The 57,497-nt window shown below is 59.9% G+C and carries 51 protein-coding genes and 2 pseudogenes (2 of these 53 running past the window's edge); 33 read left to right on the top strand and 20 right to left on the bottom strand.

The features are described 5' to 3' along the window. The 6 genes and pseudogenes from rsxB to EQV97_RS18405 all read left to right on the top strand — a co-directional run. Positions 1-453, top strand: a pseudogene (gene rsxB / locus EQV97_RS18380) (electron transport complex subunit RsxB); its annotated part reaches 357 nt to the left of the window's first position; the annotation flags it as partial. Positions 454-463: 10 nt separating this feature from the next. Beyond that, positions 464-1,456: an RnfABCDGE type electron transport complex subunit D gene (locus EQV97_RS18385; protein WP_122840075.1), complete on the top strand. Its 993-nt coding sequence runs from the start codon at positions 464-466 to the stop codon at positions 1,454-1,456. Next, a complete protein-coding gene (locus EQV97_RS18390) occupies positions 1,453-2,061 on the top strand; it encodes an RnfABCDGE type electron transport complex subunit G (protein WP_240889434.1) in 609 nt (202 codons plus the stop codon). The genes EQV97_RS18385 and EQV97_RS18390 overlap by 4 nt, the downstream gene beginning before the upstream one ends. Further along, on the top strand, positions 2,058-2,564 hold the full coding sequence (locus EQV97_RS18395) for an Rnf-Nqr domain containing protein (RefSeq protein ID WP_240889436.1): 507 nt from the start codon (positions 2,058-2,060) through the stop codon (positions 2,562-2,564). Before EQV97_RS18390 ends, EQV97_RS18395 begins: the two co-directional genes overlap by 4 nt. Positions 2,565-2,588: 24 nt before the next feature. Beyond that, positions 2,589-3,227, top strand: coding sequence for an endonuclease III (gene nth / locus EQV97_RS18400; RefSeq protein WP_045057998.1), 639 nt, complete (start codon positions 2,589-2,591; stop codon positions 3,225-3,227). A gap of 106 nt (positions 3,228-3,333) precedes the next feature. Beyond that, complete coding sequence (locus EQV97_RS18405; RefSeq protein ID WP_030128194.1) at positions 3,334-3,513, top strand: hypothetical protein; 180 nt, start codon at positions 3,334-3,336, stop codon at positions 3,511-3,513. 65 nt (positions 3,514-3,578) lie between these two features. On the opposite strand, the gene EQV97_RS18410 is transcribed toward EQV97_RS18405, so the two are convergent. The 3 genes from EQV97_RS18410 to EQV97_RS18420 form a co-directional block, all read right to left on the bottom strand. Further along, positions 3,579-4,205, bottom strand: a complete 627-nt coding sequence (locus EQV97_RS18410) for a response regulator transcription factor (RefSeq protein WP_240889438.1) — start codon at positions 4,203-4,205, stop codon at positions 3,579-3,581. Between the two features lie 665 nt (positions 4,206-4,870). Beyond that, a complete protein-coding gene (locus tag EQV97_RS18415; RefSeq protein ID WP_008032151.1) occupies positions 4,871-6,088 on the bottom strand; it encodes an argininosuccinate synthase in 1,218 nt (405 codons plus the stop codon). Between the two features lie 129 nt (positions 6,089-6,217). Next, the gene (locus EQV97_RS18420) at positions 6,218-7,135 is read right to left on the bottom strand and encodes an OmpA family protein (RefSeq protein WP_122840071.1); all 918 of its coding nucleotides are present in this window, start codon (positions 7,133-7,135) and stop codon (positions 6,218-6,220) included. 159 nt (positions 7,136-7,294) lie between these two features. Here EQV97_RS18420 and pyrC point away from each other — a divergent pair, with 159 nt between their 5' ends. Next, positions 7,295-8,341 carry a dihydroorotase gene (gene pyrC, locus EQV97_RS18425; RefSeq protein WP_045058001.1) on the top strand — a complete coding sequence of 349 codons (1,047 nt, stop codon included), beginning with the start codon at positions 7,295-7,297 and terminating at the stop codon, positions 8,339-8,341. Further along, on the top strand, positions 8,338-9,012 hold the full coding sequence (gene rnt, locus EQV97_RS18430; protein ID WP_045058002.1) for a ribonuclease T: 675 nt from the start codon (positions 8,338-8,340) through the stop codon (positions 9,010-9,012). Before pyrC ends, rnt begins: the two co-directional genes overlap by 4 nt. 69 nt (positions 9,013-9,081) lie before the next feature. On the opposite strand, the gene EQV97_RS18435 is transcribed toward rnt, so the two are convergent. Then, on the bottom strand, positions 9,082-9,684 hold the full coding sequence (locus EQV97_RS18435) for a peroxiredoxin (protein WP_017340570.1): 603 nt from the start codon (positions 9,682-9,684) through the stop codon (positions 9,082-9,084). A gap of 302 nt (positions 9,685-9,986) precedes the next feature. On the opposite strand from EQV97_RS18435, the gene EQV97_RS18440 reads away from it, so the two are divergent. Next, positions 9,987-10,205, top strand: a complete 219-nt coding sequence (locus tag EQV97_RS18440; protein WP_008057530.1) for a bacterioferritin-associated ferredoxin — start codon at positions 9,987-9,989, stop codon at positions 10,203-10,205. A gap of 199 nt (positions 10,206-10,404) precedes the next feature. After that, positions 10,405-10,878, top strand: coding sequence for a bacterioferritin (gene bfr, locus EQV97_RS18445; RefSeq protein ID WP_045058003.1), 474 nt, complete (start codon positions 10,405-10,407; stop codon positions 10,876-10,878). A 207-nt stretch (positions 10,879-11,085) separates the two neighbouring features. Here bfr and grxD read toward each other — a convergent pair whose 3' ends face one another. From grxD to EQV97_RS18460, 3 genes are all read right to left on the bottom strand, one after another. Beyond that, a complete protein-coding gene (gene grxD / locus EQV97_RS18450) occupies positions 11,086-11,427 on the bottom strand; it encodes a Grx4 family monothiol glutaredoxin (RefSeq protein WP_122840070.1) in 342 nt (113 codons plus the stop codon). A gap of 97 nt (positions 11,428-11,524) precedes the next feature. After that, positions 11,525-13,633 (bottom strand): molybdopterin oxidoreductase family protein, encoded by a 2,109-nt coding sequence (locus tag EQV97_RS18455; protein ID WP_240889440.1) that lies wholly within the window; start codon positions 13,631-13,633, stop codon positions 11,525-11,527. 134 nt (positions 13,634-13,767) lie between these two features. Further along, positions 13,768-14,058, bottom strand: a complete 291-nt coding sequence (locus EQV97_RS18460; protein ID WP_122840068.1) for a hypothetical protein — start codon at positions 14,056-14,058, stop codon at positions 13,768-13,770. Positions 14,059-14,454: 396 nt separating this feature from the next. On the opposite strand from EQV97_RS18460, the gene argF reads away from it, so the two are divergent. From argF to EQV97_RS18475, 3 genes and pseudogenes are all read left to right on the top strand, one after another. Then, complete coding sequence (gene argF / locus EQV97_RS18465; protein WP_122840067.1) at positions 14,455-15,375, top strand: ornithine carbamoyltransferase; 921 nt, start codon at positions 14,455-14,457, stop codon at positions 15,373-15,375. Continuing rightward, on the top strand, positions 15,372-16,481 hold the full coding sequence (locus EQV97_RS18470) for an ABC transporter ATP-binding protein (protein ID WP_122840066.1): 1,110 nt from the start codon (positions 15,372-15,374) through the stop codon (positions 16,479-16,481). Before argF ends, EQV97_RS18470 begins: the two co-directional genes overlap by 4 nt. Positions 16,482-16,533: 52 nt before the next feature. Next, positions 16,534-16,611 (top strand): annotated as a pseudogene (locus EQV97_RS18475) (outer membrane lipoprotein carrier protein LolA); the annotation flags it as partial. A gap of 17 nt (positions 16,612-16,628) precedes the next feature. Here the strand turns inward: EQV97_RS18475 and ybaK are convergent. Beyond that, on the bottom strand, positions 16,629-17,099 hold the full coding sequence (gene ybaK / locus EQV97_RS18480) for a Cys-tRNA(Pro) deacylase (protein WP_122840065.1): 471 nt from the start codon (positions 17,097-17,099) through the stop codon (positions 16,629-16,631). Positions 17,100-17,395: 296 nt separating this feature from the next. Between ybaK and EQV97_RS18485 the strand changes: the two genes are divergently transcribed. The 11 genes from EQV97_RS18485 to EQV97_RS18535 all read left to right on the top strand — a co-directional run bounded on the left by EQV97_RS18485 (position 17,396) and on the right by EQV97_RS18535 (position 29,871). Then, positions 17,396-18,247: an MIP/aquaporin family protein gene (locus EQV97_RS18485; RefSeq protein WP_122840064.1), complete on the top strand. Its 852-nt coding sequence runs from the start codon at positions 17,396-17,398 to the stop codon at positions 18,245-18,247. A 77-nt stretch (positions 18,248-18,324) separates the two neighbouring features. Continuing rightward, positions 18,325-19,830 (top strand): glycerol kinase GlpK, encoded by a 1,506-nt coding sequence (glpK, locus tag EQV97_RS18490; RefSeq protein ID WP_045058011.1) that lies wholly within the window; start codon positions 18,325-18,327, stop codon positions 19,828-19,830. A gap of 96 nt (positions 19,831-19,926) precedes the next feature. Further along, a complete protein-coding gene (locus EQV97_RS18495) occupies positions 19,927-20,682 on the top strand; it encodes a DeoR/GlpR family transcriptional regulator (protein ID WP_045058012.1) in 756 nt (251 codons plus the stop codon). Positions 20,683-20,974: 292 nt separating this feature from the next. Continuing rightward, positions 20,975-22,513 (top strand): glycerol-3-phosphate dehydrogenase, encoded by a 1,539-nt coding sequence (glpD, locus tag EQV97_RS18500; RefSeq protein WP_240889442.1) that lies wholly within the window; start codon positions 20,975-20,977, stop codon positions 22,511-22,513. 368 nt (positions 22,514-22,881) lie between these two features. Then, on the top strand, positions 22,882-23,796 hold the full coding sequence (locus EQV97_RS18505) for a glutamate/aspartate ABC transporter substrate-binding protein (RefSeq protein ID WP_045058062.1): 915 nt from the start codon (positions 22,882-22,884) through the stop codon (positions 23,794-23,796). A gap of 190 nt (positions 23,797-23,986) precedes the next feature. Next, positions 23,987-24,733 (top strand): amino acid ABC transporter permease, encoded by a 747-nt coding sequence (locus EQV97_RS18510; protein WP_122840063.1) that lies wholly within the window; start codon positions 23,987-23,989, stop codon positions 24,731-24,733. Then, positions 24,733-25,404 carry an ABC transporter permease subunit gene (locus EQV97_RS18515; RefSeq protein ID WP_045058015.1) on the top strand — a complete coding sequence of 224 codons (672 nt, stop codon included), beginning with the start codon at positions 24,733-24,735 and terminating at the stop codon, positions 25,402-25,404. The genes EQV97_RS18510 and EQV97_RS18515 overlap by 1 nt, the downstream gene beginning before the upstream one ends. Then, on the top strand, positions 25,401-26,135 hold the full coding sequence (locus tag EQV97_RS18520; RefSeq protein ID WP_122840062.1) for an amino acid ABC transporter ATP-binding protein: 735 nt from the start codon (positions 25,401-25,403) through the stop codon (positions 26,133-26,135). Before EQV97_RS18515 ends, EQV97_RS18520 begins: the two co-directional genes overlap by 4 nt. 171 nt (positions 26,136-26,306) lie before the next feature. Next, on the top strand, positions 26,307-28,208 hold the full coding sequence (locus EQV97_RS18525) for a sensor histidine kinase (RefSeq protein WP_122840061.1): 1,902 nt from the start codon (positions 26,307-26,309) through the stop codon (positions 28,206-28,208). Then, positions 28,205-29,533 carry a sigma-54 dependent transcriptional regulator gene (locus EQV97_RS18530; protein ID WP_122840060.1) on the top strand — a complete coding sequence of 443 codons (1,329 nt, stop codon included), beginning with the start codon at positions 28,205-28,207 and terminating at the stop codon, positions 29,531-29,533. Before EQV97_RS18525 ends, EQV97_RS18530 begins: the two co-directional genes overlap by 4 nt. Positions 29,534-29,541: 8 nt before the next feature. After that, complete coding sequence (locus EQV97_RS18535; RefSeq protein WP_163019478.1) at positions 29,542-29,871, top strand: GlpM family protein; 330 nt, start codon at positions 29,542-29,544, stop codon at positions 29,869-29,871. A gap of 1 nt (position 29,872) precedes the next feature. Here the strand turns inward: EQV97_RS18535 and EQV97_RS18540 are convergent, their stop codons facing one another. The 3 genes from EQV97_RS18540 to metE form a co-directional block, all read right to left on the bottom strand. Beyond that, the gene (locus tag EQV97_RS18540) at positions 29,873-30,541 is read right to left on the bottom strand and encodes a DsbA family oxidoreductase (RefSeq protein WP_122840059.1); all 669 of its coding nucleotides are present in this window, start codon (positions 30,539-30,541) and stop codon (positions 29,873-29,875) included. A gap of 63 nt (positions 30,542-30,604) precedes the next feature. Then, the gene (locus EQV97_RS18545; protein WP_225569493.1) at positions 30,605-31,624 is read right to left on the bottom strand and encodes an alpha/beta hydrolase; all 1,020 of its coding nucleotides are present in this window, start codon (positions 31,622-31,624) and stop codon (positions 30,605-30,607) included. A 167-nt stretch (positions 31,625-31,791) separates the two neighbouring features. Beyond that, positions 31,792-34,104 carry a 5-methyltetrahydropteroyltriglutamate--homocysteine S-methyltransferase gene (metE, locus tag EQV97_RS18550; RefSeq protein WP_240889444.1) on the bottom strand — a complete coding sequence of 771 codons (2,313 nt, stop codon included), beginning with the start codon at positions 34,102-34,104 and terminating at the stop codon, positions 31,792-31,794. Positions 34,105-34,226: 122 nt separating this feature from the next. Between metE and metR the strand changes: the two genes are divergently transcribed. Further along, positions 34,227-35,144, top strand: coding sequence for a transcriptional regulator MetR (gene metR / locus EQV97_RS18555; protein ID WP_240889570.1), 918 nt, complete (start codon positions 34,227-34,229; stop codon positions 35,142-35,144). A gap of 152 nt (positions 35,145-35,296) precedes the next feature. On the opposite strand, the gene EQV97_RS18560 is transcribed toward metR, so the two are convergent. The 3 genes from EQV97_RS18560 to EQV97_RS18570 form a co-directional block, all read right to left on the bottom strand. Then, entirely contained in the window at positions 35,297-35,935 is a 639-nt protein-coding gene (locus EQV97_RS18560) for a LysE family translocator (RefSeq protein ID WP_122840056.1), read from the bottom strand. A gap of 24 nt (positions 35,936-35,959) precedes the next feature. After that, entirely contained in the window at positions 35,960-36,388 is a 429-nt protein-coding gene (locus EQV97_RS18565) for an NUDIX domain-containing protein (protein ID WP_240889446.1), read from the bottom strand. A gap of 76 nt (positions 36,389-36,464) precedes the next feature. Then, the gene (locus tag EQV97_RS18570; RefSeq protein ID WP_240889448.1) at positions 36,465-37,832 is read right to left on the bottom strand and encodes an HD domain-containing phosphohydrolase; all 1,368 of its coding nucleotides are present in this window, start codon (positions 37,830-37,832) and stop codon (positions 36,465-36,467) included. A 262-nt stretch (positions 37,833-38,094) separates the two neighbouring features. On the opposite strand from EQV97_RS18570, the gene EQV97_RS18575 reads away from it, so the two are divergent. From EQV97_RS18575 to EQV97_RS18590, 4 genes are read left to right on the top strand one after another with little or no spacing between them, the layout of a single operon-like run. Beyond that, positions 38,095-39,969 carry an EAL domain-containing protein gene (locus EQV97_RS18575; protein WP_240889450.1) on the top strand — a complete coding sequence of 625 codons (1,875 nt, stop codon included), beginning with the start codon at positions 38,095-38,097 and terminating at the stop codon, positions 39,967-39,969. A 44-nt stretch (positions 39,970-40,013) separates the two neighbouring features. Next, positions 40,014-40,973, top strand: a complete 960-nt coding sequence (locus EQV97_RS18580; protein WP_240889452.1) for a cytochrome c peroxidase — start codon at positions 40,014-40,016, stop codon at positions 40,971-40,973. Continuing rightward, entirely contained in the window at positions 40,970-42,781 is a 1,812-nt protein-coding gene (locus EQV97_RS18585; protein WP_122840051.1) for a DAHL domain-containing protein, read from the top strand. Before EQV97_RS18580 ends, EQV97_RS18585 begins: the two co-directional genes overlap by 4 nt. Then, a complete protein-coding gene (locus EQV97_RS18590) occupies positions 42,778-44,142 on the top strand; it encodes an ATP-binding protein (protein ID WP_240889454.1) in 1,365 nt (454 codons plus the stop codon). Before EQV97_RS18585 ends, EQV97_RS18590 begins: the two co-directional genes overlap by 4 nt. A 27-nt stretch (positions 44,143-44,169) precedes the next feature. Here the strand turns inward: EQV97_RS18590 and EQV97_RS18595 are convergent, their stop codons facing one another. The 4 genes from EQV97_RS18595 to EQV97_RS18610 form a co-directional block, all read right to left on the bottom strand. Beyond that, on the bottom strand, positions 44,170-45,678 hold the full coding sequence (locus EQV97_RS18595; RefSeq protein ID WP_240889456.1) for a glucosyltransferase domain-containing protein: 1,509 nt from the start codon (positions 45,676-45,678) through the stop codon (positions 44,170-44,172). A 1-nt stretch (position 45,679) separates the two neighbouring features. Continuing rightward, a complete protein-coding gene (locus tag EQV97_RS18600) occupies positions 45,680-46,621 on the bottom strand; it encodes a glycosyltransferase family 2 protein (protein ID WP_122840048.1) in 942 nt (313 codons plus the stop codon). Then, the gene (locus EQV97_RS18605; RefSeq protein WP_122840047.1) at positions 46,618-46,992 is read right to left on the bottom strand and encodes a GtrA family protein; all 375 of its coding nucleotides are present in this window, start codon (positions 46,990-46,992) and stop codon (positions 46,618-46,620) included. Before EQV97_RS18605 ends, EQV97_RS18600 begins: the two co-directional genes overlap by 4 nt. A gap of 166 nt (positions 46,993-47,158) precedes the next feature. Next, the gene (locus EQV97_RS18610; RefSeq protein WP_122840046.1) at positions 47,159-48,580 is read right to left on the bottom strand and encodes an amino acid permease; all 1,422 of its coding nucleotides are present in this window, start codon (positions 48,578-48,580) and stop codon (positions 47,159-47,161) included. 619 nt (positions 48,581-49,199) lie between these two features. Here EQV97_RS18610 and EQV97_RS18615 point away from each other — a divergent pair. Continuing rightward, complete coding sequence (locus EQV97_RS18615) at positions 49,200-52,319, top strand: transglycosylase domain-containing protein (RefSeq protein ID WP_240889458.1); 3,120 nt, start codon at positions 49,200-49,202, stop codon at positions 52,317-52,319. Here EQV97_RS18615 and EQV97_RS18620 read toward each other — a convergent pair. After that, positions 52,316-53,044 carry a hypothetical protein gene (locus tag EQV97_RS18620; protein ID WP_240889460.1) on the bottom strand — a complete coding sequence of 243 codons (729 nt, stop codon included), beginning with the start codon at positions 53,042-53,044 and terminating at the stop codon, positions 52,316-52,318. The genes EQV97_RS18615 and EQV97_RS18620 overlap by 4 nt on opposite strands. Positions 53,045-53,061: 17 nt before the next feature. Further along, positions 53,062-53,310 (bottom strand): hypothetical protein, encoded by a 249-nt coding sequence (locus tag EQV97_RS18625; RefSeq protein WP_240889462.1) that lies wholly within the window; start codon positions 53,308-53,310, stop codon positions 53,062-53,064. Between the two features lie 179 nt (positions 53,311-53,489). On the opposite strand from EQV97_RS18625, the gene EQV97_RS18630 reads away from it, so the two are divergent. The 3 genes from EQV97_RS18630 to EQV97_RS18640 form a co-directional block, all read left to right on the top strand. Then, complete coding sequence (locus EQV97_RS18630) at positions 53,490-54,065, top strand: PadR family transcriptional regulator (protein WP_240889464.1); 576 nt, start codon at positions 53,490-53,492, stop codon at positions 54,063-54,065. Next, complete coding sequence (locus EQV97_RS18635) at positions 54,062-54,847, top strand: siderophore-interacting protein (RefSeq protein WP_240889466.1); 786 nt, start codon at positions 54,062-54,064, stop codon at positions 54,845-54,847. Before EQV97_RS18630 ends, EQV97_RS18635 begins: the two co-directional genes overlap by 4 nt. A 358-nt stretch (positions 54,848-55,205) precedes the next feature. After that, positions 55,206-57,497, top strand: partial view of an NEL-type E3 ubiquitin ligase domain-containing protein gene (locus tag EQV97_RS18640; protein WP_240889467.1) — the 5' portion only. It continues 5,016 nt past the right edge of the window; the window shows 2,292 of its 7,308 coding nt (coding positions 1-2,292); the start codon lies at positions 55,206-55,208; its stop codon lies off the right edge, out of view.

Raw genomic sequence — 57,497 nt, forward strand, 5'->3', positions numbered from 1 at the left:
CCCTGCCCGGTGGATTGCATCGAGATGCGGCCGCTGCCACTGAAAACGGTGGTGCCGGTCGTCGGTGGGCTGGCCGTAAGCCTTGAGGAACACCGCGCACGAGCCGTCAAACGCAACCACGCCCGCGGCCGCTTCGAACAGCGCAATGCGCGTTTGCAGCGCGAAGAACAACAGAGAGTCGCCGAGCGCCTGGCCCGGGCGCAGCAGGCCGTACCCAAGGCTGAGGAGATTGCGCAGGATCCAGTCCGGGCCGCCCTCGAACGGGTTCGCGCGCAGAAGGCCGCAGGCGCTGACGCGGCGTTGAAAAAGGCCAAGATTGAAGTGGCCATGAGCCGCGCCCAACTGAACAAATCACTTAAGGCGTTCGGGCATCCCCCAACCTTCGACCAGCAATCGCAGTTGATCGTACTGCAACAGCAATTCGAAGCCGCCGAGCAGGCCTTGGCGAAACTGGTGCACGCCCATGCCTCCCCTTGAGCCGGTCGATGAGCGCTTGCAGCAGGCGATGAAGCTGGTGCTGTTGGCGCTGCTGCCCGGTATGGCAGTGATGTTCTGGCTGAACGGCTGGGGCATGCTGATCAATCTGCTTCTGGCGGGTATTACCGCCCTGGCCACCGAAGCGCTGGTGCTGCAATTGCGCAAGCGCCCGTTGTGGCCAACCTTGCAAGACGGCAGCGCGCTCGTCACGGCGACACTCCTCGCGCTGGCCCTGCCTGCGTATTGCCCTTGGTGGGTGACTGTCAGCGCCGCCCTCTGCGCGATGGCATTCGGCAAGCACCTGTACGGCGGCGTCGGCAGTAATCCCTTCAACCCGGCGATGCTCGGTTTCGCCTTGGTGATGGTGAGTTTCCCGCAACAGTTGACGCATTGGCCGGTGTCCCATGGCATGGACCTGTTGAAGGGCCTGCAGCACGTCTTCGGTTTTGGCGTGGATCAGGCGCCGGACGCCTGGGCCCAAGCCACTGCGCTGGACAGCCTGCGCATCAATAAAAGCCTGACCATGGACGAGCTGTTCACGGCCAATCCGGCGTTCGGCCGCTATGGTGGCCACGGCGTGGAATGGGTCAACCTGGCGTTTCTCGCCGGGGGCGTTTTTTTGCTGCAGCGCCGGGTGTTCACCTGGCATGCGCCGGCCGGGATGCTGTCCAGCCTGTTCGTCATCAGCCTGCTGTGCTGGAACGGCTCGGGCTCCGATTCCAATGGCTCGCCGCTGTTTCACCTGTTGACCGGCGCGAGCATGCTGGGCGCGTTTTTCATCGCCACCGAACCGGTGTCCGGGCCCAGGACCCCGGGTGCGCGCCTGCTGTTCGGCGCGGGCGTGGGGCTGCTGACCTACGTGATTCGCACCTGGGGTGGCTATCCTGATGGGGTGGCGTTTGCCGTGCTGCTGATGAATCTGGGCGTACCCGCGCTGGACCGACTGGTGGCGTCGCGGCAGGAAAGGCTTGCGCCATGAATCGAACCACGAGCATTGCGACCCTGGCGTTACTGGCGGTGCTGGGCACCGGCGTGACCTGGTTCGTCCAGCATACGGCCGCACCGCGTATTGCCGAGCAACAACGCCTGCTCGACAGTCGTCACTTGCTCGACATGCTCGCGCCTGACAGCTATGACAATCAGCCACTGGAGCAACCGCTTAGCCTCGCCGACGTCAAGCTGGCCCATAGCACCCTGCTCGGCGGCTACCGCGCGACGCGATCCGGAAAGGTCATTGCCTTGTTACTGCGCAGCCAGACCCTGGGTTATGCGGGCAGCATTGACTTGATGATCGCCATCGGTCCCGACGGCAGGCTGCTGGCAGTCAAGACCCTCAAGCACTCGGAAACTCAGGGGCTCGGCGCTCATATCGCCGACTCGCCGCAGGGCTGGCTCCAGGTGTTTGCCGGCCGGTCACGCGCCGATCCGGTCGACGCGGGATGGGCGCTGAAAAAGGATCAGGGGCAGTTCGACCAGATTGCCGGCGCAACCATCACCTCACGGGCGGCGATCAATGCCATCCATGACGCGTTACGCTATTTCGACGAACATCGGCAGGCCTTGATTGGAGGTAGTGACAAATGACCAGGTCATCCTTGCCAGGCGCTCTGGTGCTGACACCGTTGATCGGTGCCACGTATTCGTGGATGCCCGCGCTTGGCGTATGGCTGATGTTCGTTGTCGTCATCAGCGCGTTCGGCTTGGCCATGGCGGGGCTGCGCCTGCGGCTGACGCCCGCAAGCCGCCTGGTTGCCGCAGTGATCCTCGCGGCAACGTTCACCAGTTGCCTGCAACTGGCCCTGCAAGCTATGGCCTTGCAGTGGCACCAGCAACTGGGACTTTACTCAGGACTGATTGCCTTGCAATGCGTGGTGCTCGAATACAGTGGATTTCATCAGCGCCCAGTGATTGATCGCCTGCGCCTGGCCGCAATATTTGGCGTACTGATGGTAGGCCTGGGCCTGTTGCGCCAGCTGCTTGGCGACAGCGGGCTGCGCCTGGCCACGCTGGCCCCGGGAGGGTTCATTGTGCTCGGACTGCTGATCGCTGCACGGCAAGCCTGGGCGCGCCCCATCTCATCGAATTGACTCCTGCGAGGAAACGCACTTCACATGAATGCCGCAAAACGTCTGGAAATTTTCCGCAGGCTGCATGAAGACAACCCGGAACCGAAAACCGAGCTTGCCTACTCTTCTGCGTTCGAACTGCTGATCGCGGTAATCCTCTCGGCGCAGTCAACCGACGTAGGCGTCAACAAAGCCACGGCCAGGCTTTACCCGGTCGCCAATACGCCGGCAGCTATTCATGCGCTGGGGATCGAGGGTCTGTCGGAGTACATCAAGACCATCGGCCTGTTCAACAGCAAGGCGAAGAATGTCATCGAGACCTGTCGCCTGTTGGTGGAACGCCACGGCGGTGAAGTGCCGCAAACCCGCGAAGAACTGGAAGCGCTGCCGGGCGTGGGTCGCAAAACAGCCAATGTGGTCCTCAACACCGCATTTCGGCAATTGACCATGGCCGTGGACACTCACATTTTCCGGGTGAGCAACCGAACGGGTATTGCGCCAGGCAAGAACGTGGTGGAGGTCGAGACCAAGTTGATGAAGTTTGTGCCCAAGCAATTCTTGCTAGATTCCCACCACTGGCTGATCCTCCACGGGCGCTATGTGTGCCTGGCCCGCAAGCCGCGGTGTGGCAGTTGCCGCATCGAAGACCTGTGCGAATACAAGCACAAGACTTCGGACGATTGAGTGACTATTAGGTTTCTTTATCAACCGATTGAAAAAATCTTTTTTACCCGCTGGGAGATTATCGATATAAGAGGCGCCAAAGGCATCTTTAGCCTGGAGTTAACCTATGAGCACTGGCAAAGAGCAATTGGACGTCGAAGACGATTTTACTCCCGTGGAGGCTGATGACGCCGAACCGGTGGTGGAAGTGGCAAAGACCAACCTGAGCAAGCGCCGCACCATCGATAATATGTTGGAGGAGCGCCGACTGCAAAAGCAGTTGGCCGATTACGATTTTGACTTGTGAAACCTGAAAGCCTCCCGAAACGGAGGCTTTTTACTGTGTATGAAGCATGATCAGCGCCTGCGCCTTCACACCAGGCCATTGCGTTGAGCCAACTCGATCAGGTCGACGAGGGAGCGTGCATTGAGTTTAAGCAGCAAGCGGGTTTTGTAAGTGCTGACGGTCTTGTTGCTAAGGAACATGCCGTCGGCAATTTCCTTGTTGGTTTTTCCTCTTGCCAATTGTTGCAAGACCATCATCTCGCGCCCCGACAGCCGATCCACCATATCGGCTTCACTGGCATTGCCCAGACTGGAGCGTACTGTATGCAGCGCCTGATTGGGAAAGTAACTGTAGCCCGACAGCACCGCTTTGATCGCACTTAACAACTCTGTGAGATCCTGTTGTTTGCAGACATACCCGGCAGCGCCCAACTGCATGCAACGCATGGAAAAACGCCCCGGTGCCTGTGATGTCAATATCAGTACTTTCATCGGCATCGCAGAAGATACCAGACGCGCAATGACTTCCAACCCGTCCAACTTCGGTATCCCAATATCCAGAATGACAATGTCCGGCGTATAGACGCGGGCATGTTGCAATGCGTCTACACCATTATCGGTCTCTGCAACGACTTCGTAGCCATGACGTTCCATCAGCAAACGCACCGCAAGACGAATGACGGGGTGATCATCCACGATCAGCACTTTATTCATGGGCAAGTCCAATTTCGCTGTTCGAATTTTTAGAACCAGCACAATAGCCTAGTCGTTTCACCCTTGGCACGGTGCGTCCCCCGCGCGCCGTCACCAAGAGACATACCCTACAAAACATAAGGAAAATTCCTACAAAAATCCTTGAACTGAGCGAACCGGAGTGAGGGTACTGACCGCCAAAATCCGTTTGCCCGGGTTTTTTTGTATCGGAATGCGAGATCGGGGATTTATTACAATTCCAGATATTTATGTATTCGGCACGACCTATCAGATCAGCACCCACCATAAAACAAATGAAGTAACCACGATAGAGGCGCAACAGTGAGCAATAATTACCAAACAAAGCCTTAATCGATCATGGTGAAAAGCAGGCACATTAAACCAACAACTTTGGACGCATATCATGGACCGTCCAACCCTCACAATTTTCAAACCATCTGCTAAGTAAACATACAATCAAACAAGTAAGAACCATGGGCAGAATCAAGCAAAAACCAACCAGCTCCATGTCAATAATTGCGATATTCGCAACCTTATCTGAAGCCTGCCAAGGCGGGACGCCAGTGAACACACGCAAACTAACGCGCACCGCCGATGGCAGGCACGAATCACAAAAAAAAAGGCCTTGTCGATGACAAGGCCTTTCATTCATTGGCTCACAGGGCTCAGAACAGCTTGCGGCCCTTGTTCGCGGCAATGCGCATGCGCAACGCGTTGAGCTTGATAAAGCCCGCTGCGTCCGCCTGGTTGTAGGCTCCGCCGTCTTCTTCGAACGTTGCGATATTGGCATCGAACAAGGATTCGTCAGACTTGCGACCGGTGACGATCACGTTGCCCTTGTACAGCTTCAGGCGCACAACACCATTCACGTGGGCCTGGGATGCGTCGATCATCTGTTGCAGCATCAGACGCTCAGGGCTCCACCAATAACCGGTGTAGATCAGGCTGGCGTATTTAGGCATCAGCTCGTCTTTGAGGTGAGCCACTTCACGGTCCAGGGTGATCGATTCGATCGCCCGGTGGGCGCGCAGCATGATAGTGCCGCCTGGGGTCTCGTAACAGCCACGGGACTTCATGCCCACGTAGCGGTTCTCGACGATGTCCAGACGACCGATGCCGTGTTCGCCACCGATGCGGTTGAGGGTCGCCAGCACGGTGGCCGGGGTCATCTCGACGCCGTCCAGCGCGACGATGTCGCCGTTGCGGTAGGTCAGTTCCAGGTATTGCGCCTTGTCTGGAGCCTTCTCCGGGGAGACGGTCCATTTCCACATGTCTTCTTCGTGCTCGGTCCAGGTGTCTTCCAGCACGCCGCCTTCATAGGAGATGTGCAGCAGGTTGGCATCCATCGAGTACGGGGACTTCTTCTTGCCGTGACGCTCGATCGGAATCGCGTGCTTCTCGGCGTAATCCATCAGTTTTTCACGGGACAGCAGGTCCCACTCGCGCCACGGAGCGATCACTTTCACACCAGGCTTCAAGGCATACGCGCCCAGTTCGAAACGAACCTGGTCGTTACCTTTACCGGTGGCACCGTGGGAAATGGCGTCAGCGCCGGTTTCGTTGGCGATTTCGATCAGGCGCTTGGCGATCAACGGACGAGCGATGGAAGTACCCAGCAGGTACTCGCCTTCGTAAACGGTGTTGGCGCGGAACATCGGGAAAACGAAATCGCGCACGAACTCTTCGCGCAAGTCGTCGATGTAGATCTCTTTGACGCCCATGGCCTGAGCCTTGGCGCGTGCAGGTTCGACCTCTTCGCCCTGACCCAGGTCAGCGGTGAAAGTCACCACTTCACAGTTATAAGTATCCTGCAGCCACTTGAGGATCACCGAAGTGTCCAGGCCGCCGGAATACGCCAGAACGACCTTGTTTACGTCCGCCATGCCATCACTCCACGGGGTTCTACGGAAAGCCGTCGAGTCTACCGGTCATGCGCGTTAATTTACAGAGGCGCGACAGCTTATGACGACGAAGCGACAGATTCTGTCGAGAGCGCGACGATGACCCGCCGGTCAGGAAGTTGCAGGCGCGGCACCGGGGCCGTTGGTCTGCGGGGCGACCTGAGGGGTGGCCTTGTCTGCAGCCACGCGCTCCAGACGCACGGCCACCCGCCGGTTCTTCGCCCGGTTGGCGGCGCTGGTATTGGGTGCCAGCGGATACCGCTCGCCGTGGAAACGCAGGGTTACCTGCGATTCCAGGATGCCATTGGCCTTGAAGAATTCCATCACCGCCAGCGCTCGACGACGAGACAGGTCACGGTTGGTCAGGCGGTTGCCGCTGTTGTCGGAGTGCCCATCGAGTTCGATGTGATTGACCGTTGCATCGGCCTTCATGTACTCAAGCATCACTTGTAACTGAGCCTTGGCGCGGGCGTCGAGGTCCAGGCTTTCACCGGGAAATCCGATCTGTGACTGCCTCACCTGCTCAAAATTCTTCGGCAACAGCTTCGCTACGCAGCCTTGGTACTCATTGAACGCCTGACTGAACCTGACAGGTAACAGGCGCACTTCCGACACTCGCCCATCGCCTGACGAATGCCGGATCACCGGGCTGCGGCCGTCGAGCAAGCCGCTGATCAAGCGGCCGGCCTGGACCTGGGAAGTATTAAAAAGCACGTTGCCACTGCCGATATGCACCGAGCCCAGGTTGATGTCGCCACGTCCCGGCTGCCAGGGAGCCGCAGCGGCCAGCAGCGTCGCCGACCCGCCGCCGATCATCGCGTTGTAGGCCGTCAGGCGGAACACCGCCTGCTCGCCCGCGCGGCGGACGAACTCGCCCGCACCGAAGTCAGTGATGGGCTGGGCCAGACGGCATTCGAACTTGTCGCCGGCGACCGTCCACTCGGTGTTCTCCAGGCGGGTCTGGAAAGTCAACGCCATCGCGGGGACGCTGGTAAACACACTGAGCAAGGCTAAATAACGCTGGCGCACGGGAGGCTCCACTGGCTTCGACAACTGGAAGACGGACGCCGACTTGTTTACGGCGTACCTGTTGGATATCGGAAGGTTGTCGCAAAACTTGATAGCGAGTGCCTGGAAGAGTCTTTTCCGGTAGCATTCCCCTCAGTTTGACCCGCCTGGAATCCCCTCATGTCCGACCGCCTGACCCTGCTGCGTCCCGACGACTGGCACATTCATCTTCGCGATGGTGCCGTGTTGACCAATACCGTCGCGGATGTCGCGCGCACCTTTGGCCGCGCCATCATCATGCCCAACCTGGTACCTCCGGTGCGCAATGCGGCTGAAGCCGATGGCTATCGCCAGCGGATCCTCGCCGCGCGCCCATCCGGCAGCCAGTTCGAACCGCTGATGGTGCTGTACCTGACCGACCGCACCCAGCCTGAAGAAATTCGCGAGGCCAAGGCCAGTGGATTCGTGCACGCCGCCAAGCTGTATCCGGCCGGTGCCACCACCAACTCGGACTCTGGCGTCACCAGCATCGACAAGATCTTCCCGGCAATCGAGGCCATGGCCGAAGTCGGTATGCCCTTGCTGATCCATGGTGAAGTCACCCGTGGCGATGTCGACGTTTTCGATCGGGAGAAAATCTTCATCGACGAGCACATGCGTCGAGTGGTCGAGCGTTTCCCGACCCTCAAGGTGGTGTTCGAACACATCACCACCAAAGACGCCGTGCAGTTCGTCAACGAGGCCTCCGCCAACGTCGGCGCAACCATCACCGCGCATCACTTGCTGTACAACCGCAATCACATGCTGGTGGGCGGGATTCGGCCGCACTTCTACTGCCTGCCGATCCTCAAGCGCAATACCCACCAGGAAGCCCTGCTCGACGCCGCCACCAGCGGCAGTGCCAAGTTCTTCCTGGGTACCGATTCGGCGCCGCACGCCCAGCACGCTAAAGAAGCCGCCTGCGGTTGTGCCGGTTGCTACACCGCTTACGCGGCAATCGAGATGTACGCCGAGGCATTTGAACAACGCAACGCGCTGGACAAGCTCGAAGCTTTCGCCAGCCTCAACGGCCCGCGCTTTTACGGCCTGCCGGCGAACACCGATCGCATCACCCTGGTCCGCGAGGAGTGGACCGCCCCTACCAGCCTGCCATTTGGCGAGCTGACCGTTATCCCGCTGCGCGCCGGTGAAAAACTGCGCTGGCGCCTGCTGGAGGAACACGCGTGAGTGAAGACCATTACGACGACGAACAGGAAGGTCAAGGCGGCGGTGGTTCACGCCACCCGATGGCTGCCCGCTTCCGTGGGTACCTGCCAGTCGTTGTCGACGTTGAAACCGGTGGTTTCAACTCTGCCACTGACGCCCTGCTGGAAATCGCCGCCACCACGATTGCCATGGATGAAAAAGGCTTCGTGTATCCGGACCATACCTACTTCTTCCGTGTAGAGCCTTTTGAAGGGGCGAACATTGAAGCGGCGGCACTGGAGTTCACCGGTATCAAGCTCGATCACCCGCTGCGCATGGCGGTGAGCGAAGAAGCTGCACTGACTGATATTTTCCGCGGCATCCGCAAGGCACTCAAAGCCAACGGTTGCAAGCGCGCGATCCTGGTCGGCCACAACAGCAGCTTCGACCTGGGCTTCCTCAACGCAGCCGTTGCGCGCCTGGACATGAAACGTAACCCGTTTCATCCGTTCTCCAGCTTCGATACCGCAACCCTCGCCGGTCTCGCCTACGGTCAGACCGTACTGGCCAAGGCTTGCCAGGCCGCCGACATCGATTTTGACGGTCGTGAGGCGCACTCGGCTCGCTACGACACCGAGAAAACCGCTGAGCTGTTCTGCGGCATCGTCAATCGCTGGAAGCAGATGGGCGGCTGGGAAGATTTCAACGACTGACGCAGTCGGTTTATCCCACCCATAAAAAAACCGGCCGCAATGGCCGGTTTTTTTTGCCTCGAATGCGCCTTACAGGGCAGCAGCATTCTCGGTCAGGTAAGCAGCAACGCCTTCAGTCGAAGCCGTCATGCCCTTGTCGCCTTTCTTCCAGTTGGCAGGGCAGACTTCGCCGTGCTCTTCGTGGAATTGCAGAGCGTCGACCAGACGGATCAGCTCTTCCATGTTACGGCCCAGCGGCAGGTCATTGATGATCTGCGAACGGACAACGCCTTTGTCGTCGATCAGGAACGCGCCACGGAAAGCCACGCCGCCTTCGGACTCAACGTCGTAGGCCTTGGCGATTTCGTGCTTCATGTCGGCAGCCATGGTGTAGCGAACCTGGCCGATACCGCCATTGTTCACCGGGGTGTTGCGCCATGCGTTGTGAGTGAAGTGCGAGTCGATCGACACTGCGATCACTTCGACGTTGCGTGCCTTGAAGTCAGACATGCGGTTGTCCAGAGCGATCAGTTCGGACGGGCAAACGAAAGTGAAGTCCAGCGGGTAGAAGAACACCAGGCCGTATTTGCCTTTGATGGCCGAGGACAGGGTGAAGCTGTCTACGATTTCGCCATTGCCGAGTACGGCCGGTACGGTGAAGTCAGGGGCTTGCTTGCCTACGAGTACGCTCATTGATATCTCCTGGTGTAGAAACGTGAAGTTCCGGGTCGGTGCCAGCCTGCCACCTTCAGGCGACAGCCCTGTGACACGAACCCGCTTCATAAGGACCGGCCATCATACACTGGGTTTTTAACCTGTCCCCAACGGATTTCCCGAGCGCCACAAAATATCGTGGCCGATGATTTCGTTAGTCTGAACCGTTCGTCAGAGACAAGCCCTTATAACGAGATGCTTCCATAAACCACTTTGACAATCATTCTCGTTAACATTAAGATCCACCGCAATTGAGTCACAACCAGCGACGGTTCTCACTTATGTATGTCTGCCTCTGCACTGGCGTCACCGACGGTCAAATCCGCGATGCAATCTATGAAGGTTGCTGCAGCTACAAGGAAGTCCGTCAGGCTACCGGCGTAGCCAGCCAATGCGGTAAATGCGCCTGCCTTGCCAAGGAAGTGGTGCGTGAAACCCTGACCAAGCTGCAAACCGCCCAGGCGGCGATCCCCTTCCCGGTAGAATTTACTGCCGCTTAAATACCCTATTTCAAACAACCGGACTTCATGTCCGGTTTTTTTATGCCTTTAAATCAATTGCTTAGACGCTAGACGCGGAACACAAACATTCTTATTCCGATTAATTTTCACTTAACTTTCAATAACTTAGGTTTGACACTCTTAGTTGAGCGGCTCAAACTCTGCCTTATAGACAGTTAATACAGGGCAGGACCCCATCATGAAAGGCGACATCACAGTCATCCAGCATCTCAACAAGATCCTTGCCAATGAGCTGGTCGCGATCAATCAATATTTTCTGCATGCGCGCATGTACGAAGATTGGGGCCTGAACAAGCTCGGCAAGCATGAGTACAAAGAATCCATCGATGAGATGAAGCACGCCGACAAGCTCATCAAGCGTATTCTGTTCCTGGAAGGCCTGCCGAACGTCCAGGACCTGGGCAAGCTGCAGATCGGCGAACACACCCGGGAAATGCTCGAGTGTGACCTGCGCATCGAACGCACCGGGCATGCCGACCTCAAGGTGGCCATCGCGCATTGCGAAACCGTTGCCGACTTCGGTAGCCGCGAACTGCTTGAAGACATTCTTGAATCCGAAGAAGAACATATCGACTGGCTGGAAACGCAGTTGGGCCTGATCGACAAGATTGGTCTTGAGAACTACCTGCAGTCGCAGATGGGCGAAGAGTAATAGCACTGTAGGAGCTGTCGAGTGCAACGAGGCTACGATCTTGCCGATGGCAACCTCAAACTCGACCTCGACACAGCTTATCAACCGCAATAAAAAGCCCCGCTCCTCTTCCGAGGGCGGGGCTTTTTAGTTGCCGGAAATCACGAGATCGCAGCCTCGTTACACCCGACAGCTCCTACACAGCTCCTACAGCGGAGCCAATCGTTTTCAGGCTTCGGTCTTGGTCGCAGCAGCCGCTTCGACAGCAGCCTTGATCGTGGTCTGCAACGAACCGTCAGCAGCCATCTCGGTCATGATGTCGCTACCGCCGACCAGCTCACCACCGACCCACAGTTGCGGGAAAGTTGGCCAGTTGGCGTATTTTGGCAGGTTGGCGCGAATTTCCGGGTTCTGCAGGATGTCCACGTAAGCGAACTTTTCACCGCACGCCATCACGGCCTGCGCAGCTTTTGCGGAGAAGCCGCACTGCGGGGCATTCGGCGAACCTTTCATGTAAAGCAGAATGGTGTTGTTAGCAATCTGCTCTTTAATCGTTTCGATGATATCCATGGAGCACCTCGGCTGAACTTTCCGACTCAAGGGTCGGCACGGTGGCGCATTGTAACGGAAACCTGAGCGCCATGCTCGGTCTCCCCGACAGACACGATCACGCCGCCGCCACCGTCACTGGCACGCCGTTCAACGCCGCGTTACCTGAAAGTTCGTCGAGCTGGCATTCATCAGTCAGGTCATTGGCGCTCGAGCCAGGCTGGCCACTGGCGATGGTCATCTGCACGCCGGGGCGGGCATGGCCCCAACCGTGAGGCAAGCTGACCACACCTTGCATCATGTCCAGGCTCGCCACCACCTCGACTTCAATCACCCCTACCCGCGAACTCACCCGCACCCGCTGCCCATCGACCAGCCCGCGCTTGCTCAGGTCTTCAGGGTGCATCAGCAACTGATGGCGCGGTTTGCCTTTCACCAGCCGGTGATAGTTATGCATCCAGGAGTTGTTGCTGCGCACATGACGGCGGCCAATCATCAACAGCTCATCGGCAGCCGGCGCCTGCAGGGCAGCGAAACGTGTCAGGTCAGCGAGGATCACCGGCGGCGCCGCCTGAAGTCGCTGGTTGGCGGTTTTCAGGCGCTGCGCCAGATTGGGTTTCAAAGCGCCCAGGTCGACGCCATGGGGGTGATCGAACAAGGTCGCCAATGACAACTTGTACTCGGAAGCGTCGCCATAGGCGCCCATGCGCAGGCCAAGGTCGATCATCTGCGCGGGCGCAATCGTCGGTTTGAGCGCCTTGCCGGTCCTGGCGGCAAAGGCCTGGGCCAGCCCCACGAAAATCTCCCAGTCGTGCAGCGCGCCTTCAGGCTTGGCGAGGATCGCCCGGTTGAAGCGGCTGACGTTACGCACCGCGAACAGGTTGAACGTGGTGTCGTAGTGATCGTTCTCCAGCGCCGAGGTCGACGGCAGAATCAGGTCGGCGTAACGCGTGGTCTCATTGATGTACAGGTCGATACTGACCATGAACTCCAGGCCATCCAGCGCCTGCTCCAGCTGGCGACCGTTGGGCGTAGACAATACCGGGTTGCCGGCCACGGTAATCAGCGCCCGCACCTGCCCTTCGCCCTCGGTGAGCATTTCCTCGGCCAGCGCCGAGACTGGCAGCTCGCCAGCATATTCCGGCCGCCCGGATACGCGGCTCTGCCACAAATTGAAATGCCCGCCGGAAGTCGACGCCACCAGGTCCACTGCGGGCTCGGTGCACAGCGCCCCACCCACCCGATCAAGGTTGCCGGTGACCAGGTTGATCAATTGCACCAGCCAATGGCACAGCGTGCCGAAGGCCTGGGTCGACACCCCCATGCGTCCGTAGCACACCGCCGTAGGCGCGCGGGCGAAATCACGGGCCAGCTGGCGGATGGACTCGGCCGGCACCGCGCACAGCGGGCTCATGGTCTCGGCCGTGAAAGGCGCAACGGCCGCACGCACTTCGTCCAGGCCATCCACCGGCAGGTGACTGCCCTTGGCCAGGCCCTCAGCGAACAAGGTGTTGAGCAGACCAAACAGTAGCGCGGCATCGCCGCCGGGACGCACGAACAGATGCTGGTCGGCGATCGCCGCCGTTTCACTGCGCCGCGGATCGACCACCACCACTTTACCGCCCCGGGCCTGAATGGCCTTCAAGCGTTTTTCCACGTCCGGCACGGTCATGATGCTGCCGTTGGAGGCCAGGGGATTACCGCCCAGGATCAGCATGAAGTCGGTGTGATCGATATCCGGGATCGGCAGCAGCAAACCGTGGCCGTACATCAGGTGACTGGTCAGGTGATGGGGTAACTGGTCGACCGAGGTCGCGGAAAAGCGGTTACGGGTTTTCAGCAGACCGAGGAAGTAATTGCTGTGGGTCATCAGCCCGTAGTTATGCACGCTGGGGTTACCCTGGTAGACCGCCACCGAATTCTGTCCGTGACGCTCCTGAATCTGCGCCAGGCGCTCGGCCACCAGGCTGAACGCCGCCTCCCACTCGATCGGCTGCCATTCACTGCCCACTCGAAGCATCGGCCAATGCAGGCGATCCGGATCATTCTGGATATCCTGCAGGGCCACCGCCTTGGGGCAGATGTGACCGCGACTGAACGTATCCTGGGCATCACCCTTGATCGAAGTGATTTGCACGCCCGCGCCTTCAACTTCAGTGGTTTCGATGGTCAGGCCGCAGATGGCCTCGCACAGGTGGCACGCACGGTGGTGGAGAGTCTTGGTCATGGCCAGTCTCTGTCTTGTTCTGGGCGGGCAATAGCGACCGCGGGAACAAAACTATGGCGCCTGCCCTGCCTCTTCGCCAGCGACGTTCGTCTTGTGAATCGGCCGCCATCAGGCCAGCCGATGCACACCGGGAATCAGTTCGGCGGTAGCCTGGGGGGGAGTTGCTGCTGGATTTCCTGGACGGTCTCGATCTGCTCATGGGCGACATGCACGCCGGTGAGCTCACCAATCAGGCGCCAGTGTTCGTCCAGGCCGCTGCTGATGGTGGCCATGCGGTCGATCATGCGGCGGCCGGCAGCCTTGGTGACTTCGTCATTGCTGCGCAGCAGCTCGAAGGACATCGAAGTCATGGACGCGGTGAGATGAGTAAGGGAGCGGGCCGTAAGGCCGAGCAGTTCCATGAGTTGCTTTTCTTTCGATTCCATTCCGAAGGGCTTCCTGCGTCGTTCGTGCGTTAGTTATAACCCACCACTTTGTATTAGCAAAACTTTCAGACCAGAAACAGGCGCGCTGCCGTGGCTGGACGAAAGGTCAGAAATCGACCCTGCCTGCCCGGTTTGATTGCAAAGCCCCGGGGCCGCAGTGTACAAATGGTTCGCTGCTGTCAGGAAACAGGCTTCAAAAGCGCTATTGCGGTTATCCCGTAGCCCCTCCGAATCCCCTAAAAACCGTAGCCCTATTGGTAAGACGCGACATTTAATTATAATATCGCGCCTCCCCCTATTTCGTCGCCCCGTGCGGCTTACGCCGCAGGTCTCGCCCGTTTTTCAGTTAAACAAGGCTTTGAGTATCTGCGGTCTGTTGCAAAAAGGTAGTCAATGATGAGCGCAAGGCACTTTCTCTCCCTGATGGATTGCACGCCCGAAGAGCTGGTCAGCGTGATCCGTCGAGGCGTTGAGCTCAAGGACCTGCGTAACCGCGGCGTACTGTTCGAGCCTCTGAAAAACCGCGTACTCGGGATGATCTTCGAGAAGTCCTCGACGCGCACCCGCATCTCGTTCGAAGCCGGCATGATCCAGCTGGGTGGCCAGGCGATCTTCCTGTCGCCGCGCGACACCCAACTGGGTCGCGGCGAGCCGATCAGTGACTGCGCGATCGTTATGTCGAGCATGCTTGACGCGGTAATGATCCGCACCTTCGCCCACAGCACCCTGACCGAATTCGCCGCCAACTCCCGCGTGCCGGTCATCAATGGCCTGTCCGATGACCTGCACCCGTGCCAGTTGCTGGCCGACATGCAAACCTTCCTCGAACACCGTGGCTCGATCCAGGGCAAGACCGTGGCCTGGATCGGCGACGGCAATAATATGTGCAACAGCTATATAGAAGCGGCAATCCAGTTCGACTTCCAGTTGCGCATAGCCTGCCCGGAAGGTTACGAGCCCAACCCGGAATTCGTGGCCAAGGCCGGCGATCGGGTGACCATCGTTCGCGACCCGAAAGACGCCGTACGTGGTGCGCACCTGGTGAGCACCGACGTCTGGACCTCCATGGGCCAGGAAGAAGAAACCGCCAAGCGTCTCAAGCTATTTGCTCCCTTCCAGGTCAACCGTGCGCTGCTCGACCTGGCCGCTCCGGACGTGCTGTTCATGCACTGTCTGCCTGCCCACCGTGGCGAGGAAATCAGCCTCGACCTGCTCGATGACAAGCGCTCGGTCGCCTGGGATCAGGCCGAAAACCGTCTTCACGCACAGAAGGCCCTGCTCGAATTTCTCGTCGAACCGGCGTACCACCACGCATGAGCCAGCCATTATTGCTAAACCTGCGCAACCTCGCCTGCGGCTATCAAGACCAGCGAGTCGTGCAGAACCTCAACCTGCATTTGAATGCCGGTGATATCGGTTGCCTGCTGGGCTCTTCGGGCTGCGGCAAGACCACCACCCTGCGCGCCATTGCCGGCTTCGAACCGGTGCACGACGGGGAAATCACCCTGGCGGGTGAGACGATCTCCAGCGCCGGCTTCACCCTCGCGCCGGAGAAACGCCGGATCGGCATGGTGTTCCAGGATTACGCGCTGTTTCCGCATTTGAGCGTCGCCGAAAACATCGCTTTCGGCATTCGCAAGCACCCGCAAAAAGATCGTGTGACCGAAGAGTTGCTGGAACTGGTCAACCTCAAAGGCCTCGGCAAACGCTTTCCGCACGAGCTTTCAGGTGGCCAGCAGCAGCGTGTCGCCCTCGCACGCGCCCTCGCGCCGGAGCCGCAATTGCTGCTGCTCGACGAACCGTTTTCCAACCTTGATGGCGAGTTGCGACGCAAGCTCAGCCATGAGGTGCGCGACATCCTCAAGGCCCGTGGCACCAGCGCGATTCTGGTGACCCACGACCAGGAAGAAGCCTTCGCAGTCAGCGATCATGTAGGGGTATTCAAGGAGGGCCGCCTGGAGCAGTGGGACACGCCTTACAACCTTTACCATGAACCGCTGACGCCTTATGTCGCGAGCTTCATCGGCCAGGGCTATTTCATTCGCGGCAGGCTGGACAGTCCCGAGTCGGTGCAGACCGAACTGGGCGAGTTGCGCGGTAATCGGGCGTATACCTGGCCGGTCGGCGGCGCCGTGGACGTGCTATTGCGTCCCGACGATATCGTTTATGCACCGGACAGCGGCTTGAAAGCGCGGATCGTCGGCAAGTCGTTCCAGGGGGCTTCGACCTTGTATCGGCTGCAATTGCCGACGGGTGCACAGCTGGAGTCGATTTTTCCGAGTCACGCCGATCATCTGGTCGGTGCTGAAGTGGGCATTCGTGTCGCGGCGGAACACTTGGTCCTGTTCCAAGCCTCCGGCAGCACGGCGGCGCAGATTCCGGCAACCGAGACCGGCGTGCGCCGCTACAGCACAGCCAGCTGAGCCGAGCGCAGTTGAACCGGCTCGTTCCCCTGTGGGAGCGAGCCTGCTCGCGATGGACGTTAACGATTACGCGAAGATCCTGACACCCAGCGGCGCACTGCAGTCTTTCGCGAGCAAGCTCGCTCCTACAGGAGCGGTGTTGCGGTGTCAGGCACGCCCGATATCCGCGAATTTCGCCAGGGTATGTTCGGCCAGTACCGCAGGAGCCAGTTCCACTTCCAGCCCCCTGCGCCCCGCACTGACAAAGATGCTGTCAAACACCTGAGCTGAATTATCGATAAAGGTGCGCAAGCGCTTCTTCTGCCCCAGCGGACTGATCCCCCCCAGCAAATACCCGGTCGAGCGCTGCGCTGCCGCGGGATCTGCCATCTCGACCTTCTTCACCCCCGCAGCGTGCGCCAAGCCCTTCAGGTCGAGACTTCCGACGACCGGCACCACCGCCACCAACAGTTCGCCTTTTTCACTGGCCGCCAGCAATGTCTTGAACACCTGTGCCGGATCAAGGCCGAGCTTCTCCGCGGCCTCCAAGCCATAAGAAGCGGCCTTGGGATCATGTTCGTAACTGTGCACACGATGTTCGGCTCGAACTTTTTTCAACAAATCCAATGCGGGGGTCATGTCAGCTCCAGACTGGGCGGCGGTGGAAAAATCCACTGACGGATTCTAGGTCATTGCCCCCTAAAAGGCTCTATAGCGCCACTGTTTCATCGGTGCGCAGCAGCGGTTTACCACTCGTCCGCATTCCTCCTGCCTGGTGAACAATAGGATCATTCACATGACTAATAGTTGAAATATGACTGATGGTTCACTTTCGACCTTTGACAGCAGTGTTTCTTGTCTATATTTTTTCGAATACGAATACATTACAAATCGTCCTTCGCTGCACCCAGACAAAAACAACAACGAGGTTTTCAATGACAACTGCTTTACAACAACCGCCGCTATCGAGCCAGTGCATGGCCGAGTTCCTGGGCACTGCCCTGCTTATCTTTTTCGGCACCGGTTGTGTGGCTGCGCTCAAGGTCGCGGGTGCCAGCTTTGGCTTGTGGGAAATCAGCATCATCTGGGGTGTCGGCGTGAGCATGGCGATCTACATGACCGCCGGCGTTTCCGGGGCCCACCTCAACCCCGCCGTCAGCATCGCGCTGTGCATCTTTACCGACTTTGAAAAGCGCAAACTGCCCTTTTACATCCTCGCCCAGGTCGCCGGTGCCTTCTGTGGCGCCTTGTTGGTTTACACGCTCTACAGCAACCTGTTCTTCGATTACGAACAAACCCACCAAATGGTTCGCGGCACCCAGGCAAGCCTGGAACTGGCCTCGGTGTTCTCGACCTTCCCGCATCCGGCCCTGTCCACGGCCCAGGCGTTTCTGGTTGAAGTCATCATCACCGCCATCCTGATGGGCGTCATCATGTCCCTCACCGACGACAACAATGGCTTGCCCAAAGGCCCATTGGCGCCCCTGCTCATCGGCTTGCTGATTGCGGTGATCGGCAGTTCCATGGGTCCGCTGACCGGTTTTGCGATGAACCCGGCCCGGGACTTCGGTCCGAAACTGATGACTTTTTTCACCGGCTGGGGTGAAATTTCCCTGACCGGAGGGCGTGATATCCCCTACTTCCTCATTCCGATTTTTGCACCGATTGTCGGTGCGTGCCTCGGCGCTGCCGCCTATCGCGGGCTGATTGCCCGTCATCTGCCCAGCGCCGCGCCCGAGACCACGGATGCAGTACCGGCCATTGACGGCAAACCGCGCACTTCTTGATACCGTAGGCGCGTGATCCTGCCAATCTGGTCCCGCGCCTGACTCCACTCCCTTTTATTCGTCCCAAGGCAATCGACATGACCGACATTCAGAATAAGAACTACATCATTGCCCTTGATCAGGGCACGACCAGCTCGCGCGCGATCATTTTCGACCGTGATGCAAATGTGGTGTGCACCGCCCAGCGCGAATTCGTGCAGCATTATCCGCAAGCCGGTTGGGTCGAGCATGACCCGATGGAAATCTTCGCCACCCAGAGCGCCGTGATGGTCGAAGCCCTGGCGCAAGCCGGCCTGCACCACGACCAGGTTGCCGCCATTGGTATTACCAACCAGCGCGAAACCACCGTGGTCTGGGACAAGACCACCGGCCGGCCGATCTACAACGCGATCGTCTGGCAATGCCGGCGCAGCACCGAGATCTGCCAGCAGCTCAAGCGCGACGGCCACGAGCAATACATCAGCGATACCACCGGCCTGGTCACCGACCCCTACTTCTCCGGAACCAAGCTCAAGTGGATCCTCGACAATGTCGAAGGCAGCCGCGAGCGTGCGCGCAACGGCGAATTGCTGTTCGGTACCGTCGACAGCTGGCTGATCTGGAAATTTACCGGCGGCAAAGTGCACGTCACCGACTACACCAATGCCTCGCGCACCATGCTGTTCAACATCCACACCCTGGAGTGGGATGCGAAAATGCTGGAGGTGCTGGATATTCCGCGCGAGATGCTGCCGCAAGTTAAGTCCTCCTCGGAAATCTACGGCCACACCAAGAGCGGCATCGCTATCGGGGGCATCGCAGGCGACCAGCAGGCCGCGCTGTTCGGCCAGATGTGCGTCGAGCCTGGCCAGGCTAAAAACACTTACGGCACCGGCTGCTTCCTGCTGATGAACACCGGCGACAAGGCAGTGAAATCCCAACACGGCATGCTCACCACCATCGCCTGTGGCCCGCGCGGTGAAGTCGCTTACGCGCTGGAAGGTGCCGTGTTCAACGGCGGCTCGACCGTTCAATGGCTGCGTGACGAACTGAAAATCATCAATGACGCCCACGACACCGAGTACTTCGCCAACAAGGTCAAAGACAGCAATGGCGTGTACCTGGTGCCGGCCTTCACCGGCCTCGGCGCGCCGTACTGGGACCCGTATGCTCGTGGCGCACTGTTCGGCCTGACCCGCGGCGTGCGCGTGGATCACATCATCCGTGCCGCACTGGAGTCGATTGCCTACCAGACCCGCGATGTCCTGGACGCCATGCAACAGGACTCCGGCGAACGCCTCAAGGCCCTGCGCGTGGACGGCGGCGCGGTAGCGAACAATTTCCTGATGCAGTTCCAGGCCGACATCCTCGGCACCCAGGTCGAGCGTCCGCAAATGCGCGAAACCACGGCACTCGGCGCTGCGTACCTGGCGGGCCTTGCCTGCGGCTTCTGGGGCAGCCTCGATGAGCTGCGCGGCAAGGCGGTGATCGAGCGTGAATTCGAGCCGACCCTGGACGAAACCGCCAAGGAAAAACTCTACGCCGGATGGAAAAAAGCCGTGAGCCGCACCCGCGACTGGGAACCCCACGAAGGCGATGAATAAGCCAGCCAAGGCACTCCGTATCGGCATGTAACTGGTCGGGAGCAGATTCCTGCGGCATCATGGGCAAATTTTGCCCGGCAGCCCAAAGGAAGCCCCATGAATCTGCCTCCCCGTCAGCAGCAAATCCTCGAACTGGTCCGCGAACGCGGCTACGTGAGTATCGAGGAAATGGCTACGCTGTTCGTCGTCACACCGCAGACTATCCGCCGCGACATCAATCAGCTCGCGGAAGCTAATTTATTGCGCCGCTACCACGGTGGCGCAGCCTATGATTCCAGCGTCGAAAACACTGCCTACGCCATGCGCGCCGACCAGATGCGCGATGAAAAACAGCGGATTGGCGAAGCAATTGCCGCACAAATCCCCGACCACGCCTCGCTGTTCATCAACATCGGTACCACTACCGAGTCGATTGCCCGCGCCCTGCTCAACCACAGCCACCTGAAGATCATCACCAACAACCTGCACGTGGCCTCGATGCTCAGCGCCAAGGATGACTTCGACGTGCTGCTGACCGGCGGCAATGTGCGCCGAGACGGCGGCGTGGTGGGCCAGGCCAGTGTCGACTTCATCAACCAGTTCAAGGTCGACTTTGCCTTGGTCGGGATCAGTGGCATTGATGAGGATGGCAGCCTGCTGGATTTTGACTATCAGGAAGTGCGGGTCTCCCAGGCGATCATTGCCAATGCCCGGCAGGTGATACTCGCGGCGGACTCCAGCAAGTTCGGGCGTAATGCCATGATTCGCCTGGGGCCGATCAGCCTGATCGATTGCCTGGTGACTGATCAGCCACCCGTGCCGGCGTTGGCGCAGTTGCTGAGCCAGCACAAGATTCGACTCGAAGTCGTTTAACCCCTTCATCTTGATCGGCTGTGCCGACGCCATCGCGGGCAAGCCCGCTCCCACAGGTCATGTACAAATCCAGTGGGAGCGGGCTCGCCCGCGATGACGATCGCCCATGCAACATCTCTCTTGCGACTGAATCTCGCGCTTAAATGTTCGTAAATTTTCCTTTCGCCGCTCTTCGATCAGTATTTTCAATCGAAGTTGACTGGCTGTGCGCGTCTTTATGGGCTACCATTTTCACAAATGAACATTAATGTTCGAATTCAAATATAGATAACCAAAAACCAGAGGCTAGCCGATGCCCACTTCTACCTTGCCTACGCCCCCACTCTCCGAGGTCTACGATGTTGCCGTCATCGGTGGCGGGATCAATGGCGTGGGGATCGCAGCGGATGCGGCCGGTCGCGGCCTGTCTGTGTTCCTTTGCGAAAAGGACGACCTGGCCAGCCACACCTCCTCGGCCAGCAGCAAGCTGATCCACGGTGGCCTGCGCTATCTCGAACATTACGAATTCCGCCTGGTGCGTGAAGCCCTCGCCGAACGCGAAGTGCTGCTGGCCAAGGCGCCTCACATCGTCAAGCAGATGCGTTTTGTGCTGCCCCACCGCCCGCACCTGCGTCCGGCGTGGATGATCCGTGCCGGCCTGTTCCTTTATGACAACCTCGGCAAACGGGAAAAGCTGGCAGGTTCAAAAAGCCTCAAGTTCGGTCCGGACAGCCCGCTGAAAAGCGAAATCACCAAAGGCTTTGAATATTCCGATTGCTGGGTAGACGACGCACGCCTGGTGGTACTCAACGCCATGGCCGCCCGCGAGAAAGGCGCCCACGTTCACACCCAGACCCGCTGCGTCAGCGCCCGTCGCTCCAAGGGCCTGTGGCATCTGCACCTGGAACGCGCCGACGGCAGCCTGTTTTCGATCCGCGCCAAGGCCCTGGTGAATGCTGCCGGGCCATGGGTGGCGAAATTCATTCGTGACGACTTGAAGATGGAATCGCCCTACGGCATCCGCTTGATCCAGGGCAGTCACCTGATCGTGCCGAAGCTGTACGAAGGCGAACACGCGCACATTCTGCAAAACGAAGACCAGCGCATCGTGTTCACCATTCCCTACCTGAATAACTTCACTTTGATCGGCACCACCGACCGCGAGTACACCGGCGACCCGGCGGCAGTTGCGATTACCGAAGGCGAGACCGATTACCTGCTCAAGGTGGTGAATGCGCACTTCAAGAAGCAGGTCAGCCGCGAGGACATTCTGCACAGCTATTCGGGTGTGCGCCCTCTGTGCAATGACGAATCCGATAACCCGTCGGCCGTGACCCGGGATTACACCCTGGCGCTGTCTGGTAGCGGCGAAGAAGCGCCATTGCTCTCGGTGTTCGGCGGCAAGCTGACGACCTATCGCAAGCTGGCCGAGTCGGCCCTGGCGCAATTGACCCCGTATTTCACCCACATCAAGCCAAGCTGGACCGCCCACGCGACCCTGCCCGGCGGCGAGGACATGAGCACCCCGCAGGCGCTAAGCGCCTTGATCCGTGACAAGTTCGACTGGGTGCCCACCGAAATCGCCCGCCGCTGGGCCACCACCTACGGCAGCCGCACCTGGCGCATGCTCGAAGGCGTGCGCGACCTGAACGACTTGGGCGAACACATCGGCGGCGGTCTCTATACCCGCGAAGTGGACTACCTGTGCAGCGAAGAATGGGCTACCACCGCCCACGACATCCTGTGGCGCCGCAGCAAACTGGGGCTGTTCACCACCCCGGCAGAGCAACAGAAGCTGGCGGATTACCTGAGCAAGGTCGAGCAGAACCGCAGCAAGATTGAAGCGGCCTGATCGATAGCTGGCGGTACGCAAAGCCCCTGGATTGTGAGATCCAGGGGCTTTTGCATTCTGCGCTGCACTCCAGGTCACTTGCGCAAGCCCGCTCCACAGCTAATCCCTGCATCGCATTCGGTTTTCCGAACGCGACCTGTCGGTCTATTCGGTTAACCGGATCATTGCACGCTCTAAAACCCGCAACAAATAATTAATCCCCTTATAAATCAACAGCTTGATCTACAGACCCTGGTCTGGCACGAGTCATGCTCTACACTCTTGGACGAATACCTGTTGTGCCGATCCATCAGGCGCCCCAGGCATTCGAAGCACAAAAAGGGCCGATGAACTGGCTCCATAAAAAAAACAATGTCGAGGAAAATTTGATGCGTATCGTTCCCCACCTCCTGGGCGCAGCCATTGCTGCCGCTCTGATTAGCACTCCAGTTTTCGCCGCCGAACTCACCGGCACACTGAAGAAGATCAAAGAGTCCGGCACCATCACCCTTGGGCATCGTGACGCTTCCATTCCGTTTTCCTACATCGCGGACGCTTCCGGCAAACCGGTCGGCTATTCCCACGACATTCAGCTGAAAGTCGTCGAAGCGCTGAAAAAAGACCTGGACCTCCCGGACCTGAAGGTCAAATACAACCTGGTCACCTCGCAAACCCGTATCCCGCTGGTGCAGAACGGCACCGTGGATCTTGAGTGCGGTTCAACCACCAACAACGTTGAACGCCAGCAGCAAGTTGACTTCTCCGTCGGCATCTTCGAAATCGGTACTCGTCTTCTCTCCAAGAAAGACTCCACGTACAAGAACTTCGACGACCTCAAGGGCAAGAACGTCGTGACCACTGCGGGCACCACGTCCGAGCGCCTGCTCAAGTCGATGAACGCCGACAAGCAGATGGGCATGAACGTCATCTCCGCCAAAGACCACGGCGAGTCCTTCCAGATGCTGGAATCGGGCCGCGCCGTTGCGTTCATGATGGACGACGCACTGCTGGCCGGTGAAGCCGCCAAGGCCAAGAAGGCGACTGATTGGGCAGTGACCGGTGATCCACAGTCCTACGAAATCTACGGCTGCATGGTCCGCAAGGGCGACGAGCCGTTCAAGAAGGCTGTAGACGCTGCCATCGTGGCCACCTACAAGTCGGGCGAGATCAACAAGATCTACGAAAAATGGTTCATGGCGCCAATCCCGCCAAAAGGCCTGAACCTGAACTTCCCGATGAGCGACGAGCTCAAGGCCCTGATCGCCAATCCAACCGATAAAGCGGCTGACGACAAGAAATCCTGATTTCTGACTAACCTTACCTCCTGACGGGACCAACATCCCTTCAGGAGGTTGTCACTCCCTGCTGGCATTTTCTGGAAACACTCGAACCGGTGGCTGTCGAGCCGCTCGTGTGTGCCTGACTATCATGGTCGGGGCGGGAACGGAGCTTCCCCAAGCGGGCACTTGTACATCGATCCGAGGGGAGACCCGAATGAATTACAACTGGGACTGGAGCGTGTTCTTCAAGTCTACCGGCGTGGGCAGCGAGATCTATCTCGACTGGTACCTCACCGGTCTGGGCTGGACCATCGCCATCGCCATCGTGGCATGGATCATTGCCCTGACACTGGGCTCGATCCTGGGTGTCATGCGCACCGTACCGAACCGCTTCGTATCGGGCATCGCGACCTGCTACGTCGAACTTTTCCGTAACGTGCCACTGCTGGTGCAGCTGTTCATCTGGTACTTCCTGGTGCCGGACCTGCTGCCGCAGAACCTGCAGGACTGGTACAAGCAGGACCTCAACCCGACCACTTCGGCCTTCCTCAGCGTCGTGGTGTGCCTTGGCCTGTTCACTACCGCTCGCGTTTGCGAACAGGTGCGTACCGGCATCCAGGCATTGCCCCGTGGCCAGGAGGCCGCTGCTCGCGCCATGGGCTTCAAGTTGCCGCAGATCTACTGGAACGTGCTGCTGCCCCAGGCTTACCGGATCATCATTCCGCCGCTTACCTCGGAATTTCTCAACGTCTTCAAGAACACGTCCGTCGCCTCGCTGATCGGCCTGATGGAGTTGCTCGCGCAGACCAAGCAGACCGCCGAGTTCTCCGCCAACCTGTTCGAAGCCTTCACCCTGGCGACACTGATCTACTTCACCCTGAACATGAGCCTGATGCTGCTGATGCGCCTGGTCGAGAAGAAAGTTGCCGTGCCGGGCCTGATCTCCGTAGGGGGTAAATGATGGAATTCGACTTCTCGGGCATCATCCCGTCCCTGCCGGGCTTGTGGAACGGCATGGTCATGACCCTGCAACTGATGGCGCTGGGCGTCGTCGGGGGGATCATCCTGGGCACCATCCTCGCGCTGATGCGCCTGTCCCACAGCAAAGTGCTGTCGAACATTGCCGGTGCCTACGTCAATTACTTCCGTTCGATCCCGCTGCTGCTGGTCATCACCTGGTTCTACCTGGCGGTGCCGTTCGTGCTGCGCTGGATCACCGGCGAAGACACGCCGATTGGCGCGTTCGCCTCGTGCATCGTGGCGTTCATGATGTTTGAAGCGGCGTACTTCTGCGAAATCGTCCGGGCCGGCGTGCAGTCGATTCCCAAGGGACAAATGGGCGCGGCCCAGGCCCTGGGCATGACGTATAGCCAGATGATGCGGTTGATCATCCTGCCCCAGGCGTTCCGCAAGATGACCCCGCTGCTGCTGCAACAGAGCATCATTCTGTTTCAGGACACCTCGCTGGTCTACGCCGTCGGCCTGGTGGACTTCCTCAATGCTTCGCGCGCCAGTGGCGACATCATCGGCCGCTCCAATGAGTTCCTGATCTTCGCAGGTCTCGTGTACTTCACAATCAGCTTTGCCGCCTCGCTGCTGGTCAAGCGTCTGCAAAAAAGGTTTGCCGTATGATCTCTATCAAGAATGTCAACAAGTGGTATGGCGACTTCCAGGTACTGACTGACTGCAGCACCGAGGTCAAGAAAGGCGAAGTGATCGTGGTGTGCGGGCCTTCCGGTTCCGGCAAATCCACCCTGATCAAGTGCGTGAACGCCCTGGAACCCTTCCAGAAAGGTGACGTGGTAGTCGATGGCACATCCATCGCCGACCCCAAGACCGACCTGCCGAAACTGCGCTCGCGCGTCGGCATGGTGTTCCAGCACTTCGAACTGTTCCCGCACCTGACCATCACCGAAAACCTGACCATCGCGCAGATCAAAGTGCTCGGTCGCAGCAAGGAAGAAGCGACGAAAAAGGGCCTGCAGTTGCTTGAGCGGGTCGGGTTGTCTGCCCATGCGCACAAGCATCCGGGCCAGCTTTCCGGTGGCCAGCAGCAGCGTGTGGCGATTGCCCGCGCACTGGCAATGGACCCGATCGTCATGCTGTTCGACGAACCGACCTCGGCGCTCGATCCGGAGATGGTCAACGAAGTGCTCGACGTGATGGTGCAACTGGCCCACGAAGGCATGACCATGATGTGCGTGACCCACGAAATGGGCTTTGCCCGCAAAGTGGCCGACCGCGTGATTTTCATGGACGCAGGCAAGATCATCGAAGACTGCAAGAAAGAGGAGTTTTTCGGCGACATCAGCCACCGCGCCGAGCGTACGCAGCACTTCCTCAACAAGATTCTGCAGCACTAAAAGCCGCACGCCCTCCCCTGTAGGAGCGAGCTTGCTCGCGATGAACTCAAAGACCTCGCGTACATCCAGAATGAACGCGCCATCGTTGACGACCATCGCGAGCAAGCTCGCTCCTACAGGGGACGATGGCGGTTTCAAGATTTGTGTTGTGGTTGACCCAAGGCATCTGTGATGAAATGCGACCCCACTCTCTATCGCGCCGCGCCGCCATCACTCGCCGTGAAACCCCGTCTGATTCGCCATCTGTTCCTGCCGCCGCTGGTCATCGCCCTGATGATTGGATTGGGTTACGTCGGCTTCTGGGTCAGTGAACATTTCGGCATCCGCAGCCTCAGCGAAAACGGCCAGCGCCAGCTGGAACTGCATGCCCGCGCCGTGGAAAGCGAAATCAGCAAATACACCTACCTGCCCAGCCTGCTGGAACTTGAATCCAGCGTGTCAAAGCTGCTCGACGATCCATCGCCGGAACACCGGCAGACGGTCAATGAATACCTCGAAGGCCTGAATCGGCGCAGCCGCAGCCGGGCCATCTATGTCATGGACACCTCCGGCCGCGTCATGGCCACCAGCAACTGGCGCGATGTCGACAGTTACCTGGGCGAAGACCTGTCCTTTCGCGCCTATTTCCAGAACGCCGTGCGCGGTCAGCCGGGGCGCTTCTACGGAATTGGCAGCACCAACGGCGAACCGGGTTATTACCTGGCCCACGGCCTTGAGGAACAGGGCAAGATCATCGGCGTCGCGGTGGTCAAGGTGAGGCTGGAAGCCATGGAAGAACGCTGGCAGCGCGCTCGCCTGGAAGCCTTCGTCAGTGATGAAAACGGCATCATCATTCTGTCCAGCGACCCGGCACGGCGGCTCAAGTCGGTCATCCCGTTGAGCGACGAAACCAAAGAAAAACTCGCCCGCAGCCTGCAGTATTACTGGTTCCCCCTGAATGAGCTGCAACCCCTGGCGCGGGAAAAACTGGCCGAGGGTGAGGAGAAACTGACCTTCCCCGCCAACAGCGAGGTGGAGTCCGACCAGGAGGACATCAGCTACCTGTCGCAGACCCGTCCCTTGAGCGACACACCGTGGAATTTCACCCTGCTCACGCCCCTGCAGGACTTGCGCCGTGAAGCGATCAACCAGGGGATCCTGGTGGCTGTCGCGTTCGCCCTCGTGGCGTTCCTGCTGATCGCCTGGAACGAACGGCGCAAGGTCATCGCTACCCGCCTTGCCGCCCGGGAGGCCCTGCAGGAAGCGAACAATCAACTCGAGCGTCGGATTACCGAACGCACCAGTGACCTGCGCGCCAGCAATGAACGACTCAAGGGCCAGATCCGCGAACGGCGCCAGGCTGAAGAGACGTTGCGCAGGGCCCAGGATGAACTGGTACAGGCTGGCAAACTGGCGGCGATTGGCCAGATGTCCACCAGCATTGCTCACGAACTGAACCAGCCGCTCGCCGCCCTGCGGACCTTGTCCGGCAATACCGTGCGCTTTCTGGAGCGCGGTCAGCTCGACGTCGCCAGTACCAACCTCAAGACCATCAACGAGCTGATCGATCGCATGGGCCGGATCACCGCCAGCCTGCGTTCCTTCGCCCGTCGTGGTGACGACAAGGGCCAGGCGAGCCTCGGCAAGGCAGTAGAGGCTGCGCTGCAACTGCTCGGTGCCCGTCTGGAAAGTGCGCACTTGCAGCTGCACCGCGAATTCGCCGATGTCCAGGTGCAGATCGACCAGACGCGCCTTGAGCAGATTCTGGTCAACCTGATCGGTAATGCCCTGGATGCCATGCAGGCCCAACCCCTGCCGCAACTGTGGCTGGAGGGTGAACCCCACGATGGCAAATATCGCCTGCGGGTGCGTGACAATGGCCATGGCATCGACGCCGAAGCGCGCAAACATCTGTTCGAACCCTTCTTCACCACCAAACCCGGCGAACAGGGCCTGGGCCTCGGCCTGACCCTGTCCGCCAGCCTGGCCGCCGCCACTGGCGGGCACCTGGGTGTCGAACACCCGGCCAATGGTGGAACCTCCTTCGTTCTCAGTTTACCGTTGGTAAGCCCTCTTCACGCCGAGCCCCTATGAACCACGAACTGAGTGTGCTGATCGTCGAAGACGACCCTCATGTGCTGCTGGGCTGCCAGCAGGCGCTGACCCTGGAAGACATTCCCTGCGAAGGCGTGGGCAGCGCCGAGGAAGCACTGGCGCGGGTCGGCGATGACTTTGCCGGGATTGTCATCAGCGATATCCGCCTGCCTGGCATCGACGGCCTGGAACTGCTGACCCGGCTCAAGGAGCGTGACCGCAGCCTGCCCGTGGTGTTGATTACCGGGCATGGCGACATTTCCATGGCGGTCGGCGCCATGCAAAAAGGCGCCTATGACTTCATGGAAAAGCCGTTCTCCCCGGAACGCCTGGTCGACGTCGCCCGTCGCGCGCTGGAGCAACGCAGCCTGGCGCGGGAAGTCTCCTCGCTACGCCGGCAGTTGGCCGAGCGCGACTCGCTGGAAGGCCGGATCATCGGCCGCTCACCGGCCATGCAGAATCTGCGGGAGTTGATCGCCAACGTCGCCGACACCTCGGCCAACGTGCTGATCGAAGGCGAGACCGGCACCGGCAAGGAGCTGGTCGCGCGTTGCCTGCACGATTTCAGCCGGCGCCATGCCAGGCAGTTCGTCGCGTTGAACTGCGGCGGCCTGCCGGAGAATCTGTTCGAAAGCGAGATCTTCGGTCACGAAGCCAATGCCTTTACCGGCGCGGGCAAACGGCGGATCGGCAAGATCGAACACGCCGACGGCGGCACGCTATTCCTCGATGAAGTGGAAAGCATGCCGTTACCGCTGCAAATCAAACTGCTGCGGGTTCTGCAGGAACGGACTCTGGAGCGCCTCGGTTCGAACCAGAGCGTGGCAGTGGACTGCCGGGTGATCGCCGCGACCAAATCCGACCTGGACGAATCGAGCAAAGCGGGTGAGTTCCGCAGCGACCTGTATTACCGACTCAATGTGGTCACACTGGAACTGCCACCGCTGCGAGAACGCCGCGAGGATATCCTGCAACTGTTCGAGCATTTCCTGCAGCAGTCCTCCCTGCGCTTCGACCGCGCGGTGCCGGACCTGGACAACCAGACCCTGTCGAACCTGATGAGCCATGACTGGCCGGGGAATGTGCGCGAATTGCGCAACGTCGCCGAGCGCTTCGCCCTCGGCCTGCCGGCCTTCAAGAAATCCGGCGCCAGCGGCAGCAATCAGGGCCTGGCGTTCGCCGAAGCGGTCGAAGCCTTCGAGCGCAATTTGCTGGTGGATGCGTTGCAGCGCAGCGGCGGCAATCTGACCCAGGCGAGCCAGGAACTTGGAATGGCCAAGACCACGCTCTTCGACAAAGTGAAAAAATACGGGTTGAGCCACTGATGGATCTGATTCTAAAAGCGAGCCTGGGCGCGGCGGTGGTGCTGATCCTCGCCGCGCTGGCCAGGACCAAAAACTATTACATCGCCGGGCTGGTACCCCTGTTCCCGACCTTTGCCCTGATCGCGCATTACATCGTCGGCAAAGGCCGATCGCTGGATGATCTAAAGACCACCATCGTGTTTGGCATGTGGTCGATCATCCCGTACTTCATCTACCTGGCCACGTTGTACGTGATGGTCGACAAGATGCGGCTGGAAGCCTCACTGGCGGTGGCAGCGGTGGCCTGGCTGATTGCGGCCACCGTGCTGGTCGGCGTGTGGGTGCGCTTTCAGACCTGAGCTACTGATGCACCGTGCCGCCCTTGGCTTCACTCATGATCTGCCGAATTGCACCCACGAACGTCTCCACAGGTTGTCCGCCGCTGATCGCGTATTGACCGTTGAAGACCACGGTCGGTACCGAACTCACTCCGCGGGACAACCAGAGCTGTTCTTCTTCCCGAACTTCCCGGGCGAATTCGTCTGATGCCAGGATCGTCTCGGCCCGCTGCTGATCCAGCCCGACACTCGCGGCAATCTGCGCCAGTTGCTGATGGTCGGACGGGTTGGCTCCATCGCTGAAATACGCCTTGAACAGCGCCTCCTTCAGGTTGAACTGCAACCCTTCCAGCCCTGCCCAATACAACAGGCGATGGGCATCGAAGGTGTTGTAGATGCGGCTGTTGCCGTCCGTGCGGAAAGCAAAACCGACCTCGGCACCGCGCTCGCGGATCATCTCGCGATTTTTCTGCGACTGCTCAGGCGTGGAGCCGTATTTCTCGGTGATGTGCTCGGTGATGTTCTGGCCTTCGGGTCCCATCTTCGGGTTCAGCTCGAATGGCTGGAACCGGATCTCGGCCTGGACCTCGTCACCCAACAGATCAAGGGCCTGGGTCAGGCCGTACAGGCCGACGACACACCAGGGGCAGGACACATCGCTGACAAAATCGATTTTCAGGGGGGTAGTCATCACTCACCTCGCAGACTGGAAAGCGTCGCAAAGGTCCAACGATACACCCGTAGGCGCTGGGGGTTACAGGAGATTGGGGGCCGGCAACGGGTCAATCTGTGCCCAATGCGACGTGTCTTCGCGATGGGCCTGCAAATACGGCAGCACCGCCGCCAACAGCGGCGCCTTGAACGCTTCCTGGAATCGATGCGCCAGTCCCGGAATCAGCTTCAACTGACTTCCGTGAATATGCGCCGCCAGGTGCACGCCGTGCATGACCGGCAGCAACGGATCAGCCGTACCGTGCACCACCAGGGTTGGTACCCGCAGTTGATTGAGCAGCGCCACCCGACTCGATTCCGCGAGGATCGCCATGATCTGGCGTTTCACGCCTTCGGGGTTGAACGCCCGGTCATAGGATTGCGCCGCCTGTTGCAGCAACGCCTGGCGATCATCACTCACCGTCGGGCTGCCCAGCGCCGCGAGCAGATCAGCCTGTTGTTCCAGTGCTGCTTCGCGATTCGGCGCACCACGACGCGCAAGCAACTGCACCAACGCCGCACTCGGTGCCGGCAGTCCTTCGGCACCGGAACTGGTCATGATCAGGGTCAGGCTCTCGACCCGTTGCGGCGCCATCGCCGCCATGTGCTGGGCAATCATTCCGCCCATGCTTGCGCCCAGCACGTGGAACTGCTCAACGTGCAAGGCATCCATCAACCCAAACGCATCATCCGCCATGTCCGTCAGGGTGTAGGGCGCGGACACTGGCAAACCGAGTTTGTAGCGCAGCACTTCGAAGGTCAGATTGGCGTCGACGGGTGCCTGGCGCCACGTCGAGAGACCGACATCGCGGTTGTCATAACGGATCACCCGAAAGCCTTGCTGACATAGCGCGACAACCACTTCGTCCGGCCAGTGGATCAACTGGCCGCCAAGCCCCATCACCAGCAACAGCGCCGGATCCGAAGCACGGCCAATACTCTGATACGCCAGGCTTACCTGTGCCAGATCGGCTCGTTCAGTTGGAACATTGACATCGCAACGCGAAGCCGCCATCGACGGCAGGCCAAACAACAAAGCGGCCAGTAAAAGAAATAAACGCATGAAAAAACACCGAAACGCAGAACCCCAGTAGAGCGCGAGTCTGATGAAGTTTGTTCAAGCGCGCTGCCACAGTTCCATGACAGTTTGATGAAGAGTGCCGAGCGGTCATATTCGAAACCATGCGATCGTTGATGGTCGGATCGCCGCCCGGAGCATGCGCCGCCAGGCTATGCCAATCGAGTGCGCAACTGCCGCGCTGCCGCCACCATGTTCACCAGCGCAGCTTCGGTCTCCGGCCATGCACGGGTCTTCAGTCCGCAATCGGGATTGACCCACAGGCGCTCGGCCGGAATCCGCTTGGCGGCCTTGCGCAGCAAGTTGATCATCTCGACAGTATCCGGCACGCGCGGCGAGTGGATGTCGTAGACGCCCGGGCCGATATCATTCGGGTAGTCGAACGCCTCGAAAGCCTCCAGCAATTCCATGTCCGAACGTGAGGTTTCGATGGTAATCACATCGGCATCCATGGCCGCGATGGCCTGGATCACGTCATTGAATTCGCTGTAGCACATATGGGTGTGGATCTGGGTTTCGTCACGGACACCCGAGGCGGTCAACCGGAACGCTTCCACCGCCCAGTCGAGGTACTCCTGCCATTGCGCCCGACGCAGCGGCAGGCCTTCGCGGAACGCAGCCTCATCGATTTGCACGATTTTGATGCCGGCTTTTTCCAGGTCCACCACTTCGTCACGCAGTGCCAGGGCCAACTGTTGAGCCTGGACTTTGCGCGAAACATCTTCCCGTGGGAACGACCACATCAGCATGGTCACCGGCCCGGTCAGCATGCCCTTCATCACCTTCTCGGTCTGATTTTGGGCATAGGTAATCCAGTCCACCGTCATGGCCTTGGGACGGCTCAGGTCGCCATAGATGATCGCCGGTTTCACACAACGGGAGCCGTAACTCTGTACCCAGCCGAACCGGGTGAAGGCATAACCGTCGAGCTGCTCGGCGAAGTACTCGACCATGTCGTTGCGCTCGGCTTCACCATGCACCAGCACATCCAGGCCCAGGCGCTCCTGAACTTGCACGGCGTGCCGGATTTCGCTGTGCATGGCATCGGTGTAGTCATTGGCGGACAGCTTGCCCTGCTTGAATGCCTGGCGCGCCAGGCGGATCGCACCCGTCTGCGGGAACGAGCCAATGGTGGTCGTGGGAAATGCTGGCAACTGCAGGCGAGCACGCTGTTGTTCAACTCGCTGGGCAAACGGTGATTGGCGCCGGCTGTCAGCGGCACTTACCGCCGCAACACGGGCCTGCACGGCAGTTTTGTGAATACGCGGCGACTCGGCACGACTGGCCTCAATGGCATTGCTTTCAGCCAGCGCCGCTCGCACCTTGGGCGCTTGTGGATCGTTAAGCGCGTCACGCAGCACGGCGATCTCGCCACACTTTTGCACGGCAAACGCCAACCAGCTTTTCAGTTCCGGATCGAGTTTGTCTTCGCGGTCCAGATCCACGGGGCTGTGCAGCAGCGAGCAGGAACTGCTGACCCACAGGTTGTCGCCAAAGCGTTCCTGGGCCGGTTGCAATTGCGCCAGCACCGATTCCAGTTCGCAGCGCCACACATTGCGCCCGTTCACCAGGCCCACGGACAGGATCTTGTAGGTCGGCAGGCGATCAAGCACCTGGCCGAGTTGATCCGGCGCACGCACGGCGTCGATGTGCAGGCCTTGCACCGGCAGGCCGACCGCCAGGCCGAGGTTGTCTTGCAGACCACTGAAGTAGGTCGCCAGGAGTTTTTTCAGCGGTGAGTACTGAAGGATGTGGTAGGCGCGTTCGAATGCGCTTTTCCACGCCTGGGGCAGGTCCAGGGTCAGGATCGGTTCGTCGATCTGTACCCATTCCACGCCTTGCGCGGCAAGGCGACTGAGGATTTCGTTGTAGACCGGCAACAGCCGTTCGAGCAAATCGAGCCGGTCGAAGTCGTCGCCCTTGGCCTTGCCCAGCCACAGGTAGGTGAGCGGGCCGATGATCACCGGCTTGACGGTGTGGCCGAGCGCCAAGGCTTCGTCGACCTCGTCGAACAGTTGCTCCCAGCTGAGTTTGAACTGCTGATCGGCGCTGAACTCCGGGACCAGGTAGTGGTAGTTGGTGTCAAACCACTTGGTCAGTTCCTGGGCGTACTGCGCCTGGCCATGCTCATTGCCGCAACAGCTGGCGGTGGCGCCACGGGCCATGGCGAACAGGGTATCGAGGGTCGGCAGGCCGTTCTCGTCCTGGGCGCCGGCAAAACGCTGTGGGATCACGCCGAAGGTCAGGGAATGGGTCAGCACCTGGTCATACCAGGCGAAGTCGCCTACCGGCAGCAAATCGATGCCGGCGTCTTTCTGCAGCTGCCAATGGGTGGCACGCAACTGCCGGCCAACGCTGTGCAGCGCATCCTGGTCGAGGTCGCCCTTCCAATACGATTCAAGGGCTTTTTTCAGTTCGCGGTCTGCGCCGATGCGGGGAAAACCAAGTGTGTGGGCCAACGCCATGGGGAATGCTCTCAATCAAAAGGGGACGTGAAACATGGCGCTATTGTCGACAGACAGGGCAACATGAGACAAACTCAACCTTTTCGTGTTGATCACAAGTTTTCCTCATGGAGGCTCCCCCGGTGCTTGAAATCCGCAACCTGAAAACCCTGCACGCCTTGCGCGAAGCTGACAGCCTGGTCGATGCGGCCGACCGCCTGCACCTGACCCAGTCGGCGCTGTCCCACCAGTTCAAAGAGCTGGAAGAACGCATGGGCATGCCGCTGTTCGTGCGCAAAACCAAGCCTGTGCGCTTCACCAGCGCGGGCTTGCGCCTGCTGCAACTGGCTGATGCGACACTGCCGCTGCTGCGTGGCGCCGAGCGCGACATTGCCCGGCTGGCCGGCGGCACGGCAGGACGCTTGCACATGGCTATCGAGTGCCACAGTTGCTTCCAGTGGCTGATGCCGACCATCGACCAGTTCCGCGACGCCTGGCCGGAAGTCGAACTGGACCTGGCCTCGGGCTTCTCCTTCGCCCCGCTGCCAGCCCTGGCGCGCGGAGATCTGGACCTCGTGGTGACTTCGGACCCGCAGGAGCTGGCGGGCATCACCTATGTGCCGCTGTTCACTTACGAGGCAATGCTTGCGGTGGCCAACCAGCATCGTCTGGCGAGCAAGGCGTACATCGTGCCCGAAGACCTGATCAGCGAGACCTTGATCACCTACCCGGTGGAACGCGACCGGCTGGACATCTTCACCCGCTTCCTGGAGCCGGCGGACATCGAACCGGCGCAGGTTCGCACCTCCGAACTCACGGTGATGATGATGCAACTGGTGGCCAGTGGTCGTGGCGTATGCGGCATGCCCCATTGGGCGCTACATGAATACAGCTCACGGGGTTATGTGAAGGCCAAGCGCCTTGGCGAGAAAGGCCTGTTCGCGACGTTGTACGCGGGAATTCGTGCGGACATGCTGGATGCGCCTTACATGCGCGACTTCTTGCTGACCGCCAAGGACACCTCGTTCTCGACGCTCGATGGCGTCAGTGCCGTGAGGTAGGAGCGAGCTAGGCGCGATGGACGCCATGATGACGCGGGAAACCTGACACCCCTCGGCGCACTCAGGTTTTTCGCGAGCGAGCTCGCTCCTACACGGTTCGGCTGTCATCGATTACGTGGAAAGCTTCACAGCCTGAGCCGTCCCCGGGCTTTTCAGGTTGCCTTACGCTGCTCCAGCATCAAGCGCACCGCCAGCGCCGCCAGCACACCCCCCATGAAATACCGCTGCACTGCCAGCCAGCCCGGGTTGTGCACGAACCAGGAAGCGATGCCCGCCGCGAATAGCGCTATCAGCAGGTTCACGCAAAAACTCACGCTGATCTGAGTCAGCCCCAGCACGATGCTTTGAGTGAACACGGAGCCATGTTCAGGAGAAATGAACTGCGGGAACACCGAGAGATAAAACACCGCGATCTTCGGGTTGAGGGCGCTGGTGAGAAATCCCATGGTCACCAGTTTGCGCGAAGAATCCGGCGGCAGCTGCTGCGCTTCAAACGGTGAACGCGCCCCAGGCCTCACCGCTTGCCAGGCCAACCACAGAAGATAGAGGGCGCCAGCCCACTTGAGCACCTCGTAAGCCAACGGCACCGCGAGGAACACCGCCGTCAGCCCCGCTGCGGCAGCGAACAGGTGCACGAAGAACCCCGCCACCACCCCCAGCAATGAAACCACGCCAGCCTTGCGTCCCTGGCAGATGGAGCGGGAAATGAGATAGATCATGTTCGGCCCGGGCGTGAGCACCATCAGCAACGCCGCGGCGGCGAAAATCAACAGGTCGTGGAGTGGAATCATGGGCAATCCTTCGTCCGTAAAAGATCAGGCAGTCGCGATGAGCGAAGCTCGATAAAACGGCAGGATCAGGTCCCGTGTCAATGGCGCCAGCAAGACATCGCCCTCGGTGGCCGGGTCGATCCAGATCACCTCCTCGATCTCCGCCGCCGGCGACACGTCAGCCGCAATTGCCAGCTGAAACAGCTCGGCCTGCACGACAAAACCCGGCTCATTGGCGGCCGGGGCGCTGAACTGGCCGAGGTAGGCGGCGTGCGCAGGATCGATCAACAGCCCCAACTCTTCCTCCAGTTCCCGCGCCAGCGCGTGCACCGGCTGCTCCTGGGCTTCGATCTTGCCACCGGGCTGCATGAAGGCGGTAGTACCGCGTTTACGTACCAGCAGCGTGCGCCCGTCCGGGCCGATCAGCAGCGCTGCGGCAATGTGGATAACGCGGGTGGTTGAAGTAACAGCCATGAAGCAAATCCTGCCCTGGATAAAAAACCCAAGGATACAGGTCCGCCTGTCCGTTCCCAATGGATCAGTACAACGCCTATGCCCTCTCCTGCACGTGCGCAACGTTAGCCGACGGGTCCTGCGGGACCTTTACAAAGATGCTGTACTTCGCCCCCTCCATGGCTTCAAAGGCGATGAGTTTCTCCACCAGTGCCCCGTTCAACACCTTGCCGGCGTTGAGCAGCAGCATGCCATTATCGGCATTGAGGTTGCGCGCCAGGATCATGCCCGCCGCCACGTCGCGAGTAGTCAGCACCTTGACCGCAGGGTCGGCCAGCGAGACATCGCTCTGGCAGGCGGCGCAGACCTGGATGAAATCTTCTACCATCCCCGGGTCGTAGAGCCTACCCGCATAGTTGCGGATATAGAGCAGAGCTTCATCGCTGTTCATCTGCCGCTCCAGAATCAGCCCGCGTTGCAACTCGATGAAATCCACCGCCAGTTTCAGCAGCCGCGAACCAAAGGGAATGGCCTCGCCCTTGAGCCGGTCGGGAAAGCCGGTGCCGTCCCAACGCTCCTGATGATGAAGGATCAGGCGGGCCGCATCCTTCATCGGGTCGAGGGTCATCAGCAACGTCTCGCTCTGTTTCGGATAACCGCGGTAACGCTCGCGGTCGTTGTGATGCAGCAAGTCCGCCGGGGCGGTCATCATGCTGTCCGTCCAGCTCAGCTTGCCAATGTTGTAGAGCGCTGCGGCCATGGTCAGGTCGCGACCGGTGCCTTCATCCACCCCATGGCGGTTGCAGTACACCCGCACCAGCTCGATGATCTGGCGATTGGTCTGCTTGGCCGGCGGCAAGCGCAAATTGGCCAGCAGTGAAAACACCTCGGTACCCGTGACGTAGCTGCGCTTGAGCTCTTCGTAGGCCAGGTCGAGCATATCGGCCGTCTGCTGCAATTCGGCAGTGCGCGCCGCCACATGCTTTTCCAGCGTGGCATTGAGTCGCTTCAGCTGCTCGTTCTGCTGATCGGTTTCCTGCACCAGGCGCAGACGTTCGCGCTCCGAGTGCTGGTAGGCGAGTGATTGGCGCAGGGTGAGCAGCAGCTCCTCATCGTGCCAGGGCTTGCTGATGTAACGATGAATCTGCCCTTCGTTGATCGCCTTGATGATGGCCTCGGGATCGGCGTAGCCGGTAAGCATGATTCGCGTGGTATGGGGATAAAGCTGGTGGACATGCGCCAGGAACGTGGCGCCATCCATATTGGGCATGCGGGCATCGCTCATCACCAGGTCGATGGGCTGCTGCGCCATGATCTCCAGCGCCTGGGCACCACCCGTTGCCAGCAGCACGTCGTAAGGTTGGCCGCGCAGCAGGCGGCGCAGGCTATTGAGAATCGATTCCTCATCATCAACCAGCAGCACTTTGGGTTTATGACTCGAAGTCGTGGGGGGTTGCTCTTCCATGACGTCACCTCGGGTAGTACTGCTGCATTGCCGGGTCCGGGCGGGGTGGACAGCGCCTGAAAGCGGAGTCTGGCCTACAGGCTAGATGAAATTGAGCGCCTTCCGGCAAATGATTTCATTTTGCCAGCGCGAAGCAGTGGCCAGACGTCTATGCTCAGGTGACTCGGATCCTATATCTGTACGTTCGGCCAGGTGATCAGGGAAAGGATACCCCTCCTATGAGTACACTCCACGAAACCGTTGCCGGCTTCGGCTCGCGTCAATGACGACCCTGCTGGCGCGGACCAACCGGCGCATTCTGATCATCGACGATGCACCGTCGATTCATGCGGATTTCCGCAAGATCCTCGCTCCCGCCATCGACGACGAACGGGCCCTGGCCGACGCCGAGGAAGCCCTGTTCGGCACGCAGCCGGTGGAGCGCCTGACATTCGAGCTCGACTCAGCCTATCAGGGGCAGGAAGCCCTGGCGCGAGTCCAGCAGGCCCTGGTGGAGGGGCGACCTTATGCGATGGCGTTCATCGACATGCGCATGCCACCGGGCTGGGATGGCCTGGAAACCATCGAACACCTGTGGAAGGCCGACCCGCAGCTGCAGATCGCCCTGTGTACGGCCTACTCCGACTACAGCTGGGAAGACATCGCCGAGCGGCTGGAATTCGGCGATCAATTGCTGGTGCTGAAAAAGCCTTTCGACAGCCTGGAAATCCGCCAGATGGCCAGCGCCATGACCTGGAAATGGCAGATGGCCCAGGACGCGGCATTAAAAGTCTTGAGCCTGGAACAGACCATCGAGGCACGGGTGCACGAACTGCTCAAGGTCTCGCACCTGCTGCAATACGACGTGCTCACCGAATTGCCCAACAGCACGTTGCTGGGGGACCGCTTGAACCAGTCACTGGCCCTGTCCCGGCGTCATGACAAACAACTGGCGGTGATGTTTTTCGGCCTCGATCGCTTCAAGCGCATCAACAACGCGCTCGGCCATCCCGCCGGCGACCAGATGCTCAAACGGGTCGGGCGCAACGTGGTGGCGGCGGTGCGTGCGTCCGACTCGGTGTTCCGCTACGGCTCGGACGAGTTCGTGGTGATCCTCGCCGACATTCGCCATCCCCAGCAGACCAAGGGCATCGCCGAGAAACTCCTGAACGCGATCCGGGCGCCCCAGCACATTGCCGGCCACGAATTGAGCGTCACCGCCAGCCTGGGTATCAGCGTCTATCCGGACGACGGTTTTGATGCGATTTCGCTGATCAAAAAAGCGGAAACCGCGATGCGCAACGTCAAGGAGACCGGCCCGGACAGCTACCGCTTTTTCATCGAAGAAATGAACCAGCGCGCCTGGGACCAGCAAAGCATGGAGACCGGCATCCGCCTGGCGCTGGCTCGCAACGAATTTGTCCTGCACTACCAACCCAAGCTGGACCTTCGCAGTGGCCAGGTGGTCGGCGCCGAGGCGTTGATCCGCTGGCACAAGCCCGGCCACGGCATGGTCTTTCCATCGGCATTCATCGCAGTGGCCGAAGACAGCGGCCTGATCGTGCCGCTGAGCAAATGGGTCCTGGCCGAAGCCTGTCGACAGAGCTGCGCGTGGCGGGCAGCCGGGCTGCCGCCGATCTGCATGGCAGTGAACATGTCAGCCATCGATTTCCGTCAGGCGGATTTTGTCGATGGCATCGAGCAGATCCTCGCGCAAACCGGCATGGAGCCGGCCCTTCTGGAGCTGGAGATCACCGAAAGCGTGTTGATGCAAAACATCGAGTCCACCGTTACCTCCCTGCAACGGATCAAGGCACTGGGGGTGCGCCTGGCCATCGACGACTTCGGCACCGGTTACTCCAGCCTGAGTTACTTGCGGCGCTTTCCCATCGACGTCCTGAAAATCGACCAGTCATTCATTCGCGGCTTGGGCAGCGACAGCAACGACGCAGCACTGGTCAGTGCCATCATCAGCCTGGGGCGCAGCCTCAAGCTGACCATCATTGCCGAGGGGGTGGAAACCGCTGAGCAACTGGACTTCCTCAAGGCCCGGCACTGTGAGGAAGGCCAGGGCCACTACTTCAGCAAAGCGGTGGAGCCCGAGGTATTCGTTCGCTATGTGGAGTCGCTCAGGCCCTCCTTGTCGACCCTCTCGTGAACCCGACCCAACGACACCCAGGCCAAGCGCTAAGGAAACATCAGATGTGGTTCCGCTTTAACTACCGGCTGCTGGTACCCGTGCTCGGGGTATGCCTGGGCGTCGAAGCCGCGCCGCTGGACGAACCCCTCAAACCCCTGCCTGCGGTGCCCCAACAGGATGCGCAACGCGTAGCGCTGGGTCGCCAGTTGTTCAACGAAACCCGTTTGTCGGTCAATGATTCACTGTCCTGTGCCAGCTGTCACCAACTGGCCCGGGGCGGCGCCGACAACAAGGCCTTTTCGATTGGCTTTACCGGTCTTCCGGTTGCGGTCAACACCCCCAGCGTACTCAACGCCAGCCTGAATTTCCGGCAGTTCTGGAACGGTCGCGCAGACTCCCTGGAAGCCCAGATCGGCGAAGTCGTACAGAGCCCCAGTGAGATGGGCAGCAACTGGCAACACGTGGTACAGACCCTGTCCGCCGATACGGCCTACCGCACTTCATTTGCCAACGCCTACCCCGACGGGGTGACCAGGGACAACGTGCAGAACGCCCTAGCCAGCTACGAGCGCACGCTGATCAGCGCCAACTCGCGGTTTGACCAGTACCTGCTGGGCGACACCCAGATACTCAGTCGCGAGGAAAAGTACGGCTATCAGCGTTTCAAGGAATACGGCTGCATTGCCTGCCACCAGGGGGTGAACATCGGCGGAAACATGTACCAGAAGTTCGGCGTCCTGGGCGATTACTTCAAGGAGCGGGGTCACCCTATGGAGTCCGACCTGGGGCGTTACCTGGTAACCGGGGATGAAGAGGATCGCCACGTGTTCAAGGTGCCCAGCCTGCGCAACGTCGCAGTCACCGCGCCGTATTTTCACGACGGCTCGGCCGCGACGCTCGAAGAGGCGGTGGACGTGATGTTCAAGTTCCAGCTCGGCCGTATTCCTTCGACCGAAGATAAGACCCTGATCATCAAGTTTCTCAAGACCCTGACCGGTGAATGGGAGGGTAAACCCTTATGACACTGTCCTACCGACGCAACATGACGCTGTTGGGCATCGTCGCCCTGATGCTGGCTTCGACACTGGTGTTCCTGTACCTCAAATCCAGCGCGGACCAGACCACGACCTACGCCGAATCCCGGGACTTGATCGGTCGCATCAAACAGCTGAATGCGCAGTGGGAAACCGAAATCCTCAAGGCAAGGATCGCCATCAGCCACAATTATGACCCATTGGTGTCGCCACTCACCGAGATGACCCGGCTCTGGCAACGATTTGATTCGATGGAGTCAAGCCACGACCGCAATGCCTCGGCCGCGTGGCGCACCAGTCATGATGCATTCCTCGCCGCCCTCAAGGAAAAAACCCGCCTGGTCGAACAATTCAAGTCGCACAACGCCGTGTTGCGTAATTCACTGGCATTTCTGCCCACCGCCGAGGATGACATCCAGGCGCAACTGGCCGAACTGGTGGACGGCGACAAATTGCAGTTGCAGAACATCGCCACTGACACCTATGACTTGCTGCTCAGCAGCCTGGAGTTCGCCCAGGTCACGTCCGATGGCAAGGCTGCCGACATTCTGCTCGGTTTGAACAAGCTGAAGGTCAACAAAGAGCGCCTGCCCGAACAGTTCCACAGCCCGATCGACATTGTCAGCAGCCACATCTCATTGATCCTGCGCGAACAACCACTGGTCAACCGGCTGCTGGAAAACATCGAGGCCATCCCCGTGGCCCAACGCCTGGACGACATTACCGACCTGCTCAACACTGACCAGCACAGGACCGAAGCCGTCGACCAGCGCTACCACTTTTCCATGCTGATATTTTCGGTGTTGCTGGTGCTGTGCCTGGTGTACCTGACCATTCACCTGATGCGCAGTTTCAGGGTGATCCAGCGAGTCAACCAAGCCCTGGAAGCCGCCAATGACGACCTCGAATTGCGGGTAGAAGAACGCACCCGTGAACTGCGCGATACCCAAAGTGAACTGCTCGACACTGCACGCCAGGCCGGGATGGCCGAGATAGCGACCAACGTGCTGCACAATGTCGGCAACGTACTCAACAGCGTCAACATTTCAGCCGATCTGGTGACACGTAAACTGCGCGCCAGCAAGGCCCAGGGCCTGGCCAAGGCGATGCAGCTGATTAACGATCATCCAGGCGATGTGGGCACCTTCCTGACCCAGGACCCGAAAGGCAAACTGCTTCCCGGTTACCTCAATCAACTGGTGGAAGCGATAGCCCTGGAGCAGCAGGGCATGAGCGAGGAACTGGCGCAGTTGAGCAAGAGCGTCGATCACATCAAGGACATCGTCGCCACCCAGCAATCCTATGCGGGCGCCAACAGCCTCATGGAGCCGTTGTACATCAGCGAATTGCTCGAAGACGCCCTGCGCATGAACGCGGGCGCCCTGACCCGACATCAGGTGACGGTGGTCAAAGATTACAGCGCATTGCCGCAAGTCATGGGTGACAAGCACCGGCTGCTGCTGATCCTGATCAACCTGATCAGCAACGCCAAATACGCGATGTCGGATTTGAATAATCGTGCGCGGCAAATGACCCTGGCGGTGAAAATCATCGATGAAACAACCCTGCAAGTCAGCGTCAAGGACGACGGCGAAGGCATTGCCGAGGAAAACATCACGCGGATCTTTGCCCACGGTTTTACCACCCGCAAGGAAGGTCACGGCTTCGGTCTGCATAGCTGCGCCCTCGCCGCCATCGAGATGAACGGCCACCTCACCGCCCACAGCGACGGCCCGGGCAAAGGCGCCCTGTTCACCTTGCGGATCCCGCTGCACCTCGTACCGGAGCCAGCATGAGCGAGGGTTTCAATCGGCGCATCCTGCTGATCGACGACACTCCGTCCATTCATGCGGATTTTCGCAAGATCCTCATGCCTCCCCCGGTGCAGACGCAGGAGATGGATGCGATGGAAGCGACCCTGTTCGGCAGCGAGACCGCACCGACCCGCGTGACGGTTGAGCTGGATTCGGCCTACGGAGGGCAGGAAGGTCTGGGTAAACTGAAGTGGGCGCTGGACCAACAGCGACCCTATGCCCTGGCCTTCGTCGATATGCGCATGCCCGAAGGCTGGGACGGCGCCCAGACCATCGAACACCTGTGGCAGGCAGACCCGCGCTTGCAAGTGGTGGTGTGTACCGCCTACTCCGATTATTCCTGGGATGAACTGCTCGACCGCCTGCAGGCCCATGACCGGGTACTGATTCTGAAAAAGCCGTTCGACAATGTGGAAGTGCAGCAAATGGCCAATACCCTGTTGGCCAAATGGGACATGACAGAACGGGCCAGCTTGCAGATGAATCATCTTGAGCATCTGGTGCAGCGGGAAGTCGACGAGCGCAAACAGCTTGAATCACAACTGGTGCAATCGGAAAAATTGGCGTCGCTGGGGCAGCTCGCCGCTGGCGTTGCCCATGAGATCAACAATCCCATCGGCTTCATCTCATCCAACCTCGGCACGCTCGATGGCTACTTCCAGCAACTGCAGGAAATGCTCGATGCCTATGGGCAGGCAGAGACCTTGATCCAGGCCGGTGAGTGGGCCGAACGCCTGCAGCAGCTGCGCGAACGGATTGAACTGAACTTCCTGCGCGAGGACATTCCGCTGCTGATCAAGGAGTCCAAGGACGGCATCAACCGGGTCGGCCGGATAGTCAGGGACCTCAAGGATTTTTCCCGGGTGGACGCCAATCAGGAATGGCAGTGGATCAACTTGCAGCAGGGCATCGAGTCGACCCTGAACATCGTCGCCAACGAACTCAAGTACAAGGCCGATGTGCTCAAGGAGTATCAGGTGCTACCCGACATCGAGTGCCTGCCCTCACAAATCAATCAGGTGTTCATGAACCTGATCGTCAATGCCTCCCAGGCGATTGGCCCGGAACGCGGCACCCTGACCCTGCGCACCGGGCATGCTGCACAGTCGGTATGGATCGAAGTGCAAGACACCGGCTCCGGCATCGCACCGCAGAACCTGCAGAAAATCTTCGACCCGTTTTTCACTACAAAACCCGTTGGCCAGGGCACAGGCCTGGGATTGTCCTTGTCCTACGGCATCATCAAGAAGCATCGCGGAGAAATCACGGTTCGCAGTGAAGTCGGCGTGGGCACCACATTCCGGGTCGAGTTACCCATTCGCCAGAGCAGCCGAGTCGACTGACGCCCCGCGAGGCTGGCATCAGTGGGTTCACCAGCGCAAAGTCTTGATCGGCGGTGGTTCCTTGACGACGATAAACCCGTAGTCGCCGATCAGGTATATCCGGTAGTACGGCCTGTCCACCAGCGCTGGATAGGCCAGGTACCCCACGCGCGTGGCATTGCGCCGTTCCTTCTCGGCGACCACGTTGGTGATGCCGACGCTGGGCAGGTTCTCGGCCAGCATGTAGAAGTCGATGTTGAGCAGATAATGCAGCACCGGCATCTGCCTGAACGTACCGGCTGCGCCCGTCAGCCAGTGATCGGAATAGGTCACCGACAGATAGATACGCTTGGCTTCGCGCAGCTCTCGATGGGCGCTGATGTCTTGCGCAAGACTGCCCAGGGCCTGGGTGGCGAAGGCCTTCTGCACGGTCAGCACCCGGCCGTAGGCGTAGGACAGCGACAGCGTCGCCAGCAGCGGTAAGGCCAGCAGCAGCGGCAGGCGCGGGTGAAGCCGCGACAATGCCAGGTGGCCGAGGTAGAACAGCAGCACCAGCAGCACGGCGAAGCCCATCAAGGTTCTGGCGCCTTCGTTGAAGTCGCGAAAGAACAACGCCATGCCCGACACAAGCAAGGTCACCAGCGGCAGGGTCAGCAGGCATACCAGGCCGATGCACAGGCGTTTGGCTGCGCTGTCCGGACGCCTGGAAATCTCGCGCCCCAGCCCTGCGGCGCCCGCTATTGCACACAACATCAGCCCGGCCAGCACCCAGGTAAAGCCGCCATGGAACAGCAACTGCACCTTTTCCAGCACGCGGCCGATATTGATCAGCACCTGCAGCCATGGATCGGCGTCCAGGTTCAATAACAGGGTGCGATTTGACTCGGTAAACGGGTAGGCGGTCACGCCGTAGATCAATGCGCCAAGGGCCGCCTGGGCGATTCTGCAGCCGATCAGATCTCGCCACTTGCGCCATTCCAGCTGGTCATGGGCGCCCTTCAGCACTTCAAGGCAGCACAATCCCAGGAACACATTAAAACTGATCTGATACAAGCCCAAACCCAACGCGACAAGACCGGCAGGCACCAGCCACTGCAGGATGCGCGAGGTGTGGTGAAAACTGATTGCGTAGATGACTGCCACCACGCTCAATGCCATGGCGGGGCCGTCGTATTGATAAGACAGGTTCTGCAGGAAAAACGGGTTGTACCACAGCGGCAACACCACCAGGCAGTTGGAGACCCTGGGCTCGCGCCAGTAGTGAAACGTCAGGCTGGTCAGGGCCGATGCCATCGCCAGCGTGGCGATCAACAGCGGCAACGGAAAAATGTTCGGCGCGCCAGGGCTCAAGGTCAGGGCCTTGTACATCAGCTCGGCGAACAACCGTCCCTGCCCTGCCCATTCCATGCCGCCCGACAACGCGCGCCAGTTGTCATCGATATAGCGGTAGTCGGCAAAGATCAGCGGCAACACATACACCAGCGTCGCCAGCACAAACAGCCGCCAGGCCTGGCGCCGCCCCAGCTCACGGGTCAGAGCGTCACCCAGTCGGCCCATGTTAAAGATCGCGCCCCTGCCTGGCGCCGACGATGTCCTTTATCACGTAACGCGGTCGATGCTTGGCCTCGATGTAGATGCGGCCGACGTACTCGCCGAGAATGCCGATGCCGATCAGTTGAACACCGCCGAGAAACAGAATGGCGGTCATCAGCGAGGGGTACCCAGGGACGCTGTTACCGAAGAAAATCTTGTCCAGCACCATGTACACCGCATACAGCACGGCAAAGACTGAAATGGCACCACCGATGTAGGTCCACAGGCGCAACGGCACCGTGCTGAACGAGGTCACGCCCTCCAACGCCAGGTTCCACAGTTTCCAGCCGTTGAATTTGCTGTTGCCGGCCACCCGCGAGGCACGCTCGTACTCCACCACCACGGTGTTGAAACCGGCCCAGGACAGCACGCCTTTCATGAACAGCTGATGTTCCGGCAGCGCGCGAATCACGTCGACGACCTTGCGGTCCATCAGCCGGAAATCACCGACATTTTCTTCGATGCGGGTGTAGGAAATGCGATTGAGCAGGTGGTAGAAAAGTGATGCACTGTGGCGCTTCATGTAGCTGTCGGCGCTGCGATCACGGCGCTTGGCAAGCACCACGTCCGCCCCCTTCAACCACTGCTCGATCAACAACGGGATTACGCTGATCGGGTCCTGCAAGTCGACGTCCATGGGAATCACCGCATCGCCGGTAGCATGTTCAAGGCCGGCGAACAGCGCGGGTTCCTTGCCAAAATTACGCGAAAAATTGATCAGCACGACCTGCTCGTCGACCTGCGCGAGCGCGGCTGCCTGTTCGGCTGTACGGTCCGTGCTGCCGTCGTTGATGAAAACAATTTCGACTTCGGCCTGATCCAGTTTCAGCTCGTTGCGCACGGCCTGGTAAAACAGATTGATGGCCTGCTCTTCATTGAACACCGGCACGATGAGCGAGATTTTCATACCTGATGCTCGCGGAAGACAACGTATTTGGAGAAGAGGAAACCCAGCACCAGGCTCAATGCGGAAAACAGCCCGACCGTGAGCAGGCCATGCAGTCGCCAGACGTCGGCAACATGGCCCACCCCCAGACTCAAGGCGCCCATGGTCACCAGGAATAAAGCATAGTTGGCGACCGACGTTTTGCCGTCGAAGGTGAATTGCGCGTTCATGTAGAAAGAGAACGAGGCGGCCACGCAGAACGCCATGAGGTTACTGACGGCCTGGCTAAAGTCAGCCGCCACGCTGAGCAGGAAAAAAATCTGCCAATGGATCAGCGTATTTGCAATCCCGATCACCGTGTAGCTGGACATTCCTTTCCACAAGCGTCTCATGGCGCCCCCTCCGTTGCTGACTACCGTCATCCTCGGCACATAAGGGTTTGAGCCTGGCGACTGTCAGAAATCACAGGCGGGGGTGTTTTTCAGACCGACGGTGAAATCCTGCAACGAAAAAGCCCCGATCGACAGACCGGGGCTTTGGCATTTCACATACGCACAATCAAGGAGCCGAACGCGCCGCACCCTGCGATACATTGGTCGGCTGCAGTTTGAACACGTAGAACAACACCGTCAGCAGCACCAGGAAGGCCGGGCCGACATACAGCGCCACGCGGGTGTCGGGGAAGTAGGCCATGAGGCAAACCACCAGCACCAGGAACGCCAGCGCCAGGTACGAGCTGACCGGGAACAGCCACATCTTGTATTTCAGGCCGGCACGTTCGCTGGCGCTCAGGCCTTTGCGGAATTTGAGCTGGGCCAACAGGATCATCACCCACGTCCAGATCGCGCCAAAGGTGGCAATTGCCGTCACCCAGACGAAGACTTTCTCAGGTACCAGGTAGTTGAGCAGCACGCCCAGCAGCAAGGCGCCGATCGACAGCAGCAGTGCGCGACGCGGTACGCCGTTGCTCGAGGTCGTGGCGAAACCGGCCGGGGCCTGGCCATTCTGCGCCAGGCTGTAAAGCATGCGCCCGGTGCTGAAAATGCCGCCGTTGCAGGACGACAGCGCAGCGGTAATCACCACGAAGTTAATGATACCGGCTGCAGTCTTGATGCCCAGACGCTCGAAGGTCATCACGAACGGGCTGCCCTGGGTACCGATTTCGTTCCATGGGTAAATCGACAGGATCACGAAGAGCGCGCCGACGTAGAACAGCAGAATGCGCCAGAACACCGAGCCGATCGCGTTCGGGATTGTCTTCTGCGGGTTTTTCGCTTCACCGGCGGTCAGGCCGATCATCTCGACGCCGAGGTAGGCGAACATCACCATCTGCAGGGACATCAACACGCCCTGCACGCCGTTGGGCATGAATCCGCCGTGGGCCCAGAGATTGGAAATCCCCAGCGCCACGCCGTCGTTGCCGAAGCCGAACGCGATCACGCCGACACCGCCGATCACCATGGCAATGATGGTGACGATCTTGATCAGGGCGAACCAGAATTCGAATTCGCCGAAGGCTTTCACAGCGATCAGGTTGATCGAGCCCATACTGATCAACGCCGCCAGGGCCCAGATCCAGCGCGGTACCTCGGGGAACCACACACCCATGTACACCGCCACGGCGGTGATTTCCGCCACGCAGGTCACCAGCCACAGGAACCAGTAGTTCCAGCCGGTGAGGAAGCCCGCCAACGGGCCCAGGTAATCTTGAGCGTAACGGCTGAAAGACCCGGCTACCGGGTTATGCACGGCCATCTCACCGAGCGCGCGCATGATCACCAGGATCGCCAGACCACCGATGATGTAGGAAAGCATGATGGCCGGGCCGGCCATTTCGATGGCCTTGGCCGAACCAAGGAACAGACCGACGCCGATACAGGCACCGAGCGCCATCAAGCGAATATGCCGTTCGCCGAGTTCGCGTTTAAGCGGGCCGCCCTGAGCGGTCTCGCCGTGGGGCAGGTGATTGCCGACTGGCATGGGGGTACAACCTCGTCTTGTTATTGGATATGACCACCGAGTGACCAAGCGCGGGCGGGTCGCCTTTGCTTGCCTGAAACCGGACCTGCTTCGTGGGCAGAACCGTCTTGTAGGACAAAACCTCCAAGATCAGCGGGGCGTGCAGTATAAAAAGCTTACGACAGGGTTTTTCACTCTATAAACCACAACATTCAGCGAGAACTCTCGGGAAAAGCCCAGTTTGTGGAGGAGCATTACCTGGGCTTCGTAGGAATTTTCGCAGCTAAAACGGCGCGGAGTATTGCACGCTATTGGTGCGTCGTCATGTCCCTACTTAGGCCTAATTTACGCGTGAACGGCTCTATCTCAAGGCTGTCGGGCAAATGCTGGGAATCACTTGCATTCCAACCTGCAATACAACTTGTAGGAGCTGACGAGTGAAACGAGGCTGCGATCTTTTGATCCGTTTTTTTAAACACAAGATCAAAAGATCGCAGCCTCGTTTCACTCGTCAGCTCCTACGGGCTCCTACGGGCTCAGGCTCCTGCGCGCAACCTTGTTCACAATTTTTTCACCATCGCCAACCACCGACTAAGCTTCAGACAAGTCCGATCAATCTGCGTGAATGGATCAGTCGACTATGGGCGCTTTGTGGCAAACCGATTCGAGTAAAACCGTGGTCCAGACTGAAGCTGTGGATGAAGCGCCGTCACCTGAAAAACCCCGTGGTTCGAAACATGGGTGGAAGGCTTTTTTCCTGTTGCTGTTGATTATCCTCATCGTCGTCGGCTTGGCGGCCGCCAAGGAAATGCGCACCTCGAAATTCCAGTCCAGGGAGGTCAGCAAGTACGCTGCGACGCTCAATTACGACCTGCAACCCGGTCCCAGCGAAGCCATTCGCTATCCCGGCGCGGGACCTTTTGACCTGCGCCTGGGCTACAGCTCCCTCGGGGAATTTCTACCACGCCTGATCAAGCGTGATTACGTGGTGAAGTCGCAAGCCCGTTTCTCCCAGGCATTGATGGACTACAGCGACAAAGGCTTTTTTGTCCCCTACGCGGAAAAAATCCAGGCCGGGCTGTCAATCACCGACTGCCGGGCGGCCCCCTTGTATCAATACAAATACCCGCAACAGTTGTACGCAAGCTTCGATGCGATTCCGCCAGTGGTGGTCAGCAGCCTGCTGTTCATCGAAAACCGCTTCCTGCTCGACCCGCGCCAGCCCCATGCCAACCCGGCGGTGGACTGGCCACGATTCGGCATGGCCGCCTGGTCGCAGGTTGCCAAATTGCTCCACATGCCCGGTCAGTCGGCAGGCGGCAGTACCCTGGCGACCCAGCTGGAAAAATACCGGCATTCGCCCGATGGCCTGACGGTGTCCGGTGCGGAAAAGATCCGGCAGATGATTTCAGCCACCGTTCGCGCGTATCAGGCCGGGCCCGACACCCTGGTCGCCCGGCAAAATGTAGTGCGTGACTACCTCAACAGCGTGCCCCTGTCCGCCGTACCCGGTCATGGTGAAGTGCACGGCATGGCCGAGGGGTTGCGCGTCTGGTACGGAGCCGATTTCAACCAGGCCAACCAACGCCTGGCCAGCACTCAAACGGATCCGCAAAGCCTGGCGGAGAAAGGCCTGGCCCTGCGCGAAATGTTATCGCTGATGATCGCCCAGCGCCGCCCTTCGCATTACCTGACCAAAGGCCACGATGAACTGGCCAGCCTCACCGACAGCCACATTCGCTTACTGGCGCAGAATGGCGTGATCGACGCGCCGCTGTCGGCCGCCGCACTGGCCAGCAAAGTCACCTATCGCGACTGGGCCACGCAACCGACTATCCAGCCGATCGAAACCAATAAAGGCATCAGCGTCGCCCGCAGTCGTCTTGGCGGCCTGCTCAACCGTCCGCTGTACGATCTCGACCGGCTTGACCTGTCGGCCACCAGTACCCTGCAAGGCGACCTGCAAACCCAGGCCACCGAGTACCTCAAGCACTTGGCCGACCCGGCCTTCGCCGCGCAAATCGGTCTGATGGGCGAACGCCTGCTGACCCCCACCAGCACCGCCCAGGTGCGCTACAGCTTCACCCTGTTCGAACTGACCCCGGACGGTTCCCGGGTACGAGTCCAGACCGACAGCACCGACCAGCCCTTCGACATCAACGAAGGCAGCAAGCTGGAGCTGGGCTCAACCGCGAAAATGCGCGTGCTGACGACGTATCTGCAAATCATCGCCGAGCTGCATGATAAATATGCCGCCATGACCGTGCCGGAACTGAAGAAAGTCGAGGTTCCGGACCAGGATCGCCTGAGCCGCTGGGCCATCGATTACTTCATTCAGAACAAGGACCGCAACCTGCAAACCATGCTCGGTGCCGCGCTTGATCGAAAATACTCCGCCAGCCCCGGTGAAGCCTTCTTCACCGGCGGCGGCTTGCACACCTTCAACAACTTTCGCAAAGAGGACAACGGACGCCTGCCCACCTTGCGCGACGCGCTGCGTGAGTCGATCAACCTGCCTTTCATCCGGCTGATGCGCGACCTGGTGCGCTATACCACCTACTCCGGTCCGAACAACAGCGCCGAATTGCTCAAGGACGACCGCGACCCCAGGCGCCAGGAATACCTGGCCGGTTTCGCCGACCGCGAAGGCACCTCGTTCCTGCTGAAGTTCTGGAAAAAATACAAGAACAAGGACACCCAGGCGCGCCTCGAAACCTTCCTCGACGGCATGCGGCCGACGCCGATTCGCATGGCCGCCGTGCATCGTTACCTGCTGCCGCAAGCCAGCCAGGAAAGCTTCAACAGCTTCGTCCGTTCGCACCTCAAAGGCGCCAAGCTCACGGAAAAACTGACGGACGAACGCCTCGAGCGGCTCTACGAAAACTATCGTCCTGGCGCCTATGATCTGCCCGACCAGGGCTTCATCGCCAAGGTCCACCCCCTTGACCTGTGGCTGATGGGTTACCTGCTGAACAACCCCGACGCCAAGTTCAGCCAGATCGTCAAGGCCAGCCAGTTCGAGCGCCAGGAAGTCTACAGCTGGCTGTTCAAGAGCCGACACAAAGGCGCGCGGGACAGTCGCATCCGCACCATGCTGGAGATCGAGGCTTTCCTCGACATTCACCAGCGCTGGCAGAAAGTCGGCTACCCGTTCGATCACCTGGTGCCCTCGCTGGCCACTGCCATTGGCAGCTCCGGGGACCGCCCGGCGGCGCTGGCTGAGCTGATCGGGACCATTCTCAACGACGGTGTGCGCATGCCGACGCTGCGCATCGACAGCCTGCACTTCGCGGCGAACACGCCCTATGAAACCAGCTTGATCAGTAATCCGGATGCCGGCAAACGGGTCATGCCAATCGAGGTTGCCAGGGCCATGCGCGAAGCCCTGTCGCAGGTGGTAGATGCCGGCACGGCCAAACGGGTCTCCGGTAGTTTCATCACGCCCGACGGCAAACCATTGGCCATGGGCGGCAAGACAGGCACCGGGGATAACCGTATCGAAGCCATCGGTTCGGGCGGGCGGATACTCAGTTCGAAGTCGATCAACCGAACGGCCACCTTCGTGTTTTTCATCGGCGATACCCATTTCGGCACCATGACCGCATTCGTACCCGGTCGCACGGCTGAAGCGTTCAAGTTCACTTCCGCCCTGCCGGTGCAGGTGCTCAAGGGCATGGCGCCGCTACTCACGCCCTACCTGCAACCGGGTAGCCAGACCCAGTGCCATCCGCCGGAGGTGACTCGTCTTTCTTCGAGCTAATCGCGATGGCCATTATCAAAACGAACGATCCGCTTAGCGACCGTTATCAGTGCCGTCAGGTAATTGTAATAATCCCCAGGGTCGGGGCTGGCACTTGCGTTATCTGCGCCCGTGGGAGCGGTGCCCGCTGCGTCCGTCGCGATCAATTGCTGACGCGTCAGGTCCAGGAAGGCGAACTCGCGCTCCATATCCAGCCCTTGCGTAAAACGAGCAGAGTATTCGTCACGCAGACGAACCGCGAAATCCAGCGCTTGCTGATAGCTGCCGTCGGGAGCCGCCTTCCCGATAAAAAGCGCTTCCTGAGTCTGCAGCATCAGGATGATATCGCGCTCGATGGGGCTGCACGCTGGCGTCCGTTTGCGCCTTGCCGGGCTCAGGGGCAGGCAATCGACTATCGGATCCAGACTGCTGGACAACTCGCCCACCGTGCGTGTTTTAAAACCCGGGCCCTGGGCAGGTGGCACTTGCAGGGTTTTGCCCTTCAGGATTTGAGTGTTAATCAATGCCAGCTTGTATTTCGGCAACCCGGGTAGGTTCCAGGCTGCATATTGTCCCGCCAGGGAAGTCGTACCAATGCTGCCATGCAACGCCGCGGTCAACAGGTCGATCGTGGGGTATGTAAAAATGCCAATATTCGGATCATAAAAATAATAACTGTCGTCCCCGAAGATATCAAACGTGACACCGATCAACATCGAATGGCTTCGCGAATCCATCACGAACACGCTATTGCTTCTAAGGCTCACCAGGTAAGTGAGAATTTTTTCCAGGCCTTATACGCCTCACGCATGCGCAATTCGAAACCGAATGCCGTGTGATAACGATCGGCATCGAACGCCTGTCCTTGATACAACGCTTCCTGCATGGCCTCTATCGCAAGCACATCGTCGGCAAACGGTGAACAGGCGGGCAAACCGCTGGAGCGTCCAATGACGGCTGGCACCTGGCTGCACGCCGGCGAATCATCCTGGCGACGGCACAGGTCCGCCATTGCGCGCAGGCGCTGATTAATGATCCACCCTTGTAGCGCTTTTCAAAGCGCAACCCGTTTCAAGAGCAGCCTCGCATCGCAGCTCACGGCTCCCACCAGGCAACCGTTCGTCGACCGCGATTGCTCCGCCATAAGATATATCTTACGCTCTATCTAAACCCGACAGAGAGCATGCATAGATGAAAGCCCCTCATTCCTCCCACCGCGAACACGGCGATGGCCGCGACGGTTTCGAGAAACGCCCTGGCCGCGAGCGCGGCGGGCGCGGTCCACGGGTATTCGCCCCGGGCGACCTGAAGCTGCTGCTGCTGGCGCTGATCGCCGAGCAGCCCTGTCACGGCTATGACCTGATCCGCCAGATCGAAGACCTGTTCGACGGTGCCTACAGCCCCAGCCCCGGGGTGATCTATCCGACCCTGACGTTTCTGGAAGAAAGCGAAATGATTCAGGGCGACGCCGGCGACGGGAAAAAAAGTTACCGCATCACCGAAGCCGGCCGCTTGTCCCTAAGCGAGCAAGCCGTGGCGCTGGGCGGCGTGCGCATGCGCATCGATGTCAGCAAACGCTCGTTGCGCGGCCATGACCGCCCCGCCGAAATTCACGAAGCGGTGCACAACCTGCGCCATGCCCTGCAACTGCACCACGGGCGCTGGAGCGCGGAAGAAATCGTCCGTGTCGCCAGCCTGCTCAATGACACCGCCAAAACCATCGTCGACGGCCCTGCCGTTCAAGCTGCCCGGGAGAAAGCCGAATGACTGCCGTCGATACCCCAACCATTCACCGCGTCATGCACGACATCAAACGCCGGCGCCTGGAAGTCCTGCGCGTGGTCGACCTGACGCCACGCATGCGGCGCATTACCCTGGGCGGGCCGGAACTGGCCGGCTTCGTCAGCCTCGGTACGGATGACCACGTCAAACTGCTGTTCCCACAGAACGCGGCAGAAACAGCGGCACTGGAAACCCTGGTACTCGGCGCCGGCAAAGGCGACGGGCCGATGCCGGCCATGCGCGACTACACCCCGCGTCGCTACGACCTGGATACGCTGGAGCTGGACATCGATTTTGTGCTGCATGGCGATGGCCCGGCCGCGACCTGGGCCGAACAGGCCAAGCCGGGGCAATTACTGCACATCGGCGGGCCACGGGCATCGATGATCGTGCCGGATATCTTCAACAGTTACCTGCTGATCGGCGACGAGACCGCCCTGCCCGCCATCGCTCGTCGACTCGAAAGCCTGGCGGCCAATCGGCGGGCACTGGTGATCGTCGAAGTGGAGAATGGCGCGGAGCAACAAAAGCTCGAAAGCCCGGCGCAGGTCGATGTGATCTGGGTGTTGCGCGAGGGTGGCAAGGACCACCTGTTGAGCACGGTCAAGCAACTGCAGGTACCTGCTGGCAACCTTTACGCCTGGGTGGCGACCGAGGCCAAAGTCTCGCGGCAAATTCGCCGGCTGCTGCTGGATGAGCATGGGCTGGACGATCAATTCGTCAAGGCGGCGGGTTACTGGCGGCGGGACAATACGGTTGATGAATGAAGATTGCACAGGGCATCGGATAACGCTGTCGTCGAAGAGTCGCTGACCTGCCGAGCCTTACCCGGGATTGCGGCAGGGGCTGAAGAACAAAAGATTGTCCTCATGTATCCGGCAGTTCGCCGGCGAATCCAGCCGCGCGCCTGCTGTGCCCCATCTCCAGGCCAGCAGTGACGCCCGGCCTGGATCAGCAGGCCGCCTGCGACCCGCTCAATGCGCGTTTTGTGCAAGTCGATGGCTCCCCCGCAAGCGATAACTCCGGTGCGCTGCACCTTCGCAGCGACCTGAGCGCTGCTGCGCCATCCCTCGGCGTATCGAGCACGCTTCAGAACCTGGATACCCATCACTGGAGAAGCGTCGCATGGGTTTTATTCCTCTCTTACGCCCGAGCATTTCTGTCACTGAAATAGCCAGCACCCTCAGGCAGGCTGTTTCCGGCGTGGCGGCGTTATTGCAAAGCGTCCGCGAGCCAGCGCTCCCCTTGGTACCGCTGATCACGACCCATCGCGGGGAGTCGTGGTATACGCCGGCCCCCAGGCAGGCATACGGCGCGCTGCTGATGTTGCTGTCGGCGCCTGATGGCTTGCACCCGCGTCTGCAATCGGCGCTGCTGGCCATTGTCGTGGCGCATTGGCAACACCTGACACGCGATACGCAGGTGGAGGAGCTCCTGACGGGCGATGCGGATGCGAAGCAGCCCCCTGGTGTTTTCCTGCGCACCGGGTGCCCCCTGGAAGAGAAGTACGGCTCGGTACTGACAGCAGCCATCAAAGCGCTGACTGCGGCGCTGGGCCGCGGTTGCACCCTGGAACAGGCGTACGACTCGGTGCTGACAAGCGCCCTGCGCGATGCGGTGTGGCAGGGCGGACCTTACGCCGGCGTCGATCCGGCCAGCAATCTGCTGCTCAATCACCTGGCGGTTGTTCAGGGCATGATGATTGAAAGGGACTTGAACAGTGGCAAGAATGCCTATACCGATTACCAGCAGTTACCCGAGCGGTTCGTCCAGCAACAGGCGAGCCTGGAAGACCGGTTGAGCCGAGTCGAACCGCAGGCGTTTGACCGTGAACAATTTGTTCAGTACCGCCAGCTCAACCAGTGGCTGCATCGCCATGAGTGGTCCGTGCAGTTGCCCGTCGGGGTGGCGCAGCAGATTAGCCATTGGCTGTTGCGCCACTGCCTGCCGTCCACGGCGGTGGCCAGGCAACTGAGCAATTATTGCCAGGGGCAGGTGAGTGCGCAGGCCCTCGGTGAAAACTGGCAAGCGAACTGGTCACAGCTGCAACAAGCCTCCACATTCAGCCAGTTTCTCGAGGGCGTCAATAAAGCGCTGGAACAGGGGGTGCTGACCCCGGTCACGGTGCTTTACGGCCTGAGCAACCTCTACAACACGGCGGTGCCGTTGATTCCAGTGAGCCTGATGGTCGCGGCGATGGTCGGTTGGGGTCAGGACACGTTCGCCGGCCAGCTAAGCAAATTTTTCGGCAGCCCCTCGTCGGAGATCCCGCGCATCCTGCAGGAGCTGGGTCGACTGAATGGCAATTGCGCAAGCCTCATGCAGTGCGCGCAATCGGCGTCAAGTTCGCTGCCTGAGTGGCTGAACCCAGCGTCCGTGCCGCTCGGGACAACACAAGCGGTTGATAACCCTGGTGCACGAGCGCAGCGCAACGCCGACCAGCATCTACTCGAGCAAGGTGGCGCACAGCGCTGGGGGCACGACTTGCCGCCTGGCGTTACCGAGCCGCCAGCCACCTCGAACGGGGCGCGGCCGACGGGCATCATGCAGGCCGCTCAATACGTGGCTCAACGTGTCGTCAGCGGTACCGTCAGCTTGCTCTGGAAAACCAGTTCGTCCGACGTGTGCGAGAAGACAGATGTCGAGACGCCGCTTTGTCAGGCCTCAAGCGCGGTGTACCAGCCGACCACCGCGCCCATTGCCGCAGCGGGCCAGCATTGGCCAGCACTGGGGACCGGCCTGGGCATTGTCGCTGCCAGCACAGTGGGCGGGGCGGGAACATACGCGCTGTACCAGGCCATAACCGCCAATCCCGATCCCCGGCCTGGCAGCGAGCCGGTATTTGCACCGCCTCCACTGCATGAACAGATCTTGCTTTATAAGCTGAAAAACCATTGGCACATCGGGCCCGGGGGCACGCTGATGTCCAGCTGGGAAAAGCTGGTGTCTGACTGGGAGACGCTCAGGACGAGTCCCGCCGCACCCGATGCCAATGCGCAACAGGTCTGTGTCAGCACCCTGCTGTACCAGGATTTTGGCCCGTCGCTGGCGCCGCTACTGGGCACTGCTACGCCCGGGTTCGACGCCGACTTCGAGGAATTCGATGCCCTTGAAGACCCCGCGCCAGTGCGTCATCGGCGTGCCCTGCCGGCCCAGGCCGGGACGGGCCCGCAGGCGGCTAGGCAGGCCGTGGTCGAGGAAGTCATCGCCTTGCTCGATCAGCCACCGTCCCGTGAGCAACAAGAAGATCAGCGGTTACAGCAAGAGCGCTTGCGCGAACTGCAGAGCGACCTGCCGGCCGAGCACTGGCTGCACGCCGCAAGTGCCGACGAACAGGCGCTGTGGCTGACGACCGTGCAAACCCAGGAAGAACGTTACGAGCGCCTGGCTGAGCTGAAGTATGACTCGCTGCGGCAA

The organism is Pseudomonas sp. TMW22090, assembly GCF_022496665.1.
GTDB lineage: Bacteria > Pseudomonadota > Gammaproteobacteria > Pseudomonadales > Pseudomonadaceae > Aquipseudomonas > Aquipseudomonas gregormendelii.

What these genes read in the sequence shown, in the direction of transcription:
- EQV97_RS18385 (WP_122840075.1), top strand. Translation starts at nt 464, where the DNA reads ATGCCTCCCCTTGAGCCGGTCGATGAGCGCTTGCAGCAGGCGATGAAG.
- EQV97_RS18390 (WP_240889434.1), top strand. Translation starts at nt 1,453, where the DNA reads ATGAATCGAACCACGAGCATTGCGACCCTGGCGTTACTGGCGGTGCTG.
- EQV97_RS18395 (WP_240889436.1), top strand. Translation starts at nt 2,058, where the DNA reads ATGACCAGGTCATCCTTGCCAGGCGCTCTGGTGCTGACACCGTTGATC.
- nth (WP_045057998.1), top strand. Translation starts at nt 2,589, where the DNA reads ATGAATGCCGCAAAACGTCTGGAAATTTTCCGCAGGCTGCATGAAGAC.
- EQV97_RS18405 (WP_030128194.1), top strand. Translation starts at nt 3,334, where the DNA reads ATGAGCACTGGCAAAGAGCAATTGGACGTCGAAGACGATTTTACTCCC.
- EQV97_RS18410 (WP_240889438.1), bottom strand. Translation starts at nt 4,205, where the DNA reads ATGAATAAAGTGCTGATCGTGGATGATCACCCCGTCATTCGTCTTGCG.
- EQV97_RS18415 (WP_008032151.1), bottom strand. Translation starts at nt 6,088, where the DNA reads ATGGCGGACGTAAACAAGGTCGTTCTGGCGTATTCCGGCGGCCTGGAC.
- pyrC (WP_045058001.1), top strand. Translation starts at nt 7,295, where the DNA reads ATGTCCGACCGCCTGACCCTGCTGCGTCCCGACGACTGGCACATTCAT.
- EQV97_RS18435 (WP_017340570.1), bottom strand. Translation starts at nt 9,684, where the DNA reads ATGAGCGTACTCGTAGGCAAGCAAGCCCCTGACTTCACCGTACCGGCC.
- EQV97_RS18440 (WP_008057530.1), top strand. Translation starts at nt 9,987, where the DNA reads ATGTATGTCTGCCTCTGCACTGGCGTCACCGACGGTCAAATCCGCGAT.
- bfr (WP_045058003.1), top strand. Translation starts at nt 10,405, where the DNA reads ATGAAAGGCGACATCACAGTCATCCAGCATCTCAACAAGATCCTTGCC.
- grxD (WP_122840070.1), bottom strand. Translation starts at nt 11,427, where the DNA reads ATGGATATCATCGAAACGATTAAAGAGCAGATTGCTAACAACACCATT.
- EQV97_RS18455 (WP_240889440.1), bottom strand. Translation starts at nt 13,633, where the DNA reads ATGACCAAGACTCTCCACCACCGTGCGTGCCACCTGTGCGAGGCCATC.
- EQV97_RS18460 (WP_122840068.1), bottom strand. Translation starts at nt 14,058, where the DNA reads ATGGAATCGAAAGAAAAGCAACTCATGGAACTGCTCGGCCTTACGGCC.
- argF (WP_122840067.1), top strand. Translation starts at nt 14,455, where the DNA reads ATGAGCGCAAGGCACTTTCTCTCCCTGATGGATTGCACGCCCGAAGAG.
- EQV97_RS18470 (WP_122840066.1), top strand. Translation starts at nt 15,372, where the DNA reads ATGAGCCAGCCATTATTGCTAAACCTGCGCAACCTCGCCTGCGGCTAT.
- ybaK (WP_122840065.1), bottom strand. Translation starts at nt 17,099, where the DNA reads ATGACCCCCGCATTGGATTTGTTGAAAAAAGTTCGAGCCGAACATCGT.
- EQV97_RS18485 (WP_122840064.1), top strand. Translation starts at nt 17,396, where the DNA reads ATGACAACTGCTTTACAACAACCGCCGCTATCGAGCCAGTGCATGGCC.
- glpK (WP_045058011.1), top strand. Translation starts at nt 18,325, where the DNA reads ATGACCGACATTCAGAATAAGAACTACATCATTGCCCTTGATCAGGGC.
- EQV97_RS18495 (WP_045058012.1), top strand. Translation starts at nt 19,927, where the DNA reads ATGAATCTGCCTCCCCGTCAGCAGCAAATCCTCGAACTGGTCCGCGAA.
- glpD (WP_240889442.1), top strand. Translation starts at nt 20,975, where the DNA reads ATGCCCACTTCTACCTTGCCTACGCCCCCACTCTCCGAGGTCTACGAT.
- EQV97_RS18505 (WP_045058062.1), top strand. Translation starts at nt 22,882, where the DNA reads ATGCGTATCGTTCCCCACCTCCTGGGCGCAGCCATTGCTGCCGCTCTG.
- EQV97_RS18510 (WP_122840063.1), top strand. Translation starts at nt 23,987, where the DNA reads ATGAATTACAACTGGGACTGGAGCGTGTTCTTCAAGTCTACCGGCGTG.
- EQV97_RS18515 (WP_045058015.1), top strand. Translation starts at nt 24,733, where the DNA reads ATGGAATTCGACTTCTCGGGCATCATCCCGTCCCTGCCGGGCTTGTGG.
- EQV97_RS18520 (WP_122840062.1), top strand. Translation starts at nt 25,401, where the DNA reads ATGATCTCTATCAAGAATGTCAACAAGTGGTATGGCGACTTCCAGGTA.
- EQV97_RS18525 (WP_122840061.1), top strand. Translation starts at nt 26,307, where the DNA reads ATGAAATGCGACCCCACTCTCTATCGCGCCGCGCCGCCATCACTCGCC.
- EQV97_RS18530 (WP_122840060.1), top strand. Translation starts at nt 28,205, where the DNA reads ATGAACCACGAACTGAGTGTGCTGATCGTCGAAGACGACCCTCATGTG.
- EQV97_RS18540 (WP_122840059.1), bottom strand. Translation starts at nt 30,541, where the DNA reads ATGACTACCCCCCTGAAAATCGATTTTGTCAGCGATGTGTCCTGCCCC.
- EQV97_RS18545 (WP_225569493.1), bottom strand. Translation starts at nt 31,624, where the DNA reads ATGCGTTTATTTCTTTTACTGGCCGCTTTGTTGTTTGGCCTGCCGTCG.
- metE (WP_240889444.1), bottom strand. Translation starts at nt 34,104, where the DNA reads ATGGCGTTGGCCCACACACTTGGTTTTCCCCGCATCGGCGCAGACCGC.
- EQV97_RS18560 (WP_122840056.1), bottom strand. Translation starts at nt 35,935, where the DNA reads ATGATTCCACTCCACGACCTGTTGATTTTCGCCGCCGCGGCGTTGCTG.
- EQV97_RS18565 (WP_240889446.1), bottom strand. Translation starts at nt 36,388, where the DNA reads ATGGCTGTTACTTCAACCACCCGCGTTATCCACATTGCCGCAGCGCTG.
- EQV97_RS18570 (WP_240889448.1), bottom strand. Translation starts at nt 37,832, where the DNA reads ATGGAAGAGCAACCCCCCACGACTTCGAGTCATAAACCCAAAGTGCTG.
- EQV97_RS18575 (WP_240889450.1), top strand. Translation starts at nt 38,095, where the DNA reads ATGACGACCCTGCTGGCGCGGACCAACCGGCGCATTCTGATCATCGAC.
- EQV97_RS18580 (WP_240889452.1), top strand. Translation starts at nt 40,014, where the DNA reads ATGTGGTTCCGCTTTAACTACCGGCTGCTGGTACCCGTGCTCGGGGTA.
- EQV97_RS18585 (WP_122840051.1), top strand. Translation starts at nt 40,970, where the DNA reads ATGACACTGTCCTACCGACGCAACATGACGCTGTTGGGCATCGTCGCC.
- EQV97_RS18590 (WP_240889454.1), top strand. Translation starts at nt 42,778, where the DNA reads ATGAGCGAGGGTTTCAATCGGCGCATCCTGCTGATCGACGACACTCCG.
- EQV97_RS18595 (WP_240889456.1), bottom strand. Translation starts at nt 45,678, where the DNA reads ATGGGCCGACTGGGTGACGCTCTGACCCGTGAGCTGGGGCGGCGCCAG.
- EQV97_RS18600 (WP_122840048.1), bottom strand. Translation starts at nt 46,621, where the DNA reads ATGAAAATCTCGCTCATCGTGCCGGTGTTCAATGAAGAGCAGGCCATC.
- EQV97_RS18605 (WP_122840047.1), bottom strand. Translation starts at nt 46,992, where the DNA reads ATGAGACGCTTGTGGAAAGGAATGTCCAGCTACACGGTGATCGGGATT.
- EQV97_RS18610 (WP_122840046.1), bottom strand. Translation starts at nt 48,580, where the DNA reads ATGCCAGTCGGCAATCACCTGCCCCACGGCGAGACCGCTCAGGGCGGC.
- EQV97_RS18615 (WP_240889458.1), top strand. Translation starts at nt 49,200, where the DNA reads ATGGGCGCTTTGTGGCAAACCGATTCGAGTAAAACCGTGGTCCAGACT.
- EQV97_RS18625 (WP_240889462.1), bottom strand. Translation starts at nt 53,310, where the DNA reads ATGGCGGACCTGTGCCGTCGCCAGGATGATTCGCCGGCGTGCAGCCAG.
- EQV97_RS18630 (WP_240889464.1), top strand. Translation starts at nt 53,490, where the DNA reads ATGAAAGCCCCTCATTCCTCCCACCGCGAACACGGCGATGGCCGCGAC.
- EQV97_RS18635 (WP_240889466.1), top strand. Translation starts at nt 54,062, where the DNA reads ATGACTGCCGTCGATACCCCAACCATTCACCGCGTCATGCACGACATC.